Below are 57,671 nucleotides of genomic sequence, written 5' to 3'. Positions count from 1 at the left end.
AGAAAGGCATTTTCCTAATCAATTAGGGGAGGTTGAAGTGAGTGATCATGGTTCATTCCCATTGGTTCGTCGTCATGCGCAAAGTTATGTTTCTAAACATTGTGTCCTTGTTGGTGATGCTGCACATACGATAAATCCATTGGCTGGCCAGGGCGTAAATTTGGGATTTAAAGATGTCAGGGAGTTATTGAAACAAACCAGCGAAAGTTCGATGTTAACTGAGCAAATGTTTATGCAGTACCAGAAAAATAGAAAAATTGATAATTTAGCGATGCAAAGTGGGATGGATGTTTTTTACAAACTGTTTAGCAATGATATCATGCCGTTGAAATTGATGCGTAATATTGCTCTGAAAACAGCCCAGCATGCAGGACCTTTAAAAAAGCGAGCGCTTCGCTATGCACTAGGTTACTAGGACCGTTGTTTGTTTCGTTGAATCATAAAAAAACGCCGCTAAGCGGCGTTTTTTTAGACCTAACAAAATATGCGATTATTTCGTTACACGTAAAACTGGCGTTTCTCCAACCACGGCCGCACCAGAAAGTTTATTCAACTCTTTGATTTCATCCATGTTCGAGATAACGACAGGTGTTAAAGTCGATTTCGCATTTTCAAGTAGATAAGCCAAATCAAACTCAAGCACTGTATCGCCTGCTTTAACGGATTGACCTTCTTCAGCGATACGAGTAAACCCTTCGCCTTTAAGTTCTACAGTATCAATACCGAAGTGGACAAAAAGCTCTACACCTTCATCTGATTCAATAGAAAATGCGTGGTTTGTTTCAAAAATCTTACCAATGGTACCATTAACTGGCGCGACAATTTTGTCGCCATTTGGTTTAATCGCAATACCATCACCAACGATTTTCTCTGCGAAAACAACGTCTGGCACGTCTTCAATATTTACAATGTCACCTGAAAGAGGGGCGATTATTTCGATTGCTCCAACTTCTGTTCGGTCATCGGACACTAATTTTTTTAGTTTATCAAACAGACCCATGTGCTGTGCTCCTAGGATTTAATCATTCAATTTTCGGTATAATATACCAAGCATAGACATTAGACGACATATTTGTCATCTAATGTCTATTAGAATGAAGCGATTACTGAGTTTTTTCTGCGATAAATTTATCAACACAAGCTTGAATTTCTTCTGCCGTTGGTAAAGAAAGTGCTTCTTCCGCCATTGCTTTAACTTCTGCAAAGTTAGAGTTTCGGATTGTTTTCTTAACGACAGGAATAGAAATACCACTCATAGAGAATTCATCTAAACCCATACCTAGTAATAAAAGAGTCGCTCTTTCATCGCCCGCAAGCTCACCACACATGCCTGTCCACTTGCCTTCAGCATGAGATGCATCAATCACTTGCTTAATCACAGTTAATACAGCAGGAGATAGTGGGTTGTAAAGGTGTGAGATCATCTCGTTACCACGGTCAACCGCCAATGTATATTGGGTCAGGTCGTTAGTTCCGATTGAGAAGAACTCAACTTCTTTAGCAAGGTGATGGGCAATTGCAGCAGCTGCTGGAGTTTCAACCATCACACCGACTTCGATGTTTTTGTCGAAAGCATAGCCTTCTGATTGAAGCTCTACTTTGTACTCTTCAAGTGCAGCTTTTAGCTCACGAATTTCTTCAACTGAGATAATCATTGGGAACATGATACGAAGTTTACCGTGCGCTGATGCACGCAGAATACCGCGTAATTGTGCACGAAGGATATCGCGACGATCTAAGCTGATGCGAATCGCACGCCAGCCAAGAAATGGGTTCATCTCTTGTGGAAGATCCATATACGGAAGGTCTTTATCTCCACCGATATCCATGGTACGAATAATCACGGATTCGCCATGCATTGATTCCGCAACTTCTTTATATGCTTCGTACTGCTCTTGCTCAGTTGGTAAAGCCGTTCGATCCATGAAAAGAAACTCAGTGCGGTATAGACCAACACCTTCACCACCGTTGCGTAAAATACCATCACAGTCTTTAACTGTACCAATATTTCCGCATACTTCGACACGATGTCCATCAAGCGTTTCTGCTGGTAGATCTTTTAGTTTTGCCAGTTCTGCTTTTTCTGCAAGAACATCTTCTTTAATTTTTTTCGCTTCTTCAATTTCAGCATCAGAAGGGTTAATGATGATTTTATTGTTGATCGCGTCAACAACTAACATATCACCATGTTTTACCTTTTGAGTGATGTCATTAGTACCAACAATCGCTGGAAGTTCAAGAGAACGAGCCATGATTGAGGTGTGCGATGTACGACCACCAATGTCAGTAATAAAACCTAAAACGTAATTTAAATTGATTTGTGCGGTTTCTGACGGAGTTAAATCGTAAGCGACTAGAATGACTTCTTCGTTAATGGCTGCAAGATTAACGATAGTAATACCAAGAGCATTTTTTACGAAACGAGCGCCGATATCACGAACATCAGTTGCTCGTTCTTTTAAGTACTCATCATCTAACGACTCAAGCGCAACAGCTTGTTCTTCGATAACAGTATGAATAGCGTTATCGGCATAAAGTTTGTCGTTCTTGATAAGAGCTAAGATTTCTTCTTCTAGCTCTTCATCTTCAAGCAACATTATGTGACCTTCAAAGATGGCTTCTTTTTCTTCACCGAAGGTTTCTAACGCTTTTTGCTTGATGAGTTCAAGTTGCTCTTTTGATTTATTACGTGCGGTGTAGAAAGCTTCAACTTGCGCTTCTACTTGGTCATCGGAAATGGTGTTGGTGTTTAGGACAATTTCATCTTCTTGAAGTAGTAGTGCTTTACCGATAGCAATACCAGGAGATGCTAGGATACCTGAAATCATAGCTTTACCTTAAACTGGTTAACATTAGACGGGATTGAAAATAGCTGCGAAATAAAAATGTGTTGGATAGACATGAGTAAATACCAACAGAGCCGTTGCTTAATAACGGCTCTGTTGAAAGTATGATTACTCTAGGTGATCCATTAGGGCAACTAGATGATCAACCGCTTGTTTTTCTTGAGCGCCAGTTGCAGAGATAGTTACTTCAGTTCCTTTAACTAGTCCAAGAGTTTGAAGTTTGAACAGGCTTTTAGCACTTGCACTTTTACCGTTTGAAGTAACAGTAATATCGGCATCGAAAGTTTTCGCTTCTTTAACGAATTGTGCAGCAGGTCGAGTGTGTAAACCGTTTTCAGCAGTGATTTTTACTTGCTTCTCGTACATGTTGTATACCCCAATTTAATATATTATTTTAGTTTCGTTATAGAGGTTGTCGTAACTTAACAATTTTCAACAATTAGCATGTGCTGTTTGCTGAGTCTTCGTTGCTGAGAATCGACTCCTCTCTAATAAGTTAACATCAGTGATGATGACAACTTCATAACTCTAGGTTTGATCTTTATTTTGAAGCTTAAAATAAAGTAAGCCCGATATTACCAAAGGTGGCGCTAGGATCAACAAAAAAGCCCCTATAAGGGGCTTTTTTATGCGAAAATTTGATTTCACTACATATTATTGTTGGTTCTCTTTTTCAGAGAATATACCTGCAAACAATGCTGTACTTAGGTAACGTTCACCTGAACTAGGAAGAATAACAACGATAGTTTTATCAGCAAATTCAGGGAGTTCTGCAATTCTATTTGCTGCTACAACGGCTGCACCAGATGATATTCCTGCTAGAATACCTTCTTCTTTCATTAGTCGTTGTGTCATTTCGATCGCATCGTCAGATGATACGGCTTCAACGCGGTCAATCAGTGATAAATCTAAGTTTCCTGGAATAAAGCCCGCTCCAATCCCTTGAATCTTATGCGGTGCTGGTTTGATTTCTTCGCCTGCGATTGCTTGCGCGATCACTGGTGATTCCGTTGGTTCTACCGCTACTGATGTAATTGCTTTACCTTGAGTATTTTTAAGGTAGCGACTTGTACCACTAATGGTTCCGCCAGTTCCGACACCTGCAACTAGAACATCTACTTCGCCATCAGTAGCATCCCAGATTTCAGGTCCCGTTGTTTTTTCGTGAATCTCTGGGTTTGCTGGGTTATTAAATTGTTGAAGCAGCAGGTACTTGCTTGGATCGCTTGCAACGATTTCTTCAGCTTTTGCAATTGCTCCTTTCATGCCTTTAGCAGCTTCTGTTAACTCTAGGTTTGCTCCTAATGCTTTAAGAAGTTTACGACGCTCCAAGCTCATTGACTCAGGCATGGTTAACGTTAATTTGTAACCACGAGCTGCAGCAACGAAAGCAAGTGCAATACCGGTGTTTCCACTGGTTGGTTCAACAAGTTCAATACCTGCTTTTAGTTTGCCAGATTTTTCAGCATCCCAAATCAAATTTGCACCGATACGACATTTTACGCTGAAGCTAGGGTTACGAGCTTCAACTTTAGCCAATACATTGCCTTTACTAACTTTGTTAAGACGAACAAGAGGAGTGTTACCAATTGCAAGTGAGTTATCTTCGTAGATTTTGCTCATAGTTAATATATCCTTGAATTCACGTTTGGGCGTTTCAAACGATGGAAACGTCGTTGTTTGTTAATGTTAATTAAGAATAGAACGTCAGATTGAAACGGAAAAGGATTAAAAAGTTATAACATATAGGGAGTAACGATAGTGGGTATCGTTACTCCAATATAATTATCGCAGTGATGCTTGGCGAAATTCTGTTACCCACATGGCAGTTGCTCCACAGACAGCGACTGGAAGAACGAACATATTTACAACAGGGACGGTTGTAAATAGGGTAACCATAACCCCAAACCCATAAGCACAGCCTTTTTTCTGCTTTAGTTGGTCTCTCATTGTGATGAAGTCGACCTTATTATTGTCAAAAGGGTAGTCACAATATTGGATAGCAAACATCCACGAGGTAAAAATAAACCATGCAAATGGCCCAACAGTTTGTCCGATTACTGGAATGAATAGGAGTATAAATAGCCCAATCATTTTGGGGATCGTATAAACCAGTTTTCGCCATTCACGTGCCAAAATTCGAGGGATATCTTTAAAAAAAGCCGTAAGACTTTCTTGTTTAGGTTCGATTCCAAGTAACTTTTGTTCTACTTTTTCAGCAAGTAGACCACTAAACGGTGCCGCAATAATATTTGCTAGAGTGCTGAAGTAGTACATGAATATAACAACGATAACCAAAGAAATTAGCGGCCATAATACATAGCTTAACCATGAAAGCATGTCAGGCAACAGGCCTATAACACCATCGATCCACCCTCCCATTTGATTAAACAGAAAGGCGAGTGCGCCACCAATTAAAATAAAATTTATTAACAAGGGAAACATAACGTATCGACGAAGCCCCGGAGCCATTGCAAGCTTGGCTCCGTAGAAGAAGTAGCCAAAACCGGAGTGTTTTTCTAAAGTCATGGTAGATTCCTATTTTTTAATACGTAGTTAGGACGAAATTTCCAGTATTCTAACCTAGCTAATTAGAATAATTGTGAAAAAAATTCCTGTTAATTCATAACTTCTCACAATATCCTATTCAAAATCGCCTTTAAAGTTTGTTAAAGTGACCAGATAAGAAAAACTGAGCTATGATAACTAAGCGACACTATGTTAATAGTGGTCGATCTAAGAATTCGAGTAACTGAGAGTTTATAATGCAAGAATTGCGATTCGTACTCATAATTGTAGGTGCACTGGCTATAGCTGCGCTATTGTTTCATGGTCTTTGGACTAGCCGAAAAGATGGAAAGTCAAAATTTGGCAATAAACCTCTAGGTAAGATAGAAAGTGATGATGAGCCGACTTCACCGCCACCCCGTTCTTTTTTTAATACCAAGAAAGATGATGTAGAAGAGAAAAAATCACGTAAAGAACCAGCATTTACGTTTGATGTCCCTGCATCACCCGATGCTGATGATTCATTTACTTCTCGTGAAATTGACCCTTTGATCGATAGTTATGAAAATCATGACGACTTCGCCGATATGTCATCTGAAGAAGCCGAGGCTCGTTTTCAAGAAGCGCTTGCTCAACAGCCTGAACTCACTGAACCTGAAGTCGAAGCACAAACTCCAATTAGTACACCAGAAGCACCCGCTGAACCTGAGCCTGAAGAAGATCCTTTTGAAGTGTTAGTTCTCAATGTTCATTGTGCAACCAGTGAACCGTTTGTCGGCACTAAACTGTTCGATAGCATGAAGCAAAATGGATTGCTCTACGGTGAAATGGATATTTTCCACCGTCACGCCGATTTATCGGGTACAGGAAAGATATTGTTTAGTGTCGCAAACATGATGCAGCCAGGAACATTGAAGCATGATGATCCTAATGAATTTACTACTAAAGGTATTTCATTCTTTATGACGCTCCCTTGTTTTGGTGATTCGGAGCAAAACTTCAAAGTGATGTTGCGTACTGCTCAGCAAATTGCGGATGACATGGGAGGCAATGTTTTAGATGAACGTCGTAATCTAATGACACCAGACCGCCTTGCTCAATACCGACAACAAATCAAAGAGTTTAAAGCCAAGAATGGTTAGAAGTGGTAAAATGAGAGGCTCCTTTGGGGGCCTTTTTTTTGTCGTGGGTAAACGTTATTTAGCGGCAAATTGAAACAATAGCGCAATGATAAATGCCGTACCTCGGCTTTTAAAATCATAAAATACATAAATTGAAATGGTAAATATAATGTCTGAATTTGAGTTTAATGACGCACAGATTTCCTTTATAGAACAGTTAGGAGTAGATGTTGAATTAACAAAACTTGAAGCTGCAATCAGAAGTAATGATGTTGAGAACTTAAGTAATAGTGAGCTTTTGACTTTATTAGAAGTGACGAACGCATTTTATCGTTCAGGAAGCCCAATCTTGAGTGATTCGAATTACGATCAGGCCAGTCGTTTATTTGCGAAAAATAATCCCAACCATCCATTTGTGCTCTCTGTTGAGCCTGAGTCAGTCAATGTTGGAAAGACCGTTGCATTGCCGCAAAAGATGCTTTCAACGGATAAAGCGTATTCAAAGGGCGAAATTCAAAAATGGCTGGATCGAATTTTAAAATCGGCCGAATTATTATCTATTGAGAGTGACACTATTCAGGTTCGAGTAACCCCAAAGCTAGATGGGTACGCGGCATATGATGATGGAGAAAAGCTCTACACGCGAGGCGATGGTGTTAAAGGGCAAGACGTAACTCGCGCTTTTGAGCGAGGTCTACAAGTTGCAAATCACGGGCAACGAGGGCTAGGCGCCGGTGAAATCGTTATCAATAAAGATTATTTCGAACATCAGCTCAGTGACCATTTCGAAAATTCGCGCAACATTCAAGCCGCTATTATTGCAGAGAAAAATGTCGATGAACGAGTCTTAAAAGCGATAACCGACGGTGCTTGTGTCTTCTATCCATTTTCATTAATCGATAATTGGACTGGGCATTACCAAACTTTGCTTGATGATTTCGACGTCATTGTCGAACAGATTTGGAATGCGGTTGCTTTTGACGTTGATGGCGTTATTTTAGAAGTCACTGACGAGCGTATCAAAGAGAATATGGGGGCGACTCGCAAGTTTCATCGCTGGCAGATTGCTTTTAAAATCAATGAAGAATCAGCTCAAGTTGAAGTGATAAACGTGATACCACAAACATCTCGAACTGGACGAGTGTCTCCCGTTGCTGAATTGGTGCCGACTAAAATCAGTGGTGCAACCATCAGTCGGGTTACGGTTCACCATTATAATATGGTGAAAACCAATGGTGTTGGTCCTGGGGCAATGGTACAAATTGTAAGAAGTGGTCTAGTGATACCGAAGATTGAAAAGGTGATTAAAAGCGTTGAGCCACAACTTCCTGACGCATGTCCAAGCTGTCATTCATCTTTGTTGTGGGAATCGGACCATTTAATTTGTCCAAATAAGAGTGACTGTCCCGCACAGACTGAGAATACTCTGATACATTTCTTTAAAACCTTAGCAAATAATGATGGCTTTGGGCCAAAAGTGATTGAAAAACTGAGCCAATTTGGCGTTAGGCATATTCATGAGATTTATGACTTAACGGTAGAGCAATTCTCGGAGTTCGGCTTTGGTGATAAAACGTCACAAAATCTTTACGATCAGCTTATTGCAAGTCGAGAAATTGAAGTTGAAGATTGGCGTTTTCTATCGGCTTTTGGAGTGAGTCGTTTAGGTGGCGGAAATTGTGAAAAATTGCTTCAAGTCTATTCAATCACTGAGTTATTTGATGTTTCTGCTGAGGCCATCGTCGAAATTGATGGTTTTGCCTTGCTCAGCGCTGAAGCCATTGTTGCTGGGCTTGCGAATATTAGAGATGAGTTTTTCAAGGTCTATGAGCTTGGATTCACCCTCAGTGTGACGGCGAAACAGGCTGACAGTGGTACTGCTTCTCCAATCGCGGGCAAAATGATCGTGTTTACCGGTTCAATGCAGCAGGGCTCTCGTGGTGATATGGAAAAACAAGCGAAGTTGCTTGGCGCTAAAGTTGGGAAATCGGTTACTGGAAAAACCAACTATTTAGTCACCGGTGCAAAAGTGGGTGAAACCAAGATAAACGCGGCGCAAGCAAAAGGAGTTGAGGTGTTGACGGAACAAGCGTATCTAGACCTAATTGGCTAGAAATACATTGAGGAAAAATCAAAATGGACGCCCTTTGAAAATACAATAAAGAGAGCGTCCATTTTTGTGTCTATAAGAAGTTAAAAATCGCTTAACTTAGTAAAGCAATGAATAGAGCTGACGACGAAAGCGACTCGCCAGTGGGTTACTTTGGCCGAGCGCGTTTAGAATATCCATAAAGACTTTTTTCATTTCACCATCTTGCGCATTGAGATCTTTGCTCAAGAATGTCCATAGTAGCTCGAGAGCATCTTCGTCACGGTTGACGCCATGGTATTGACTTGCCAACTCTAAAGCCACTTGTGTGTCGCTTGAATTTGCTGCAAATGTCGCCTCCAATGATGTGATTTCAGGGCTATTCGATGCTTGCTCATGCAGTGTGAGCTTGGCCTGTAATTTGGTGTAGTAGCCGTCCTGGTACTCCATCGTGACTTTTGCTAATAGTGGTTCAACTAAGTCAAATTGTTGGGTTTCCAAATAACAATCCGCTAGTGCTAGTAACACATCACCGCGAGAAGATAGGGGCTCTTGTATCGACGTTAACAAAGGTAATGCTTGTTGGTATTGTTCTTGAGATATTAGCTGTTTAGCCTGCTCAAAGTTACGCTCATCTTGGCTTGGCAAGTGACGTTCGAGTAGGGCATTAATCGCTTCAATTGTTTGTGGTCCGCCAATACCGTCGACCGCTTGTCCTTGTGAAAATAAGGCAAATGTAGGAAGAACTTGGACGCCAAATTGCGCTGCTACCGCTTGTTCTTGTTGACAGTTGAGTAGCGCTAGAGTGAAGGCTCCTTGGTACTGCTGGGTGAGCTGTCTTATGGGTTCGATCAACGCGCCACTTTCTGGTTCGGCAGGAGCCCAAAAGTAGACTAATACTGGTGTAGTCATGGATCCTTCAATGACTTCTCGTAAATTATGTTGCGTTATTTCGACTGGGTTTGGCGTTTGCATTTTAATGTCCAACTGTTCATCACTATCAAATCAAGATATGGGCTAAGCCATCGAAAATCAAGTTAGAGGCATTGGAAAAACGATCTATATTCTCATTAATAATTAATGTTTTATGAGGTGGCAGATTGATTTGCCTTGGTAACTCGTTATTCTTAAGGTTGATGTTAATTGGGCTTACTGAGGTTTCTATGGATTTAGTATTGGAATATGTATTAAGAGTGGAAGTTGTTCTTCTCATACTTGCGATTGTTATTTTAAAATCTTCAATTATTTTTGTTCCACAAAACCGAGCGTATCTTATTGAGCGTTTTGGCAAGTATCAATCAACCCGGGAAGCTGGATTAAATTTCATCGTTCCATTTATTGATCATGTTGGTGCTGATCGCTCGTTGAAAGAACAAGCCGTAGATGTCCCAAGCCAAAGTGCGATCACCCGAGATAACATTTCGCTAAGTGTTGATGGCGTTCTTTACTTCCGAGTATTAGATCCGTACAAAGCCAGCTATGGTGTGGATGATTACGTGTTTGCGGTGACTCAACTTTCGCAAACCACAATGCGTTCTGAGCTCGGAAAAATGGAATTAGATAAAACATTTGAAGAGCGCGATGCACTGAATACCAATATTGTTGCGGCAATCAACGAAGCCGCTAGTCCTTGGGGTATTCAGGTTCTACGTTATGAAATAAAAGATATTGTGCCACCGCAAACCGTTATGGAAGCGATGGAAACACAAATGAAAGCGGAGCGGGTCAAACGAGCTCAAATCCTCGAGTCAGAGGGTGATCGTCAAGCAGCTATTAACGTAGCTGAAGGTCAAAAGCGATCAGTCGTACTTCAAGCTGAAGCGGAAAAAGAAGAGCAAGTTCTTCGTGCGGAAGGTGAAGCAAGAGCCATTATTGCAGTTGCAGATGCACAAGCTCAAGCACTGCAGAAAGTCGGTGAGGCGGCCAATACAGAACAAGGCCAAAAGGCAATTCAGCTTGACCTAGCGACTAAGGCTATTGAAGCAAAAGCGGCGATTGCGAAAGAATCATCTGTCGTCTTGTTACCCGATAATGGTAATGATGCGAGTTCGGTGGTTGCTCAGGCGATGACGATTATTAAGAGCTTAAATAAAGGCTAATTATGGACTATATCTTATCGAACTTGGCGCAAAGCTATGTTGTTATCGGATTGCTGTTACTTGCGATAGAAGTGCTCGTTCTTGGTTTCTCGACCTTTGTGCTGATCTTTGTCGGAATTGGAATGATAGCGGTGGGAGTATTGATGTTTTTGGGCGTTTTCCCAGAAACTGTGATGAATTCTTTATTAGCCACTGCCATTATTTCAACGCTCGTTGCGCTCTTTAGCTGGAAGCCGATGAAACGTTTGCAGAATAAAGTCGATTCAACCAAAACGACGAACGACATGATTGGTCATCGCTTTTTCTTAACTGATGAATTACTGGTTGGGCACAGGGTGAACCATCGATATTCAGGTATTGAATGGAAAGTAAAAGCAAAGCAACCTATCGAAGCTGGTACGGAAGTTCAAATTGTTCATATGGAAGTCGGGCTGCTAACGGTAGAGCGAGTTGATTAACTCTTAACCACTTCTAATATCGATGATTAATGAAAACGTAACCGATGAGACTAACATTGGTTACGTTTTTTGTTTCTAGCGACTCGCATCTCACCCTTTCGCAAGCAATTTGTCGAGTAACTTTCCGGGTAATATTCGCTTTAAAACAGCAAACACTTTAGTTGGCTGAGTGATTCTATAACGCAGTTTCGGCGATGGTGCTTCCAAGGCATGATATATCGCAGGCAAACATCCTTCAGCAGGTAATACGAAGCGATTATTGGATGTTTCACTATTGAGCCGATCCATTTGTATTTTATATATTTTTTCATGGTAACTATTTTTGACGTTAATCCAGCGATTAAATGCCTCCAACGCATTGGTACGAAATTGGGTTTCAATTGGGCCAGGCTCAAGAATCGCTATCTTGATATCAGTGTCGAGCAATTCTAGGCGCAGGGTATCGCTCCATCCTTCGATAGCAAATTTTGATGCATTATATGCCCCGCGATATTTTAATGCGGCGAACCCAAGTACAGAGCTATTTTGAATGATTCGAGCAGAACCGTGTTGGCGAAAGTGTGGCAATAATTGAGTTGTTAGTTCATGCCAGCCAAATACATTCGTTTCGAATTGTGCTCTTAAGCCATCGGTAGGTAAATCTTCGAGTGCTCCTGGTTGACCATAAGCACCATTATTAAATAAAGCATCAAGTTGACCATTCGCCAGTTCGAGAGTCTGTTTCACCGCAGCGATAATGCTATCGGTATTCGCAAGATCAAGATGAATACAAGTTAATCCTTCTTCCACAAGGCGGTTTACATCATCAATCTGGCGGCAAGATGCAATGACCTGGTAGCCTCTTTTATGTAATGCGTGAGCGGCGGTATAGCCTATTCCAGAAGAGCAGCCTGTTATTAAAATTGATTTCACTGTATTGATTCCTTGGTGCTATTTTCGATCAGAAGATTCCCTAAAGCTTGGCTAAGTTCCGGAAACTGAAATTGAAACGATGATGCCATTAATTTTGTTGGCTCGGTGCGAATGCTGTCGGTCAGTAGTTGTGCGGACTCTCCCATTAAAGTATTGATAAACCACGTGGGGGTAAATAGCCAGTGAGGGCGGTGCAGTGTTTTTGCCAGTGTTTCACTAAATACGTAGTTTTGGGCTGCGAGTGGCGCACAAAGGTTGATCGGCCCGTAGAGAGAATCATCGTGTAAGATATGGTTAATCGCGGACACCATATCTGCAATATGAATCCAGGGCATATATTGTTGTCCGTGACCAATTCTTGCGCCGAGCCCGAGTTGATATGGAAGTTTCATTTTCTTTAATGCACCACCATTATTTGCTAAAACAACGCTAGTGCGAAGTAAGCAAACACGAGTGGTATTTGATGCTGCAGTTGCCGCAATATCTTCCCATGTCTTACACACATATTGAGTAAATCCGTCGCGTTTTATCCCTTGCTTTTCATCAATGATGTTAGAGCCTTGATCACCATAGTAGCCTACGGCTGAACCACTGATGAACACACTTGGAGCTGTTTTGCTTTGGGCAATAAGTTCGACGATGTTCTGTGTCATTTCCCAACGACTGTTGCAGATTCTCCTTTTTTGAGCAAGTGTCCAGCGACGGTCCGCAATAGGTTCTCCTGCTAGGTTTATCACCGCATCAATATCGTTAAGATCCGTGAGGTCATTTAGGCTATCGAGGTACTCTGCATTGAGACCATCAATCATACTGAGTGCATCTTGAGCATTTTCAATATGACGAGTCACAATTACAAATTGATTATGTTCACTAGCTAATAGTCGCACTAGATGCGTTCCGATTAACCCTGTCGCGCCTGTAATCAATATGCGCATGGCTTCTACCTTTTATTGCAATTGAAGTTTACTAAGCATAAACGACAGCGCCATTTGATCCAATGTCATACTTTTAAATAATTATGCGCTTTGTTGGGCATTCAATAAGGAAAGTCATTATCGACCTGCTACAATTTTGATAACAAACAAAATATTTGATGGGCATAAAGATGGAGGAAGTATGCAAGCATTAGCGACATTACTTAAATCGATGCTTAATAGTTTTAAAGACCTGCTTCCGATCGTCATCGTTATTTCTTTTTTTCAACTTGTGGTTTTACAGCAACCGATACCTAACTTATTAGAGATTTCTCTTGGTCTTCTTTTAGTGGTCATGGGGCTAACATTTTTTATTTACGGCCTAGAAATGGGGCTTTTCCCAATTGGAGAAACGATGGCTCAGGCCTTCGCTAGAAAGGGAAGTATCGCTTGGTTATTGATATTTTCGTTTTGTTTAGGATTTGGAACGACGATTGCTGAACCTGCACTCACCGCCATTGCTGCAGAAGCGGCCAGTGTTGCCGCTAATGGAGGGGTGATTATCCAGTCACAGACGGCTATGGATGGTTATGCGATGGGGTTAAGGTTAACCGTTGCTTTTTCTGTTGGTCTTGCGATTGTGCTTGGGGTTGTCCGGATTCTTAAAGGTTGGTCTATTCAATATATGATTATTGGTGGCTACATTTCAGTTGTATTATTAACGTTATTAGCTCCCGAGTTTATTATTGGCATTGCATACGATAGTGGCGGTGTGACGACTTCAACAATCACCGTGCCGCTAGTGACCGCTTTAGGTGTTGGGCTGGCCTCTTCAATTAAGGGGAGAAATCCGATGCTTGATGGCTTTGGCTTAATTGCTTTTGCTTCTTTACTTCCTATGATGTTTGTCATGGTATTCGGGATGGTGGTGTCATGAGTGAACTTACACACTTTTTCTCCACTTTAATTTCGACAATTCGAGATGTACTCCCCATCGCGGCAATTCTATTTGTGTTTCAATTTGCAGTATTGCGTCGCCCTGTCGCGAACTTAAAAAATGTCATTTTTGGGTTTGGTTATGTCATTTTAGGTTTGTCTTTATTCCTTATGGGGCTGGAATTGGCTTTATTTCCGCTCGGCGAAATGATGGCAGCACAGTTAACCACACCTGAATTTCTCGCCTCAGGCATGTGGGCAAAAGGAAATGGGTATTGGTTCGATTATTATTGGATTTATCTGTTCGCATTTTGTATCGGATTTAGCACCACGATTGCTGAGCCATCATTGATAGCCGTCGCTTTGAAAGCGAATCAAGTATCAGCAGGAGCTATTGGAGTCACAGGATTAAGGATTGCGGTTGCACTGGGTGTCGCGATTGGTATTTCATTAGGGTGCTATCGTATTGTGGTCGGGGATCCGATTCATTACTACATTATCGCCGGTTACATTGTTGTGGTTATACAAACATTCTTTGCGCCGAAGTTGATTGTTCCATTGGCGTACGATTCAGGTGGTGTAACGACATCGACAGTTACGGTGCCTATTGTTGCAGCATTAGGTTTAGGGTTAGCATCTACAGTACCGGGTCGAAGCCCGCTTATTGATGGATTTGGATTAATTGCTTTCGCGAGTCTGTTTCCGATTATCTCGGTGATGGGCTATGCACAACTTGTAGAGTGGCTCAATAAGCGAAACTCTGCATCGGAGAATGACAATGCGCTTTAAATTAATTATCGCTTTTGTGGAAGATGGAAAAACAGACAAAGTACTTGATGCCGCTCGTGAGGCTGGGGCAACGGGGGCAACGGTCATAAATAATGCTCGCGGAGAAGGGATTAATCAGAAGAAGACCTTTATGGGGTTGACCCTTGAAGTACAAAAAGATGTTCTGCTTTTTGTTGTCGAGGAACACTTGTCTCGACATATTTTGGAAACCATCAATCGGATTGGTGAGTTTGAAACAGAATCTGGACAAGGCATTGCACTTCAAATTGATGTTGAAGACGTTGTGGGTATCACTCACCAAGTACAAGAATTAACAAAAGTTGTTGAGGATGAGCTATGAGAAAGCAAGATATAATGCGTGTTCGAGACGTGATGAGTAACAGCTATGCCATGGTCGATGGCTTGGCGACAGTATATGAAGCTATAGAAGTTGCACGTAAACATCAGGTTAAAGCGCTTATCGTGGAAAAAAGAAATGAAGAGGATGAATTTGGCATTGTCTTAATGAATGATATCGCTAAGAAAGTTCTGGCGAAAGATCGTTCTCCAAAGAGGGTCAACATCTATGAAATTATGACTAAGCCAGCATTAGCCGTCGAACCTGAGATGAAAGTAAAATATTGCGCCAGATTATTTGAACGTTTTGGTATTAGCCGTGCGCCAGTTATTGAGAATGGCGAACTGATTGGGATGATCAGTTACAACAATATGGTCATGAACGCGATATTTGATGGTGACGATTGATCTTCATCGTTTTACACTAGACCAATGTTAACATTTTACATTGAGTAGAAAGATGAAACTGTTTATTGCCTCTGATATACATGGTTCAGAAGCGGCGACAAAAGAGCTGATTACTGCCTTTTTAGAATCTGGCGCTAGTCAGCTTATTTTATTGGGAGACTTGTTAAATCATGGCCCCAGAAATCCGATTCCAGAAAGCTATAATCCAGTTGCTGTGTCTGAGATTCTAAATCAGTATGCCGATCGAATTATTGCGGTACGTGGAAATTGCGATAGTGAAGTCGACCAAATGTTACTGAACTTTCCCATTATGAGTGATTTGGCGTGGGTCTTACTTGAAGACGGTCGACGTTTGGTTCTAACCCATGGGCATGTCTACCATGCTGCACAACTACCGCCAGTCTCTCGTCAAGATGTTTTGATGCATGGGCATACTCATATCCCTGTTGCTGAGCATATCGAATCTTGCTACTTATTTAATCCCGGCTCTGTGACATTTCCTCGTAACGGATTCAGCCCTTCTTACGGAATCCTGGATTGTAAACAATTGTCAGTTTTAACGTTTGAAGGTGAAGTGTTACGTAGTGTCGATTTAGCATAAATGCCAAACTTCGATTATGCTTTCCGATCGGAATGGCCAAGGTCACGGTCGGGAGCAATAATGTCTCTCACTCGCTGTTTTAGCACTTTTGCCTCAGGAAACCCGTCATCACGTTTTCGTTCCCAAATCGAGTGACCATTGCAAAATACCTCAAATCGGCCTCCGGTATCTGGATGGAGAGATACACGCTCGATTTCTTCACTAAAAGTATGTAGTAGCTCTTGGCACAACCACGTAGAACGCAGCATCCAATTACATTGCCTACAATAGTAGATCTCTATATTCGCTTTAATCATGAGACGTTTCCAATTGAATGAGCGCTAACTAAAGTAGCAGTTTTATTCCAACGGCAAAGGTGAGTATTTCGAATGCAATTTTAATGCTTGAATTACTCAGGCGTTTCATTAAGTACGCACCCAAACTGCCACCAAGGAATGAACCAGCAAGAAGAATAGGTAGCCAAGCCCAATAGATTTCAGCTCCTGCAACAGTAATAGCAGCAGCCCCAATCCCATTCCAACACAATCCGACACTGATCATAGTCAGTGCGATGGCTTGCTTGTAACTGTAACCAAACCAACGCACTAGAAATATGGTGACTAGTAACCCAGAACCTGCAGCAATCGAGCCATTGATAACACCGATTACGATAAGAAATAATGCACCGAGTATGTAGCCCTTTGTGTCACGTCGCACGGGGATATCTTCTTGTCCCAGCTGTTTTTTAACGCGTGAATAAATACCAAGTGAAAGAATGGTAATTCCAAGTCCTTTTTCTGCAATATCACCTGGTATCAGTAATACCAAATGTGCTCCCGTGATAACCCCAATACTGCCAATAACGATTAGGTAGCTGATAAAACCATAGGATAAACCACCTCGTTTTAAATGGGTGATGGTTGCTCCTAATCCAAGAGCAACACTTGCAAGTTTGTGTGTTGCAAGAGCGATTGAGAAGGGCAGTCCCAAAAAGATTAATAATGGAAATTGAAGCAGGCCTGCTCCGCCACCTGATAGTGATGCCATAGTATTGGAGATTAACGAACCAATGAACAGTGTCGTGGTATTAAACCATTCCATGTAGATATTATTCCTTAGGGAAGATCGTGAGCGTATAGCGTCACTGATTCGTGATTTAGCCCGACCAGTAAAAGTGTATTTTGATTAATGATATCGATGCGGCGACTTTGCTGTGCGTCTATTTTATAGAACTGAGTAACGATGTCGAGCTGATCTTGAGTGAGAGCTTGATTGTGGTTAGTCGACACGTCTTTAAACTCTGTCGGGGATATAAGTAAGTAATCATCGCTTATTTCCCAAGTACCTGTTTCGGAAATATCGATATGAGATTCAGCCGAAGTTATCTCATTGTAAACTTTGATTATCGACATCCTAATGTAGGTATTATTAGGAAGGTATTTTACATTAGAGTTAATTGTTATATGGAGGAACTGAGAGTCCTCTTTTTGATCAGAATCATCATAGTCGATAAAACTATTAATGCGGGATTGCCACTCTCTTGAGGTGAGTAGTTGTTCGGTTTTGACATCACTTACCCAATAGAGCCAACCACTGAGTCCCAGTGATATTAGTATTAACGCCATCGAAAGCTTAAGTGCAGTCATTCGAATTATTGGCATACACGTATCCATTCAGGTTGTGTTTTCGATATCACAACCGTTCTACTGAGATCAATGTTCTCTTCATTGTAAAGATAATTGAGCATTAATGTATTTTCTTGGCCACCAGTAACAATAACTTTATTTGGCTTAGGCTGATTAGAATGAAATTTGTTGTATATACTGATGCATCGTTCAACTTCTGGCAACCAAAAATCGATATCTGGATGGGAAGCTGGAAATAAGACTTCAATGTCATCAATCTGTTTTACTGGTTGCAAAAATGCATGTTTGGCATCGAATCCATACAGCGTGGTTACTGGAATTAATATAGCGATTAATATTAGAAGCTTAACCAACCATGATTGATTGATTGAACCACTAGGAGCGTATTGAAAAACATTCTGCTTGGCAATGGGTTCTTGTGTACTAGAGTCTATTGGCAAACTGATGAGCTTGGAATCGTTGGTTTGAACTTGATCAATACTTGTCGATGACGCTTCTGTCTCACAATTTTGTTGTGATTTTTCAAAACTGGCGGCTTCCACTTCTGCAATCCATTGGTACCCCTGCTTCGGGACCGTGCGAATAAACATGGGTGATTTTATCGAGTCGTTAAGTGTTTTACGTAATGTCGATATTGCTTGAGTTAAACTGGAGTCGTCCACTTCAAACCCTTGTTGACGCCAAACATAATCATGTAGGTCATCGCGTCGAACAATTTGATTTGGGTGTAAGGCAAAATACTGCAAGATGCGGCTTTCATTGCTTCCAAGGTGTTGTATTTCACTGGGAGAACGATCATCAACTAACGTATTGCTATTAGGAGTGAAGGTATATCGTTTTGCCAAAATGAATTTTAAGTCTATGATATTCATTGATATATTTCGGCTTTAGTTTGAAAGGTGAAGAGTATGATCATCATTATCCCATAGACAGAGTTAAGGGAAAGTTCAGGAGATATACTCGGTAATTTTTTGAATTAGAGTCTGACTTTATGGAAATAATTCAAAAAAATATTATTTTAAACTATTTCAAGCCTTGATTTACGAGTCACCACCCACATCTTACTAGCAAAGCAACTTTGTTTGCATAATCTTTCGGTTAGATCAAAGTAAAATAATATATTCATGGAGCTAGTATGAGCGAAGCAACCGCTAATCAAAAAGAAACTCGTGGTTTTCAATCTGAAGTTAAACAGTTATTGAACTTGATGATTCATTCTCTTTATTCAAATAAAGAGATCTTTTTACGAGAATTGATCTCGAATGCATCGGATGCAGGTGACAAGCTGCGCTTCAAAGCATTGACAGACTCGAGCCTTTACGATGGTGATGCCGATCTTTGTGTTAAGTTATCGTTTGACACGGAAACGAAAACCATCACCGTGTCAGATAACGGCATTGGTATGACTCGAGATGATGTTATTAATAATCTGGGTACAATTGCGAAATCTGGAACAAAAGAGTTCTTCGCCAACCTATCTCAAGACCAAGCGAAAGATTCTCAGTTAATCGGTCAGTTTGGTGTTGGTTTTTACTCTTCGTTTATTGTTGCAGACTCTGTTACGGTACGTACTCGTACTGCAGGAGATGCTCCAGAGCAAGCTGTTCAGTGGAGTTCTCAAGGCGAAGGTGAATATACAATTGAAACCGTGACGAAAGAGTCTCGCGGTACTGATATTATTTTGCACCTGCGTGAAGAAGAAAGTGAGTTTCTTTCTGAGTGGCGCTTGAAGGAATTAATCACTAAATATTCTGATCACATAGGACTTCCTGTTTATATTCAATCGCATAAGCGCGATGAAGAAGGAAATGAAACCGGTGAGACAGAATGGGAAAAAATCAATAAAGCAGAGGCTCTTTGGACTCGTTCTAAGTCTGATGTTAGCGATGAAGAGTACAAAGAATTTTACTCTCATATTTCTCATGATTTTGCAGAACCAGCGGTGTGGAGCCATAACAAGGTAGAAGGTAAAAACGACTACACTAGCTTACTATATGTTCCATCGAAAGCACCTTGGGACATGATGAATCGTGACCATAAACGTGGCTTGAAACTGTATGTTCAACGCGTCTTTATTATGGATGATGCTGAGCAATTCATGCCATCTTATCTGCGTTTTATCCGTGGTTTGATTGATTCAAATGATTTGCCACTAAACGTTTCTCGTGAAATTCTTCAAGACAATAAAGTGACGCAATCTCTTCGTAGCGCTTGTACTAAGCGTGTATTGACGATGCTAGAGCGTATGTCAAATAACGATGAAGAGAAATATCAGGCATTTTGGAAAGAATTTGGCATGGTGATGAAAGAAGGCCCTGCTGAAGATATGTCAAATAAAGAGAAAATTGCAGGGCTGCTGCGTTTTGCCTCTACCCATGTTGATTCGTCTGAACAAACGATTGGCCTAAAAAGCTACATCGAGCGTATGAAAGAAGATCAAGACGTTATTTATTACCTGACTGCCGATAGTTATGCTGCTGCGAAAAACAGCCCTCACTTAGAGCAATTCAAAGCCAAAGGTATTGAAGTGGTCTTGATGTATGACCGTATCGATGAATGGCTAATGAATTACTTAACTGAATTTGATGGCAAGTCTTTCCAATCGATTACAAAAGCAGGGCTAGACCTTAGCAAGTTTGATGACGAAGAAGCGAAGGAAAAGCAAAAAGAGACTGAAGAAGAGTTTAAGTCTGTTGTTGAGCGTACCAAGAGCTACCTAGGTGACCGTGTTAAAGAAGTACGTACAACATTTAAGTTAGCTTCGACGCCAGCTGTTGTCGTAACTGATGATATGGAAATGGGTACGCAAATGGCGAAGCTGCTTGAAGCTGCAGGTCAGGCTGCGCCAGAAGTGAAGTACATTCTTGAGCTTAACCCAGAGCATGCGATGGTGAAGATGATGGCCGATGAACCAGATGAAGAGCTGTTTGGTCGTTGGGTTGAAATCTTACTTGGACAGTCGATGTTAGCTGAGCGAGGCTCGATGGAAGACCCTTCACAGTTCTTGTCAGCGGTAAATCAGCTTTTGACTAAGGTTTAATTGCTGCGGTTACTTAAAAGGCTCACCGTGGTGAGCCTTTTGTGTTTTTGAAAATAAAATAACGGTTATTCAATAGCTTAACAGCAATTAAATTCTTAAATCACACGTGTGTCGTGTTTCTTTAGTCGTAGAAGCCATTATGAAAAAGCTTTTATGTTAGACTTCTGTTCTTGAATGTATTGGCTAAGGCGTGTATTTTGCACGCCTATTTATGCAGTAATACTGACATTAAGTCGATATTTTTGGTGTTAATACAAGATTCATGGGTGATGATTACTACTTTTGAATCACATTGTATTGTGATTATCGATATAATAAATCACTTGATTAAAGAGGATTAAACATGCGCATCATTCTACTAGGTGCTCCTGGTGCAGGGAAAGGTACACAAGCTCAATTCATTATGGAGAAATATGGAATTCCACAGATCTCTACCGGTGATATGCTACGTGCTGCGATTAAAGCAGGTACTGAGCTAGGTAAAAAAGCGAAGTCTGTCATTGATGCAGGACAACTAGTTTCTGATGACATTATTCTTGGTCTAATCAAAGAGCGAATCGCTCAAGCAGACTGTGAAAAAGGTTTTCTACTCGATGGTTTCCCACGTACCATTCCTCAAGCTGATGGCTTGAAATTAATGGGTGTGGAAGTTGATTACGTGATTGAATTCGATGTAGCAGATGACGTGATTGTTGAACGAATGGCTGGGCGACGTGCTCACCTAGCTTCAGGTCGTACGTATCATCAAGTTTACAATCCACCTAAAGTGGAAGGAAAAGATGATGTTACTGGCGAAGATCTGGTCGTTCGTGATGACGATAAAGAAGAAACCGTTCGCGCCCGTTTAGGTGTTTATCATGAGCAAACGGCACCATTGATCGAATACTATGGTAAAGCGGCTCAAACAAGTGCGACTGAGTACTTGAAGTTTGACGGTACTAAGCAAGTTTCTGAAGTCAGTGCAGACATTGAAAAATCACTTGGCTAAAACTCGAACGTTATCGTGATTTGAATATATGAAAGGCGGCCTTATGGCCGCTTTTTTCATTTTAAAATGTTAATATTCATATAGATTTTTCTTTTGATCATTCATAATAGATTTCAATTGAAGAGAATATAAGCACTTGTCTTAGTATGATGGGTAGAAGGGATAGTATGACTTCAGTGAAAAAATTCGGTGTGTTATTAGTGAACTTGGGTACACCTGACGAAGCTTCGGTGCCATCGATAAAACGTTTTTTAAGTCAATTCTTACATGACAAACGCGTCGTTGATTTGAGTCGCTGGATCTGGTGTCCCTTGCTTCATGGAATTATATTGCCTATTCGAGCCCCTAAAGTGACAAAATTGTACCAACAAGTGTGGATGGAAGAAGGGTCTCCGTTGTTGGTGTATTCGAAACGCCAACGTGAAGCATTAGAGCGGATACTAGATATACCTGTTGAATTGGGTATGGCATACGGAAACCCTAGTTTGCCCGATGGCCTAGAGCGCCTTAGAGAACGTGGTGCCGACTCGATAGTGATACTCCCTCTTTATCCTCAATATTCTGCGACCACCACTGCAGCCGTTTATGACGGAATCGCGAAAGCTCTAGCCTCTACTCGAGTCGTTCCTGAGATTTCGTATATTCGTGACTATTGTCAGCACCCACTTTATATCAAGGCACTTGCAAATAGTGTTCGTCAGTTTTGGGAAGAGAATGGTCAAGGTGATTATTTGCTTTGCTCGTATCATGGTATCCCTAAGCGTTTTGCAGACAATGGAGATATTTATCCAGAGCATTGTGAGATAACAACACGACTTCTCGGTGAAGAGCTAGGCCTAACTGAAGATCAGCTTGGAATGACGTACCAATCTCGTTTTGGAAGGGAAGAGTGGTTACAACCCTATACGGATAAAACGTTGGAAAAACTGCCGTCTCAGGGAGTAAAACGGTTGGATATTATGGCTCCAGCGTTTTCTGTTGATTGCTTGGAAACCCTTGAAGAACTTGCTGAAGAATGCAAAACAATTTATTTAGAAGCAGGTGGCGAATCATTCCAATATATACCTTGTTTGAATGATAATTTAGATCATATAGAAATGATGGCTGACATGATTAAATTAAAAATTAAAAATTAAGATTAATAATTTACTGATAGTTATAGTGAGTGCATATGAAACAGTGGTATTTGGTATATTGTAAGCGCGGTGAGCAGCCACGAGCAAGAATGCACCTAGAAAATCAGGGTGTGGAATGCTTTTACCCTGAAATTGAAGTCGAAAAAATAGTACGCGGGAAAAAGAAGAAGACGAGTGAACCACTTTTTCCATCTTATGTTTTTGTTTACTTTGATTTTGAGAAAGGACCAACGTTTACGACAGTGCGTTCCACTAGAGGGGTAACCGACTTTATCCGATTTGGCTCTCATCCTACAGTTATCGATTCGTCACTAATTGATGAATTGCGTAGTTTTCTCCCTGAGTTTGAATCTACACCCACCAATTTGCCAAAACATGGTGATGTAGTTCAGATTAAATCAGGTCAGTTCGCAGGAATAGAAGCGATCTATCAAGAATCAGATGGTGAAAAACGCTCATTTATGCTGGTGAAGATGATTAATCAAGATGTTTCGATGAGTATTGATAATCGTGATTTGCATTTGAACTAATTGATAAAATATTTTATATAAAAATAAAAGAGGCGCTTTAAAGCGCCTCTTTTTAATGGATGAAAGGTCAAACGATAACGAAATTAATATGCTTCGTTATGTACCGTTTTCACTGCGCGTCCTGATGGATCAGCACAGTTTTTAAATGACTCATCCCATTCAATCGCTTTTGCAGAAGAACAAGCTACTGATGGACCACCTGGGACACATTCTGCTGCTGATGCCAGAGGGAAGAGCTCTTCAAAAATTTCACGATAAACATAGCCTTCTTTGGTGGTCGGCGTGTTGTATGGGAAACGGAATTCCGCTGCTTCCATTTGCTCATCGGTTACTTTCGCTTCAGCTGTTTCTTTTAGTGTATCGATCCAACTATAGCCGACACCATCAGAGAATTGCTCTTTTTGACGCCAAGCAATAGAGTCTGGTAGGTAATGTTCAAAACACTCACGTAGAATGTGTTTTTCCATTTTACCATTACCACACATCTTGTCTTTTGGATTCAAGCGCATTGCTACGTCGATAAATTCTTTATCTAAGAAAGGAACGCGACCTTCAATTCCCCAAGCTGCTAACGATTTGTTTGCTCGTGCGCAATCAAACATATTCAATGCAAGCAGTTTACGAACGGTTTCTTCGTGGAACTCTTGTGGGTTTGGCGCTTTGTGGAAGTATAGGTAACCCCCGAAAATCTCATCAGCACCTTCGCCAGAAAGTACCATTTTGATGCCCATAGCTTTGATCTTACGGCCTAGCAGATACATAGGCGTAGACGCACGGATTGTGGTGACATCGTAAGTTTCAATATGGTAAATAACATCACGAATAGCATCCAAGCCTTCTTGGATTGTATAGGTCATTTCGTGGTGAACTGTACCCAATTTGTCGGCTACTTCACGAGCGGCTTTTAGATCTGGTGCACCTTCAAGTCCGATTGCAAACGAGTGCAATTGTGGCCACCATGCCTGAGATTGTTCATCATCTTCAATGCGCATTGCTGCGAAACGTTTAGCAACGGCTGATGTGATAGAAGAATCAAGTCCGCCAGAAAGAAGTACGCCGTATGGCACGTCGGTCATCAACTGACGCTTAACCGCCGCTTCTAGTGCGTCTGTGAGTTCTTCTTTACTACTTGAGTTGTCTTTTACTGCATCAAAGCTGTTCCAATCACGCGTGTAATAACGAACTGGCTCTGCATCTTCAGAACCATAGTAAGAACCAGGAGGAAATTCACTGATTGTTTTACACACTGGCACGAGTGCTTTCATTTCTGATGCAATGTAATAGTTACCTTTATCGTCATAACCTTGATACATTGGGATGATACCAATGTGGTCACGACCTACTAGGTACTGGTCTTTCTCTTCATCATAAAGAACAAATGCGAAAATGCCGTTTAGTTCTTCTAAAAGTTCATTGCCCAACTCTTGATACAAAGCAAGAATAACTTCACAGTCTGAATCAGTTTGGAATTCATACTTATCTTTGTAGCGCTCACGAATCTCTTTATGGTTATAGATTTCACCGTTTACCGCTAGGATGTGTTTTCCATTTGGGCTAACTAAAGGCTGAGCGCCACTATTTACACCAACAATAGCTAAGCGCTCGTGCGCAAGAATGGCACGCTCACTAGAGTAAATTCCAGACCAGTCAGGTCCACGGTGGCGAAGTTTTTTAGACATTTCTAGAGCGATTGGACGCAGTGCCTCTGCGCCTGATTTGATGTCCAGAATGCTAAATATTGAACACATACTCATTCCTTTTTAGTTGTTCTATAACGATTTGGGTTAAATTTGCCATCTTGGTTAAAAAAATCAACCTAAAAGTATGTTTATTATTAAATAAACATTAGCTAGTTAAATAATATTCACCAAATCGTGATGTTTTATAAATGAAATTTAATTGCTGTATAAAATAGCAACGCCACATCAATCTTAGGTCAGTGGCTCTCTGCTGGACACGCACATAACGAGCAAAGTCGAGGTGGTGTAAAATACGTATTTATCTAATCCATTAACTTTTGCAGTAACACGCCATTGAGCATTGCACGTTTAATCATAGCGAATGCAGCAATGGTGGGTTTGGCGTAAATTTGTGATTCTACAATTGGAAGGTCTTTATGGAATGCCTTTAAAGACTGATTCTGCACATTCCGTTCAAGAGCGGGAAAGATAAGCTCTTGAGCATTGGTAATTTGACCGGCAATAATAATTTTTTGTGGGTTGAATAAGTTCACTGTGATAGCAACTGCCTTGCCTAATTGATTGCCGACCTTGATTAAGGTTTGGCGAGCGAGTTCATCACCTTGGTTGGCATGACGGCAAATATCATCAATCGTGATATTTTCAACGTCAGACAGTGTTGAAGAATACCCTTGCTGCAATAATTGATTCACTCGGCGAACAATCGCTGGGTTTGATGCCACGGTTTCCAAACATCCAAAATTACCACACTGGCATTGAGCGCCGAGTGGATCGATTTGAATGTGTCCTATCTCACCGACATTTCGATTATACCCTAGGAATATTTCTCCATTGACGATTAAGCCAGCCCCTGTACCACGACCAACACTAATCAGAATGGAGTCCTGACTGTCACGACTCGCTCCAAAGTAGTGCTCGGCGAGTGCAAGGCCTCGAATATCGTTACCAATAAAGCACTCCACACCAAAGTGATCGCCAATAATGTCACCCAGAGATAACGCATCAACATCGATGTTATGCATATATTCAACGACGCCATTCTCGGGATTAACTAAACCAGGAAGAACAACACCAATCGCGATGAGTTTGTCGATGAGATGATCGGCTTGAATGAGAAACTCTTTGATGTAGTGGAGCAAACCATCAGTTAAATCTTCTTGGCGTAAGTAAAGGAACTCGTAGTAATTTGAAAACAGCTCATTGCCACCGAGATCGTAGAGACTAAGTTGAATGTAATCACGTCCTAAACGTACAGCAACGGAATGAAATGGTGTCACATCGGTTTCAAGTGAGATAGCTCTACGGCCACCGGTTGAAGCTTGATGTGCAACTTCTTTAATGAGCCCCCGTTCCAATAATTGGCGTGTTATTTTAGTGACACTGGCTGGCGCAAGTTGACTCACTTCAGCGACTTGAATTCGAGAAATTGGAGCGTATTGGTCGATTAAACGGTATACCGCTGCACCATTGAGCTGCTTAACTAAATCTACATTACCTTTTTGAGTACCATTCATTATTTATTTTGCTCGTAATGCCCATTAACGACTGTGGCTAAGACGTTATATTGATTATCAAAAATTGTGAGGTTGGCGAATTTTCCTACTTCAATAGTAGCAAAGTCTGTATCAATGCCGATCGCCATCGCTGGATAAAGAGTTGCCATCCTTAATGCTTCATCCAAAGGGATACCAACCTGTTCAACACAATTCTGCACTGCTTCAATCATTGTAAGCGCAGAACCACCGAGAGTGCCATTTTCATCAATACACTTGCCATCTTTGTAATATACTTTCTTCCCTACAAAAAGAAAGTTATCGATCTCCGAGCCTGCAGGAGCTGTGGCATCGGTCACTAATATCAAGCGGTCAGTCATGATTTTATGGCTAACTCTAATGCTAGCATAGTCTACGTGATGACCATCTGCGATTATTCCAGCGTAAACACTGGGTGTATCAAATGCAGCACCAACTAAGCCCGGTTCGCGTCCACTCCATTGGCTCATTGCGTTAAAAAGATGGGTGACAAAGCTAGCTCCATTGCTAAATGCTTCCTTAGCTTGAGAAAAAGAACAGTTGCTGTGTCCGAGTGATACGATAATTCCACAATCAGAAAGAGTTTTAATGGTGGATAAGTTATTTTCCGGATCTAAAGTAATCTTTTTTATAACATCACGGTTTTCAAGTAGAAATTCAAGCATTTCAGGATCGACTTTCCGAATATGCTCAGAATTGTGTATGCCTCTTTTTTCTATTGAGATATATGGCCCTTCGAGATGAATGCCGGGAATGTGGTTAGGGAATTGTTGTTGATAGTCTCTGACACAGTTGATTGCTGCAACCATGTCTTGGTTCGTCGATGTGATTAGAGTTGGTAGAAACTGGCAACATCCTGAGTGCAAATTGGCATTATGCATGATACGAAGTGTGTCGACGCTAATGTTGTCGTTAAACATAACTCCACCACAGCCATTAAGTTGGAGGTCGATAAACCCTGGAGATATGGTTGCTCCGTCGAGATCGATCGTGTCGATCTGGTTGTCCAGTTTTTCAATTGGAACAATATCAAGAATTTTGTCACCACTAACGATAATGGCTGAATGTTCAAAAACCTGTTCACCTGTATAGATTACGCCATTCACTAGAGCATAAGTCATACCATGTCCTGCCTTAAATTCTTGGTGTTTTTACTGAATTGTTTCAACGTATTCATTAGGTTAATGCCACATTTTTACGCTTGCCAGATAGTGTAACATGGAAGACAAGATAGCAGTAATATCAGAAATTAATCCGCTATTTGGGTCGGATATCTCTGAATGGAAATGAGTCATAGATTGCGCTTGTTTGGTTAGGTCAAATCGGAGTAGTACATCGAATCGAAACTATAATAGAAACTAAGATTGATGGAGAGAATAAAATAATTTCAATTTATCCTGATATTGTGTTGAGAATTAATAAATAATTGTGGATCATAGTCCTATACTAACCGATTCAGTCGGCCATTAAGTTACTATATTGAGGTGTTATAGATGAGTGAAGCTGAGGCTCGTCCATCGAATTTTATTCGTCAAATTATTGATAAAGATTTGGCGGAAGGCAAACACACAAGTGTGCATACGCGTTTCCCACCAGAGCCAAATGGTTATCTGCACATTGGGCACGCTAAGTCTATTTGTTTGAATTTCGGAATTGCTCAGGACTATCAAGGCGAGTGTAATTTACGCTTTGATGATACTAATCCTGAAAAAGAAGACTTAGAGTACGTAGAATCGATTAAAAAAGATGTGCAATGGTTAGGTTTCCAGTGGGCTGGCGATATTTGCTATTCGTCAGATTATTTTGATCGCCTTTATGGTTTTGCTGTTGAACTGATTGAAAAAGGACTCGCTTACGTCGAAGAGCTGACTCCTGATGAGATTCGTGAATATCGCGGTACGTTAACTCGGCCAGGAAAACCAAGTCCATACCGTGAACGTTCGGTTGAAGAAAACTTAGCGTTGTTCGAAAAGATGCGTGATGGTGGTTTCCAAGAAGGGAAAGCGTGCTTACGTGCGAAAATTGATATGGCGTCGTCATTTATGGTACTGCGTGACCCAGTATTATACCGCGTTCGTTTTGCTACTCATCATCAAACGGGTGATAAGTGGTGTATCTATCCAATGTACGATTTTACGCACTGTATTTCCGATGCATTGGAAGGAATCACTCATTCATTATGTACTCTAGAATTCCAAGATAACCGTCGTTTATACGATTGGGTATTGGAGAACATAACGATTGAATGCCAACCACATCAATATGAGTTTAGTCGCCTTAACCTTGAATATACGGTAATGTCTAAGCGTCTGCTAAATCAGCTTGTCACCGAAAAGTTAGTCGATGGCTGGGATGATCCACGTATGCCAACGGTTTCTGGACTGAGACGTCGAGGTTTTACACCAGCGTCCATCCGTGAATTTTGTAAGCGCATTGGGGTAACCAAACAGGACAACATGATTGAGTATGGTTCACTTGAATCTTGTATTCGTGATGACCTTAACGAAAATTCACCAAGAGCAATGGCTGTGCTTGATCCGGTAAAGGTTGTGATTGAAAACTACCCAGCAGATCAAGTCGAAATGTTAACCGTTGCAAATCATCCGAATAAGCCAGAGATGGGCGAGAGACAAGTTCCATTTAGTCGTGAAGTTTGGATTGAAGGTGAAGATTTCCGCGAAGAAGCGAATAAAAAATACAAACGCTTAGTGTTAGGAAAAGAGGTGCGCTTACGTGGTGCCTACGTGATTAAAGCTGAGCGAATTGAAAAAGATGAGCAAGGGAATATCACGACGATTTTCTGTACTTACGATAGTGAGACGTTGGGGAAAAACCCAGCTGACGGTCGTAAAGTAAAAGGGGTGATTCATTGGGTCTCGGTTTCTGAAAGTGTACCTGCAGAAGTTCGATTGTATGACCGGCTTTTCACTATTCCTAATCCCGCATCGGCAGAGTTTGGAGAAACATTAAACCCTGATTCCTTAATTAAGGTTTCCGGTTATGTTGAGAAAAGCTTGCTAAATGCCAAACCAGAAGAAGGTTACCAGTTTGAGCGCATAGGCTATTTTTGCCTAGATAATAAAGACTCAAGTGCTGAATCTTTGGTGTTTAATCGCACGGTTGGGTTGCGAGATACATGGGCAAAAATTAGTAATGGTTAAACATTTCTAAGCATTTCGATTAAAAGCCAGCGAATTCGCTGGCTTTTTACTATTCTTTATATGGGAAGCGCTGAATTTTTTGCTGTAAGAAATAATGTGAGCTTTAGTCAATTATTGTTGGTAAGCCTATTTTTTTCTTTTTAGTCTATAGTTTTGCGTCATTATTTCGATATAGTAACGAGACTATATTTTTCACTTATATTTTATAAGCACAATAGCAGAGCCTTTTATGCGTCTTAGTTTTACACGTCTGTTGCTGCCTCTCACGATTATGATCGTGACTCATGTTTCTTTTGTTAGTGCCGACACTGTTCGGATTACTGGCACAAATCAATCAAGCTTATCTACACAGAATAGCCAGATCACTGAGCCTTCAAGATTTTACGGTCCGACCGATAACCGAGATACGCTTTGGTCAGTTGCGTCTACATTGCGCCCTTCACCAGAATTTACCGTCCAGCAAATGCTACTGGCTATATTCCAACTGAACCCTCAAGCATTTGAAGATCAGAATATTCATAGTTTGATTCCCGGTAGTGTACTGCGTGTACCTTCAACCGCACAGGTTGCTCGAGTATCTACGGCAAGCGCAGTTCAAATTATGAAAGCGCATCAAGCAAAATTGGATGCTCAATCGAAACCGCGAATAAAAGCCGCCCCGGTTGTAGTTGAAACCATCGCGATAGAAACGACAACGAAGACGGTTACTCCGGAAAAAGAAGTGGCATCAACGCAGCCAATTCCACCTAAACCGGACGTTCCAGTTGAGCCAGCACCGATTGCAACACCGATCGTTATTCCTGACCTGACAAAAGAAGCGCCCAAGCTAGCATTGGATAAGACACCAGATATGTCCGAGCTAGAAGAAAAACTCAATTTATCGGCATCGGAGCTTTCTGAACTTGAAGAAAAAAATCATCGCTTACTTGTTTTACTAACAAAAGTACAAAACGAAGTGGATGCGTTAAAAAGTGCGCTTGATGATGAAGGAAGAATTCGTGAAGAAGTAGAGCGCGCATTAAGTGAAGAGAGAGCACAGAAGGAAGAGGTTGAACGTGTCACACCAACTTCGTTGGATATGTTACTCGATAACTGGTGGATAGTTGGTGGTCTCGCACTCGTTCCTGGTTTATTGATCGCGTTAATCTTGGTGTTACTACTTGGTCGTAAAGGCAAGAAAACGGAAGAAGAGGTCGTTGCTGAAGCTCAGCCGCTAGCACCTGAGGCTGTTGCCGTTGGCTCAGCTGCGGCGACAGACGACGGTGAGTTAGATGATCTTAAACTCGATGATGATCTTTTCGCCGTCACGGAAGATGCTGAAGAAGAGGAAAGCGACGAAGTTGCTGTTGACGATGCGCAAGAAGAAGATGATGTTTTTGCCGCACTTGATGATGTAGATCTTGATTTAAATCTTGATCCTGACGAAGACGATATTTTTGCAGGGATTGACGATGATGGTGATTTAGACACAACCAGTCTTGATGACTTCGATGATTTACCTGAAAGTACTAACGGTATAAGCGTTAATGGTGATGATAAGGCTCTCGGCCTAGAAGAGATGGAGAGAGCTCTTGAAGACGCGTCGATAGCATCAGATGAAGACGATGATTCAGTTGACGATTTGTTTGACCTATCAGATGACGAAGATGATAGCAATGATGCCATTGTGAGTGATGATGACATCGAAGCTTTATTGGCACAAGAGGGCACAGATCAAGCTACAGAAAGTGAGCCAGAAAGCAGTATCGACCAAGCAATGATTGATGAGTTGATGGGCGGTGGAGACGATGAAAGCTTTAATCTCGACGATGACGATGATGGTATTACAGATCTAGAGGATGATTTTGGTTTCGACTTATCAGACGATGACGAAGGGGAGTCAGATTCGGTTACCGACGAACTCGATACCGCACTGCTTGATGAAATCGTTGACTTAGACAGCGATGGCGATACGGATCTAGAGGATGATTTTGGTTTCGATCTGTCAGACGATGAAGGTTCAGAAACAGAAGCCGTAGCCGACGATCTTGATAGCGCATTGCTTGATGAAATCGTTGATTTAGACAGCGATGATGACACGGATCTAGAGGATGATTTTGGTTTCGATCTGTCAGACGACGAAGGTTCAGAAACAGAAGCCGTAGCCGACGATCTTGATAGCGCATTGCTTGATGAAATTGTTGACTTAGACAGCGATGGCGATACGGATTTAGAGGATGATTTTGGTTTCGATCTGTCAGACGATGAAGGTTCAGAAACAGAAGCCGTAGCCGACGATCTTGATAGCGCATTACTTGATGAAATCGTTGATTTAGACAGCGATGGCGATACGGATCTAGAGGATGGTTTTGGTTTCGATCTGTCAGACGATGAAGGTTCAGAAACAGAAGCCGTAGCCGACGATCTTGATAGTGCATTACTTGATGAAATCGTTGATTTAGACAGTGACGACGAGACTTCTGTCGAAGGTGACCTTGACTTATCTGATGATGAAGAGGCAGAGCCAGAATCAGTTGCCGACGACCTCGATGCGGGACTGCTTGATGAAAGCATCGATTTAGACAGTGACGACGAAACTTCTGTCGAAGATGACCTTAATTTTGACTTATCTGATGATGAAGAGGCAGAGTCAGAATCAGTTGCCGACGACCTTGATACGGGACTGCTTGATGAAAGTGTTGATCTAGATAGTGAAGCCGATTCCTCTTTAGAGGATGTCGCGGATTTAGCGAGTGCCGAAGAAACGAATCTAGATGAAGAGATTGAGCTTGAGATATCAGATGATGAAAGCTTAGATCCTGAATTGGAATCTGGTGAAGTTGATTCTGAATTACGTGATGACATCGCTGATCTAAGCAGTGAAGACGAACCCAATTTAGATGCAGAACTTGATCGTGACCCAGAACAAGGTGAAAGTTTAGAAGAGGAAACGGAACTAAAAGTTGATGAGCTCGATACCACGCATCACGATGATATTATTGATACAGTCGTTGCAGAGTCAGTTGATGAAGAAGAAGTCGAAACTGCATTAGATGTAGAAGAACCAACAGCAATCGAAGAGCTTGAACCTGTTGCTGACGATCTTGAGGAAAAGTCGGATAGTGAAGAGCAGCAGTCGGATGAGGCCCCATCGACGAATGAAAGTCAATTCAATGAACCCACAGAGCTAGAGGCGACCGCTGACGAATTTGATAGTGATGAATTTGTTAAGGATTTAGAGAATAGCTATCCTGACGCAGACCCGTTACTTGATGAGATTGATTTTGAAGCCGAGCCTGATGAACCTGAAGTTATTGGCGATGCGATTGATATTGACGATGTCACTGAACTTAGTTCCGATATTCAACCTTCTGAAATTGAAGAGAAAAGTGGTCAAGGCAGTATACCTGAAGCCGTTGAAAATGAGTTTGGTGTACCACAAGACGATGATTGGGGTAGTGTTGAACCCGAGCTGTCGATTGATTCAGAAGAAAGCGTTCAAGCAGATTCTAGTCAAGCATCGTTAGGTCATGAAGATGAGGTTTCATCACAAACAACCACCAATTTGGATGTTGAAGAAACCACAGAAACTTCAGATGATCACCAAGATTCTTTAGATACATCGCTTGACGAAGTGTCTGAGTCAACATTTGATGGTACAGAAACAGAAACAGAAACAGAAACAGAAACAGAAACAGAAACAGAAACAGAAACAGAAACAGAAACAGAAACACCGAATGATGAGCCTGATTATATTAGTGATGATGAGTTGCCAGAGTTCGGTGAAGACGATGCTTTAGAGTCTGCTGGGTTTAATGCTAACGATTTGGATCTTGGTGAAAGCGAAGATGAAAGTGCATTTACTTCAGAATCGAATCAAGCTGAATTTCTTGAACTAGAAGATGGTGATTTACCAGAATTCAACGAAGATGATGCTAATGCATTATTTGGTGACTTGCCGAGAACCGAATTTGATGAATCTGAACTCGAACGATTATTGGATGATGATGCGGATTCAGGTCCGTTCGCAAAAATAGACTCTCCTAGCGATGAGATGGTCGCAAGCAGTGGTATCGATATGGATGCCATGTTTGATGTAAGCGGAGAAGACTGGAACGGATTTACGCTATCTGAAGAGCAAAAGCTAGCCATTGACGATGATATTGATGTTGAAGAAAAAGCAGTATGGCAAAGCGAGCAAAATCTCGATCCTGAAATCGAAAATGAAAATTGGGATGAGCAAGACGACATCGATAGTGGCGTTGAACTGGAGAAGTATAAAACCATCGGAGAATTGATGTCGCACCTTGAAGAGGGTGATGAATCTGTGCCGGAGGAGTTAAAGCTTGATGTGGGGTTAGATGAATTCCCTGATGTGATTGGTGAGATTCATGATGTCGACGTAGATAGTAATTCTGAAGCGGCCGGAAAATTGGATCTCGCCAAGATTTATTTAGAGATGAATGACGAGAAAGGTGCTATTCAGCTGCTCGAGAAGGCAATCGTGGATGGTGATGAAGATATTCGACGTGAAGCTAAGCATTTGATTGATTCTATGAAAAATCGTTAATTCATCGAGACCTAGTCAATATAAACGGATTAGAAATTTGGCCAATAAGCGTTTATACTGCTGCGCCAAATTTGGCAAAAGATAGTAAAAATGAAAATAGCGTTAGGCGTTGAATATGATGGTTCAGCCTATTATGGTTGGCAGCGTCAAAAAGAAGTGAATAGCGTGCAACAGGAGCTTGAGAAAGCGCTTTCTGTTGTCGCAAACAGCCCAATCGACGTGCTTTGTGCTGGGCGCACTGATGCTGGAGTTCATGGAACTGGTCAGGTGGTTCACTTTGAAACTAACGTCGAACGAAAATTAGTGGCTTGGACTATGGGTGCTAACGCCAACTTGCCATTAGATATTGCAGTTCGTTGGGCAACCGAAGTTTCAGATGAATTTCACGCTCGTTTTTCAGCAACCGCACGCCGCTATCGCTATATCATTTATAACCATAAGCTGCGACCTGGAATTTTATCGACTGGTGTCAGTCACTATCATGTTGAGTTAGATGAGCAGAAAATGCATCAAGCAGGGCAATACTTGCTAGGAGAGAATGACTTTTCTTCTTTTCGCGCGGCGCATTGTCAATCTCGTTCACCTTGGCGCAATGTTATTCACTTAAATGTTACACGACATGGTGACTATGTCGTGATTGATGTAAAAGCAAACGCCTTCGTACATCATATGGTAAGAAATATTGTTGGCAGTTTGATGGTGGTTGGGAGAGGGGAACAACCGATAGAGTGGATTGATTGGTTGCTAAAAGCAAAAGATAGAAAGCTCGCTGGTGCCACTGCAAAAGCAGAAGGGTTGTATTTAGTGGATGTCGATTATCCTGAGTCCTTTGGTATTCCAAAGCACGCCATTGGTCCTCTGTTTTTACCCGAAAATTTATAGTCGAGTTGACTTACCTTTAACTAAAAATACTAAGTATTGTTAGCTAAAAATAGAATAATTGTTATAGGTACAACCAGTTTTTTATCTACAGATTGAGGTTTATGTGGTTTAATCCACAGCGAATCATTTCCGAAACATTATCTTTCGCGTAATGCGAAAGAGCTACTAAATAAAGGTCTTTCATGAGTTGGCTCGAAAAGATTTTAGAAAAAAGTAATATTGTTAATTCACGTAAAGCAAGCATTCCAGAAGGTGTGTGGACTAAATGTACGTCATGTGATCAAGTTCTTTATAACGCGGAACTTGCACGTAATTTAGATGTTTGTCCTAAGTGCGGCCATCATATGCGTATGAAAGCTCGCCCGCGTATTGATGCTTTCTTGGATCAACAAAACCGTGTCGAGATTGGTTCTGAATTAGAGCCACAAGATAAGTTAAAGTTTAAAGATTCTAAGCGCTATAAGGATCGTATTTCTGCCGCTCAGAAAGCAAGTGGAGAGAGCGATGGCTTGATCGTAATGAAAGGCGAAGTGTATGGAATGCCGATCGTAGTCTCAGCATTCGAATTCACTTTCATGGCGGGTTCAATGGGATCGGTCGTTGGTGCTCGTTTTGTGAAAGCTGTTGAAGCGGCTATCGAAGCCAATTGTGGACTGGTTTGTTTCTCTGCTAGTGGTGGGGCTCGAATGCAAGAAGCGTTAATGTCGCTGATGCAAATGGCAAAAACCAGTGCGGCACTCGAGCGTTTATCCGAAAAAGGATTACCGTTTGTTTCTGTTATGACCGACCCAACGTTAGGTGGTGTGTCAGCAAGCTTGGCTATGCTAGGAGACATCAACATCGGAGAACCTAAAGCATTGATTGGTTTTGCGGGACGTCGAGTTATCGAGCAAACCGTGAGAGAAGAATTGCCTGAAGGTTTTCAACGTAGTGAGTTTCTTTTAGAGCATGGTGCAATTGATATGATTGTTGATCGCCGTGAAATGAAAGAGCGCATTGCGGGCATTGTGGCGAAATTGACTAACTTTGATCTCACGATTGAGGAAAATGAACCACAAGAGGTTTCAGAAGTATCAGAAACCGACGAAAAAGAGTAAAGTAATCGCTAACCAAACCACCTTACATATATGGTTCTAGTTAGATGACTACTCATTCTACCCCACAAGCCACATCTCCTTTATCGGTGTGGCTTGATTATCTATCTACTATTCATACCTCTGCCATTGATCTTGGGCTCGAACGAGTCGAGAAAGTTGCCCAGCATGCAAAATTAACCAAACCTGCTCCAGTTGTTATCACCGTTGCCGGAACAAATGGTAAGGGATCGACCTGTGCGATTCTCGAAGCTATTCTGATTGATGCTGGGTATCGTGTCGGTGTCTACAGTTCACCTCATTTAATTCAATATAGCGAACGTGTGCGAATTAATGGCGCAGAGCTGGATGACGATGAGCATAGCCAAGCTTTTGCGGCGATAGAGAAACAACGTCATACTATATCATTGAGTTTTTTTGAGTTTGGAACGCTAGCGGCACTGTGGTTATTCAAGCAACATAAGGTTGATGTTGTTGTGCTTGAAGTAGGGCTTGGTGGACGCTTAGATGCGACGAATGTTGTTGATCATGATGTCTCTATCATTACCAGTTTGGCTGTCGATCATGTTGATTGGTTAGGCAGCGATATCAATGTTATCGGCTATGAAAAGGCGGGGATTTATCGTTCTGGTCGTCCCGCCATATGTGGTCAACCCAAACCACCTGCTACTGTCGTCGCTCATGCTGATGAGATTGGCGCTGAGTTTTTTCAAGTTGGGATTCAGTACACTTATCAAGATAATGGCGACACTTGGCAGTGGCAAAGTGGTGCTTATGAGTTAACTGAATTACCAAAACCTAATCTGCCGTTAGCCAATGCCGCAACAGCATTAATGGCGTTAGGGGTTAGTGGGTTAGAACTGTCGGATCTCAATATTATCAAGGGAATGCAAAACGTTGAATTAAAAGGGCGTATGCAAGTTCTCTCTCAACACCCTTTGATTCTCTTGGATGTGGCGCATAATCCACACTCAGCAAGCTACCTTGTCGAGCAGTTGCAGACACAATATCGAGGCAAAACAATTCATGCTGTTATTGGTATGCTGCATGATAAAGATATTGAAGAGACGATTAACGTTTTATTACCAGCGATTAATCAATGGTACCCAGCCTCGTTACAGGGACCTAGAGCTGCAACAGCGGATGAGTTAAGTAAGTACATACCTGATGAACATAATCATTACTCTGATCCCGTATCGGCATTTCAAGCTGCAAAAGATAACGCGGATGATCAAGATATCATCGTTGTTGTAGGATCATTCCATACCGTTGGTGAAGTATTGCACCATTGGCAAGATCAAGGAGAAATGTAATAGATGGCAAGTCGATTCCAAAGCCGATTAGTAGGAACTGTGATTCTTGTAGCGCTAGGAGCTATTTTCCTGCCCGATTTACTTGATGGTAAGAAAACGCATTATCAGGATGAAATCTCGCCAATTCCAATTCGTCCTGAGTCACAAGTCAATATTGCTGTAATGGATGTCCCAGAGCCTGAATTTGATCAAACTGCATTGCCTCAAGCTCCCGTTACTGCTGTGGTCGGAGAGGAAGTTCAACCGCAAGCCATCTCGTCTAATGAAGGTGTTGAAAAAATTGAAGTCGTGAAAACCAAAGTTGTAGAAACACAGCCTAAGAATGACTATCAAGATGCAGCCTGGATCATTCAGTTGATGGCGTTAAAAAATGCCGACAATGCCGCTCGTTTAATCAGCGACTTAAAAAAACGAGGGTTTACTGCGACGAGCAAAAAAGAGAATGGCTTTACTCGTATATTGATTGGCCCTGATGTTTCGAAGGAAAAATTAGAGAATCAGTTGGTAGAGTTAGAAAAAATAACGGGCGCAAAAGGTCAATTGATTAAATTTAGACCACTAAATCCATAAGAAAACGTTTGCGTCAGCATTTTTTCTGATAAAATGCGCGCCAACTTAAGATAAGAAATTTAATTATGAACTGGTTAGATTATACAATTCTTGCGGTGATTGGCTTCTCAGCAGTGATTAGCTTAATCAGAGGCTTCTCTAAAGAAGCTTTTTCGTTAATTACCTGGATTGGTGCATTTTTTATTGCTAGCCGTTTCTATGAGAAATTGGCGCAGTACTTCACCAATATACAAGATGATATTGTTAGAAATGGTGCTGCGATTGCCGCATTGTTTATTGCAACATTGATTGTTGGCGCCATCGTAAACTACGTGATCGGTCAATTGGTCGAGAAAACCGGTTTATCGGGAACAGACCGCCTGCTTGGTGTCGTATTTGGCGCATTGCGAGGTGTGTTATTAGTGGCCGCGTTGTTATTTGCTCTTGATGCGTTTACATCGTTTTCGAGTTCTGATTGGTGGACACAATCTACATTAGTGCCACAGTTTCGTTGGATAATCGCGTTCTTTTTTGAACATCTAAAAGCAACTTCAAGTTTTCTTACTGACGCCGTGTAGGCGCCAGTATTTGTCGCAAATCGAGGATTAACACATGTGTGGTATTGTTGGAATCGTTGGCTCAACGCTAGTAAATCAGTCAATTTATGATGCATTGACGGTATTACAGCACCGTGGCCAAGATGCCGCTGGTATTTGTACCATAGAAAGCAATCGTTTCCGTCTAAGAAAGGCGAACGGTTTGGTAAAGGATGTTTTTGCAGCGAAACATATGCAACGTCTTCAAGGAACCGTAGGTATTGGACACGTACGTTACCCGACTGCGGGAAGCTCAAGTGCTTCTGAAGCTCAACCATTCTACGTTAACTCTCCTTTTGGTATTACGCTTGCTCACAACGGCAACCTCACTAATGCTCATGAAATTAGGGAGAAGTTGTTCGAAAAAGATCGCCGTCACCTCAATACAACATCTGACTCTGAAGTGTTGCTTAACGTTTTAGCGCATGAAATTGATACTGTTAAAGGCAATGTGACAAGTGATGATGTTTTTCGCGCGGTTGCAAATGTTCATCGAACCATTAAAGGTGCATATGCTGTAGTTGGAATGATAATCGGCCATGGCATGGTTGCATTTAGAGACCCGTTTGGCGTTCGCCCTTTGTGTATCGGACAGCGTGTCGATAAAACAGGGCGTATCGAGTACATGGTGGCTTCGGAATCTGTTGCACTTGATGCGGTTGGTTTTGAATTTATGCGAGACGTTGCACCAGGCGAAGCGGTTTATGTTACGTTTGATGGTCAATTATCTACCAAGCAGTGTGCTGATAACCCAAGTTTGAACCCATGTATTTTTGAATATGTGTACTTTGCACGTCCAGATTCGTTTATCGATGACATCTCGGTATACAGCGCTCGTGTCGAAATGGGTAAAAAATTAGGTGAACGGATAAAGGATGAGTACTCAAATCTTGATGTGGATGTTGTCATTCCAATTCCTGAGACATCTAACGATATCGCGCTTCAAATAGCACAGGCGATCGATAAGCCTTATCGTCAAGGGTTTGTGAAAAACCGTTATGTGGGCCGAACATTTATCATGCCGGGTCAAGAGCAACGTGTGAAATCAGTGCGTCGTAAACTCAATGCCATTCGTTCGGAGTTTAAAGGCAAGAACGTATTATTGGTCGATGATTCAATTGTACGTGGAACAACCTCTGAGCAGATCGTTGAAATGGCTCGTGAGTCAGGAGCCGCGAAAGTATTCATGGTCTCTGCTGCACCAGAAATTCGCTTCCCGAACGTTTATGGTATTGATATGCCAAGCGTGCATGAGTTGATTGCTCATGGGCGTGACAACGATGCTATCTGTAAGCAAATAGGGGCTGATGCGCTTATTTTCCAAACGCTTGACGATCTTGTCGATGCTGTCGGTCTAGGAAATAAAACCATTAAGAATTTTGAAACATCGGTATTCGATGGAGAATACGTCACTGGTGACATTGATCATGCGTACTTAGATTTGATTGAAGCAATGCGTAATGATGATTCAAAAACTATTCGCGAAATTCAGCAAGATCTTGCAAATTTAGAGCTACATAACGAAGACGCCTAGAGTCTCGTTATTGGATTTATAGCGAAAGCCTGAATAAGGAAACTTATTCAGGCTTTTTTACTTTTGGGGATAGTAAGAGAGTATTCACTTTCTAATATGGGGTGTTAGATGTTTGCGGTTATTTTCAAGGCGAAGGTTGGAGTACAGGACGAACAATACTCTGAAACGGTCACTATCATGCGTGACTTAGCGTTCAATAAATATGGTTGTCTGGACTTTATTGCGGTATCGGAAGGTGAACAAGAAATTGCAATTTCATATTGGGATAGCGAAGACGATATACGCCGCTGGCATATGGATGCCGAACACAGTGTTGCTCAACAATTAGGACGTGATCAATGGTATAAGTCCTATATTGTTGAAGTCGTTGAAATTCATCGACGATACACATTTGGTGAAAAGTAAAAAATTAAACCTCGTGATCGATAGCAAATATAAAGGTGGTTGTGTTTTCTTCTGAGTGGACAGTAACATGACCACCATGTGCTTGGGCAATGGATTGAGTGATGGCTAAACCCAGCCCGACGCCTTCTTGTGAACTGTCTGTTCTTGCCTCATCAGCACGATAAAAACGCGTAAACAGGTGGGGTAATACATCCTTTGGAATCGTGTTGCCGGAATTAATAAACTCTAGAATGGTTCTTTTATTTCGTTTGTAGATTTTGACCTTGATTTCACTTGCTTCAAAACAATGGTTGATTGCATTGGACAGTAAATTGCTAAAAGCACGACGTAGCATTAGTTTGTCGCCGTCTATTTCAGCTTCTCCTTCCAGCTTTAGAGAGATATTTCGATCTTCAGCAAGTGCTTCGTAAAATTCAAATAGGTCGTTGATTTCTTGATCTAAGTGTATGGACTCGGGCGAAAGCAATATCTGTTTATTATCTGCTTTCGCTAAAAAGAGCATATCTGAAATCATTCTTGCTAGGCGTTCAAACTCTTCAATATTTGTTCCAAGCGCTACGATATATTCTTGCTTTTGACGTGGTTTAGATAAGACTACTTGTGTCTGCATCATCAGTTTATTGATAGGTGTTCTTAACTCATGAGCAATATCTGATGAAAAGTTCTCTAACTGTTTAAACGCATCTTCGAGGCGCTCGAGCATATTGTTAAGCGTTTCAGACAACCCCGCAATTTCAATAGGGAGATCATCAACAGGCATGCGTTGTTTAATATCTTTGGCAGAAACTAATTGAGCTTTGACGGATAATTTTTTTAATGGTTGTAAGCCATAATAGGTCACAAACCCATACAGTAGCGCACTGAGTAGGCCCGCAATAGTCGCGAATTTGATTAACACCGATTGAAAGTGATCAAGAAAATTGACGCGGTGATCGATATTCATCGCTAATGTTATCAATACAGCATGAGTCTTCGGATCGTTTATTGAGAAATAAAACTGTATGCCACGATAGAGACTGCCACCATCTGACCATTCAAATAGTTCATCCTGTAGAGATTCTACAGGAGGGGGAGGTGTATTTTGATGCGTACGAAAATCTGGCACAATGCTATCAGTATTATAATCGACAGCATTTTCTAGTTGTTTATTGAGTATATCTTCAGGAAAGTGAATTTTATCGGAAGTATAAAGTACGATCTGTTTATCTTTATTATCAACTTTAATGGCGACTCCCTCAACTGATTCCATCTTACTGATAATATTGGAAAACTCCTTGTTGAAGTTATTTTTTCCAATGATGTCTTTTATCCTAAGTGCTTTCGTTCTTAAGGTATGTGTATCTTCTGCAATAAAGTAATTGCTCATTTCGTTATGAAGAAATAGCGATAAAAGGAAAATAGTAATAATAGCTGATGCTGAAAATAGACAGGTTAGCCGTAGAGTTAGAGAACGTTTTAGTCGCATAGCTGTATCCAAGACAAATCGTTGGTTCGTTATCTAGCATAAAACAGATGATTAATAAGCGGACTGTCTTTGATAGATAATAGATGAGTAATGTCGCCTCACCGGAGAAAACAAAGCAGTATTATCTACTTATATGGCAAAAATATCATCTCTATGTTGCTTTATTAATTTATAATAGTCGTCCACCTGTTTTCCTGAAATGAAATCGGATGTTACTAATCAATAGTGAAAAATAACGGGCAGAATATGAGATTATTAATTGTTGAAGATGAACGAGATACCGGAGAATATTTAAAAAAAGGGCTGACAGAATCGAGCTATACAGTGGATTTAGCCGTTAATGGTATTGATGGTCTGCATCAGGCAATGAGTGAAGAGTATGATCTTATTATTCTCGATGTTATGTTACCCAAACTCAATGGGTGGCAAATTCTGCAAACTTTACGCAGTAGCGATATTGATATTCCTGTTCTTATGCTAACGGCACGTGATCAGATAGAAGATCGGGTAAAAGGCTTAGAGCTTGGCGCTGATGATTACTTAGTCAAGCCTTTTGCTTTCGTGGAGTTACTGGCGCGTATTCGTAACATTCTTAAGAGAAATAGTAAGTCAGTGAATAGCGACTCGACTATTCAAATAGAAAACTTGCAGCTGGATTTACTTCGTCGGCGAGCATTTCGTGGTAATGAATCTATTAATTTAACAGCAAAAGAGTTCTCTTTATTAGAACTTTTTATGCAGCGAAGAGGAGAGATTTTAAGTCGTTCTCTGATTGCTTCTCAGGTCTGGGATATGAATTTTGATAGTGATACCAATGTTATTGATGTGGCGATAAGACGGCTGCGTAATAAAGTGGATAAGTCATTTGAACCTAAGCTTATTCACACTATTCGTGGTATGGGTTATGTTTTGGATGTTCTTGAAGAAGAATAAACGAGCGGTAAAAAAAGACTCTGTGTCAGTGGTTAGTTGAGACAGAGCCAAAATAACAGAATTGCAGGGGGAATAAAAAAGTCTTTCGTTAGCTGAGCTTAGCGGTCATAGGTTACATTAGCATTCACTTGACCGGTGTACAGGATATTGCCATTCTCATCCATCTTTTCCGAAATAGTTATATATGAACCATCATTTAGTTTTACGCTGTTTGAGTATGCAGTGATATTGCCTAGGTCTTTGTTTAATTCAACAGCAGTATCATTTTTTAAAACTTCTAGCTTATCAAGAGCCAATTCGTAAGCTGCTTCTTTGCTGCTCATATCAGAAGTCTTAACAACACGAACTTCTTGGAATGAGTCTGAGGCAAATACTTGAGAACTCAACAGTACCATTGTAGTAGCGATTAAAGTGTTTTTGATTGCTTTCATTTTGTTGTCCTCTATATGATTTATCTAATTTGGTTTCAGCGAAAGGCGAATCTGATGTCGTGCCTCGTTGCTATGAATACATAATAGATCAGGGGAGATGACTTAAACCCAACACAAAAATGACAGTTTTGTCATGTTGTAAAAATTAAGAATAAACACTGATGGCAGTTGATAACGTGAATATACAAAAAAGCCCTGGTCCAGTTATAAAATGGAACAGGGCGAACTATTTGGTTGGGAAATGTTGCTCGTAGTTATTGGGTGTTATCGTTCATAGGTCACATTGGCGTTAACAACACCGGTGTATTGCATAGTCCCATTTTCATCCATTTTTTCAGCCACTGTTATATATGAGCCGCTGTTTAGCGATACACTGTTTGCGTAAGCTGATACATGGCCAAGATCGCGATTTAATTCGACCGCTGTATCACCTTGTAATGTCTCTAACTTATCGAGCGCCAACTCATAAGCTGCGGCTTTAGTACTGGTGTCAGCAGTTTGAACAACACGTATTTCTTGGAATGAATCTGAAGCGAATGCTTGAGAGCTTAACAGAGCTAGTGTTGTCACGATGAGTGCATTTTTTATTGTTTTCATGATGTTGTCCTCTATATGATTCGGCTAATTATGGTTTAGCGAGAGGTGAATTTATTCTTTAACCTCGTTGCTATGTATACATAATAGCTTGGGATAGATGACCTAAAACCAACACAAAAATGACAGTTTTGTCATGGTGAAAAATTCAACTTTCACCATGTCGATATTAGATAGTGCTCTTCTATGGGGGATATCTATTCTACACTCAGCGGCCAGCCACCTAACTGTTTCCATTTGTTCACAATGCCACAGAATAACTCTGCGGTTTTTTGAGTATCATATAGGGCAGAGTGCGCTTCCTTGTTGTCAAACGCGATTCCGGCTGTCTTACATGCTTTAGCTAACACGGTTTGCCCATAGGCTAAACCACTTAATGTAGCGGTATCAAAGGTGGCAAAAGGGTGGAACGGGACTCTTTTCAACTTAGAACGCTCGCTTGCAGCCAAAACAAAACTATGATCGAATTGAGCGTTATGCGCGACAATAATCGCCCGGCTACAATTTTGTTCTTTTTGCTCTTTTCGTATTTGACGATAAATTTCTTTTAATGCTTCGGACTCACTAATTGCTCCACGTAAGGGGCTAAAAGGGTCGCGCATTCCAATAAATTCGAGAGCCTCTTTCTCTAGGTTTGCTCCTTCAAAAGGCTCAATATGAAAATGCATGGTGGTGGCGGGTTGTAAGTTGCCTTCTTCATCCATTGCCAATGTTATGGCACATATTTCCAAAAGTGCATCGGTTTTTGCATTGAATCCTGCAGTCTCAACGTCAATAACGACAGGAAAGTAACCTCGGAAGCGATCACATAAGTTATTTGATTGTGCCAAATCAGTCATAAGTAACCTAAACGAAAAAATAGGACGTGCATTATTGCAGATTATTCGCGTAAGACAAAATCATAACGCATTAATAATCCTCATTATAAAGTGGGTCGTCGCAAAGGAAGGCTAGGCATCGTGGTTATTTTGGCGAGATTATTGCATTAGTTAATGCAGGAAATAGTAAGCGCATGTTTTATGGCGGCTAAGTGGCAATTTTGTGCCACTTAACTTCAATCAGAAAGAGTAGTATACGGTATGAAAAATTGGCTTGTGAGTCTCTGTGGTTTAACTAGTCTGTTGTTGACAACCAATGCTGTAGCGATGGAAATGCGTTATGTAGCAAAGCCTACCCAATCACAGTGGGAGCTGGTTAAGGATTCTCCACTTGAATGTAAGTTGATTCACGATATACCAAACTTTGGTGATGCGGAATTTACGGTAAGGGCGAGCAAGAAAATCAATATGGATTTTGAGCTCAAGATGTTTCGTCCTATGGGAAAAACGAGAGATGTTTCACTTGTTTCAATGCCTCCAGTTTGGCGCCCTGGGGAAGGGGCCAAAACTATTACTAAACTTCAATTTTTTCAACAGTTTGATGGCTATGTGGGTGGTCAAATCGCTTGGTCGATATTGAGTGAGTTGGAGAAAGGGCGCTATCCTACTTTTAGCTATAATGAATGGCAGAGCCGTGATCAGCGAATAGAAGTGGCATTATCCTCTGTGTTATTTAAGCAACCATATCAAGATTTTAGCCATTGTATCGGTCGTTTACTGCCTTATAGTTTTGAAGATATTTCATTTACCATTCTTCACTATGACCGTGACCGTGTTCAGGTGAATAAAGCGTCCTTAAAGCGTTTGACTCAAATTGCTGAGTATATTCGTTACAATCAAGATATTGATTTAGTTCTAGTTTCAACTTATACCGCAAGTGACGTCGAGGTGAGTAAAAGTGAAAACCAGAGCTTATCGGACCGACGAGCTAAGGTCCTGCAAGATTATTTTGAATCGCTAGGTTTACCTAAAGATCGAATTGATGTGCAGGGTTATGGCCAACGTAGAGCTGTTGCCGATGATGGAACACCGATAGGAAAAGATAAAAACCGTCGAGTTGTAATTTCTTTAGGGCGCTCACAAATATAGACTACGACACTTAGAAAAAAGAGCTGCGTTTTGAAACGCAGCTCTTTTTATTTGTCGGTCTATTGTGTGATTTCGATTAACCAGTAAGACCAGAATTTGCTTGCTTGTTTTGAATTAATTCAATCATATAGCCATCAGGATCTTTGACAAATGCAATCTCTGTCGAGCCACCCTTCACTGGCCCTGGCTCACGAGTGACATTTCCGCCCGCAGCTTTTATTGCGTCACAGGTCGCATAGATATCATCAAACCCAATCGCGATATGCCCAAAAGCAGATCCAAGATCATACTCTTCTGTTCCCCAGTTGTATGTGAGCTCAATGGTGGCACCTTGAGTTTCATCTCCATAACCTACAAATGCTAAGGTGTATTTGTATTCGCTGTTTTCACTTTTTCTGAGTAGGTTCATTCCCATAATATCGGTGTAAAAGGCGATAGAACGCTCTAAATTTCCAACACGTAACATGGTGTGTAAGATTCGACTGTTTGACATGTAATGCTCCTAGCTTTCTGGGTCAATGATTTCTTTATAGGTCTACTTTTTCTTTGAATTCACAAAGGTCTTCTATGATACAGCTCCCGCAACGTGGCTTACGCGCAATGCAGGTATAACGACCGTGGAGAATAAGCCAGTGGTGAATATCGAGTTTGAACTCCTTAGGAACCACTTTGAGTAGCTTCTCTTCTACTTCGTCGACGTTCTTCCCCATTGCAAATTTTGTCCGGTTAGAGACCCTGAAAATATGAGTATCAACCGCAATGGTTGGCCAGCCAAATGCCGTATTGAGAACCACGTTAGCGGTCTTTCTACCAACCCCTGGTAAGGCTTCAAGAGCTTCTCTATTTTCTGGTACTTCGCCATTATGTTGATCAAGTAAAATACGACAGGTTTTTATAACGTTTTCAGCTTTGGAGTTAAATAGGCCAATGGTTTTGATGTATTCTTTAACGCCATCAACGCCTAAGTCATAAATCGCCTGGGGGGTATTGGCTATGGGGTAGAGTTTGTCCGTTGCCTTGTTTACGCTTACATCGGTTGCTTGCGCCGAAAGTAACACGGCAATAAGGAGTTCAAAGGGTGAATCCCAATTTAATTCTGTTTGTGGCTTTGGGTTGTTTTCCCGTAAACGCTGAAGTATTTCTAACCGTTTTGTTTTATTCATAATTTTTTCACTTGCTCACATTTGTCACACGGGCTCGTTCAATTGTTGGTTGCTCTTTTGCTGGTTGGCGGTTTTCATTCCAACTATCGATACTATTTTTGGCCGCGATAAGTAGGCCAACGAAAATAAATGCACCGGGAGGAAGTACAGCGAGTAAGAAATGACTATCGAAGTGAAAAACCTCTATCGTGAGCACCTGTGCCCAACTGCCGAGTAGTAAATCTGCGCCATCGAAAAGAGTCCCGTTACCTAAGATTTCTCTAATTGCACCAAGCACGACTAAAGCACTTGTCATTCCAAGTCCCATCCAAAGACCATCGAGCGCAGAAGATAAAACAGAATTCTTAGATGCAAATGCCTCTGCTCGACCAATGATAATGCAGTTAGTCACGATTAATGGAATAAAAATACCTAACGAAAGAAATAACCCGTATGCGTAGGCGTTCATTAAAAGCTGTACACAGGTGACTAGCGCAGCAATGATCATGACATAAATCGGAATGCGAATTTCACGTGGTACAAAATTTCTCACTAAGCTCACGACAATGTTCGACCCCATCAGTACGAGCAATGTGGCGATGCCGAGTCCAAGCGCGTTTGTGACGGTAGCGGAAACCGCGAGTAATGGACACAAACCAAGTAATTGAACTAGAGCTGGGTTGTTTTTCCACATCCCATTAGTCATTAACTCTTTTTGTTCTGCATTCATTCTCGCTACTCCTCACAATTGAATGGTTGAGCGTAGAGCGCATCATGATTTACTTGGACATAATTAACCACATTTTTAACCGCTTTAACGACAGCTCTTGGTGTAATTGTCGCGCCAGTAAATTGGTCGAACTGCCCACCATCTTTACGCACCGCCCATTGAGATTGATTTTCTGCAGTGAGTGTTTTGCCAGTAAATCCTAATATCCAATCGGTCACGCGGAGATCAATTTTGTCCCCGAGGCCTGGTGTTTCGTTATGTGAAAGGACGCGAGTGCCGGTAATGATTCCTGATGTATCGATTCCGACAATCAGTTTAATTTGACCAGTGTAACCATCTGGCGCAATGGTTTCTATTGCGATGCCAGTGATGTTTTGGTCTTTTTTAGCGATATACGCATGTAACGATGCTTCATTGGGTAAGTTAGGTAAGGTTATTTTCGTACACGCTTTGGCCAAGTCGTTATTATGGCTGGTCTCGGGAACAACTTGGTTTAAGGTACGCAACAGCTGTGCCTTTTGTTGATCCGCAATGGTGTGCTCGGTAAAACTGTGAGTAATGGCAACGAAACCAGTGGTTAAGCTAGCAAATAACGCTAGTATCATGCCATTTTTACTTACTGCAGTTAACATGATACTCCTTAATGCCCATATGTACGTGGTTTAGTGTAGTAGTCAATAAGTGGTACACACATATTCGCGATGACGACTGCAAAGGCCACACCATCAGGAAAACCACCCCAACTGCGAATGATAAATATGGTGATACCAATAAATGCGCCATAAATTAATCGGCCTTTTACTGTCGTAGAAGCTGTAACAGGGTCGGTAGCAATAAAGAAAGCTCCAAGCATTGTTGCCCCTGAAAATAGCTGAATTAGAGGTGATGCTGTCGTCCCGGGTGAAAATAGTAGTGCGAGTGTACTGATGACAAAAAGTGCGACTAACATTGCTACTGGAATGTACCACTGAATTACGCGCGCTCTGATTAATGCAAGCCCGCCTATTAGATAAGCTAAGTTGACCCATTGCCAACCAATGCCAGCGAAGCTCGAGAATTGCGTTTTATCTAGAGTCTCGGCCATCGTTAGCCCTGCATTAAGAGATGTTCGTATAGTATCGAGTGGCGTTGCCATGGTAATACCGTCAAATACGAGTCGAACTTGCTGAACGGATAAACCGTCTCTATCGAATCCGGTAAAAATAAGGGATAGAGTATCAATGAGTGAACCGGGTTCTTGGATAAAGTCACGTGGTGGAAGCCAGCTGGTCATTTCAAGTGGGAATGAAATAAGGAGAACAACGTAACCGATCATGGCTGGATTGAAGGGATTTTGTCCTAGTCCACCGTATAACTGCTTGGCGACCACAATCGAAAAAATCAGTCCGATACAAATAACCCACCACGGTGCAAGGGGAGGTATGGCGACGGCAAGTAGCCATGCTGTCACAAATGCACTGTAATCCTGTAATGCCCGTTTACCTGAGCGTTTACGAAATGTCATGACCGCTGCTTCGAGGCATGAAGCTACGAATAGACCAAGGATCAGCTGAATTACTGTTCCCCAACCAAAATAGTACGTTTGCACAATTAACCCAGGAATCGCAGCTAACATAACCCACTTCATTAGATCCGTCGTGCTGCGTCGATTGTGCGCATGTGGAGAGCTAGAAATAAAAAAGGCCATTAGTTGTTTTTCTCGCTATTGATTTGAGTTACTGCTTGTTCTGCTTTGCGAGCTTTGGCTCGTGCAATCGCAGCGGCGACGGCGGCTTTTCTCGGGTCAACTTCCGCAGCTGGTTCTTTTGTATCAGTGTTAACGGTGTCATCTTTATCCGGTTGTGATTGAGATTGCTGCTCGGCTTTGCGAGCTTTGGCTCGTGCAATCGCAGCGGCGACGGCAGCTTTTCTCGGATCGACTTCTGCAGTTGGCTCGGTCGTATCGGTGTTAACGGTGTCGTCTTTATCCGGTTGTGATTGAGATTGCTGCTCGGCTTTGCGAGCTTTGGCTCGAGCAATCGCAGCGGCGACGGCAGCTTTTCTTGGATCGACTTCTGCAGTTGGCTCGGTCGTATCGGTGTTAACGGTGTCATCTTTATCCGGCTGTGATTGAGCTTGCTGCTCAGCTTTGCGTGCTTTGGCTCGCGCAATCGCAGCGGCGACGGCGGCTTTTTTCGGATCGACTTCTGCAGTTGGCTCGGTCGTATTGATGTTAATGGTGTCGTCTTGATCCGGTTGTGATTGAGCCTGTTGCTCAGCTTTGCGTGCTTTGGCTCGCGCAATCGCAGCGGCGACGGCGGCTTTCTTCGGATTGACTTCTGCAGTTGGCTCGGTCGTATCGATGTTAACGGTGTCGTCTTTATCCGGTTGTGATTGAGCCTGTTGCTCAGCTTTGCGTGCTTTGGCTCGCGCAATCGCAGCGGCGACGGCGGCTTTTTTCGGATCGACTTCTGCAGTTGGTTCGGTCGTATCGATGTTAACGGTGTCGTCTTGATCTGGCTGTGACTGAGCTTGTTGAGCAGCTTTACGTTGCCTTGCAAGCTGTTTTCGCTCTTCTCTAAGACGAATCATTTCTTGGTTATTTGGCTCTGCTTCACCCGCTTTTAAAGCTGCTTGCTGTTTGGCTTTTGCTTTGGCAATCGCGGCAGCAACGGCTGGTTTAACGGGGGTGTCAGCTGGTGAGCTTGAACTCTCTTTTTGCGCTTTCACTCGCGCAATCGCTGCAGCAATCGCATCATCGCCACCACTTTGTTGTTTCATTTCGCTTCGGCGAGCATCTGCTGCTTTCTTAAAGCGATTTTCACGTTCTGCTTTATCCCGCTCTAAACGCGCTTTTTTCTCTTCGAAGCGTTGCTTGGCGCGTTCTGATGCCTGAGCCTCTCGTTTTTGCGTATTAATTTCCGCTTTCGCTTGGCGGTAATATTGGACTAGAGGTATCTCACTTGGGCAGACATAAGCGCAAGCTCCGCATTCAATGCAATCTTTTAAATGTAATTCTTCACACTTCTGATGTTCTTGTGCTTTCGCATGCCATAACAATTGTTGCGGCAGTAAAGAAGCTGGGCACACTTCAGCACATTGCCCACAGCGAATACACGCCATTTCTACTGAGTCGGTGGCGAGCTCATTACTCTTGGGCGCTAAAATACAATTCGACGTTTTGGTAATCGGGACGTTCGCATGAGGGAGGGTAAAGCCCATCATTGGGCCGCCCATGATTAATCTAGGATGACGTTTATCCTCTTGATAATTGAACTCTTCGAGCAATGCGCTAACGGGCGTACCTAACTTAGCCCATACATTTCGTTGCTCTTGAAAACAGTTGCCAGTTAGAGTAACTAATCGTTGAATTAGAGGTTCGTTGTCAATAATGGCGCGTTTAATCGCAAAGAGAGACCCGACATTTTGTACCACGACACCAATATCTGCTGGCAAGCGACCATTCGGTACTTCTTTATTTGTGAGTACCTTGATCAGTTGTTTTTCACCACCTGACGGGTATTTTGTTGGTATAACGCGAATCACGTAATCTTTATCGGCCGCAGCTTTTGCCATGGCTTCAACGGCTTGTGGTTTATTATCTTCGATTGCGATTAATACAAGTTCAGGTTGAAGGATGTGTTTGACCACTTCAATACCCGTAACGATCTCCTGTGCATAGTGTTGCATTAACACATCGTCTGCCGTGATGTAAGGCTCACACTCTGCACCATTGATAATTAATATTTCGGTGCGCGCTATCCCAGATTGGATTTTCTTGGCAGTCGGGAAACCGGCGCCGCCTAAACCTGAAATCCCGGCATCGCGAATTTCTTCAATTAGCGATTCTGGGCTATGAAGCTGAAAGTTTGTCGTACATTGCCTCTCAATCCACCTGTCTTCACCATCAGGTTCGAGAACAATACATAGATCCTCTAATCCAGAAGGGTGAGAAATCGTACGCTTTTCAATAGCAGAAATAACGCCAGATGTAGGCGCATGAATCGGAAGCATAAAGCTTGAAGTATAGTGTGTTAACGTTTGACCTTTGAGGACTTTATCACCGACTGAAACCGATAAATCTCCCGATTTCCCAATGTGTTGCTTTAGGGGCAAAACCAATTGTGATGGCAGTGACGCCTCTACAGGAAGCGCCTGATTTGACTGTCGTTTATTTTCAGGTGGGTGGACACCGCCTGGAAAGTCCCAAAGTCGTCCTGTTTTTATTTGCTCAATCAAAGACAACATAATTAGCTTTGCTTCTCTTCAAGGTTAACGCCGGGCGCAGGAGTATCAACATTGACAACAGGGATTGCGTTTAGCTGCCATTTCCAGGTTTCGGGAGTGTCGTGAACTGGAATCATCTCAATGCAATCGGTAGGACAAGGCGCAACACATAAATCACACCCGGTACATTCATCTTTTATTACTGTATGCAATGCTTTAGTACCACCAATAATCGCATCTACTGGGCACGCCTGAATGCACTTAGTACAGCCGATACACATATCTTCATGAATAAAGGCAACGGTCTTGATGTTTTCAGCTGTATCTTGTGTTGAGTCAGGAACATCCACGCCCAATAAATCGGCAAGCTTTTCTATTGCAGCTTGCCCTCCTGGTGGACATTTATTAATGATATCGCCGTTAGCAATGGCTTCAGCGTATGGTCGGCACCCAGGGTAACCACATTGACCGCATTGAGTTTGCGGTAAAATATTGTCAATTTGTTCAACGATCGGATCGCCGGCAACTTTGAATTTTATGGATGCAAACCCTAAGATTGCTCCGAAAATACCGGCAAGCGCTGCAAGGGCAATGATGGCGATAAGAATAGCGTTCATTATAGTTTCACTAACCCGGTAAAGCCCATAAATGCTAAAGACATAAGTCCAGCGGTGATCATGGCGATAGATGCTCCTTTAAAAGGGGTAGGAACATCAGCAACTTGAATGCGTTCACGCATTGACGCGAATAGGATTAACACAAGAGAAAACCCTAACGCCGCACCAAAACCGTAAATGACTGACTGAATGAAGTTATGGTTTTCATTGATGTTAAGTAAGGCCACACCAAGAACCGCACAATTGGTTGTGATTAACGGCAGAAAAATACCAAGCAGGCGGTATAGAGTTGGGCTAGTTTTGTGTACCACCATTTCTGTAAATTGGACCACAACAGCAATAACTAAAATAAAGCTCATGGTTCTGAGGTACTCAATGGCAAATGGTTTTAAAATATAGCTTTCGACTAAATATGAGCACACTGATGCGAGAGTCAGTACGAACGTGGTCGCAAACCCCATGCCTATTGCCGTTTCTAATTTTTTTGATACACCCATAAAAGGGCATAAACCAAGGAACTTAACCAGTACAAAGTTATTGACCAGTACGGTACCTACCAACAACAAAAGATATTCGGTCATAATCAACGCGTTGCTATTTTAATGAGTAGGGTATTATCCGAGTTTATTTGACGAATAACAACCAAGGAAAGGTAAGGTTTTATCTTTGTGATCATATGGTATGTCTAAGATAGTGTTTTACTCGATAAACAGTTGGGACTCGAGAATATGAGTCGTTAATTTTTTAAGGAAAATTTTAAACAACAATCGTTGGAAACGAAAGAAGCCACATCTTTCGACGTGGCTTCTTTTCAAATTTGGCTCCCCCTGCAAGACTTGAACTTGCGACATACGGATTAACAGTCCGCCGTTCTACCAACTGAACTAAGGGGGAATTGCTTTGCGACGCGCATATTACCCATAAGGGCTAGATGTGTCAACGGAATCGAATAGAAAAAAATGATAAAAAAAACTTTACTTTCCTGTATCCCTTGTCGGCTCTTGGGTATATTTACTTATCCACCAAATTTGTGGATAAGTGTGTTAATTAATCTTGATTAACTTATTTTCTGACATTAGAGAAATAATTACATGATTAGAAATATGCTGATTATTTCTATGTATCTTATTGTTTTTGCTCTGTTTAAACTTGATATGCACAGGTTGGGATTGTAAAAATGAAAAGTCATGGAATTAGCTAAATGCTAACAATAATTAGCAAGTATGGGGAAAAGCAGTGGATTAAATTATAAAAATAATGATCTGAATCGATCATGAGGGGGAAAGATATTAACAGAAGAAAATTGAAGATACCAGATCAAAATGAATGAAATGATATAAAAGATAGCAAAATAGTTCTTGCATGTTATTTGCTACTCTAGCCACAATAAACTCGCCAGTCCCGGTAGAATGAATTAGCAAAAGAGATGGTGTATGAGTAAAAAATATGAGTTGGTTTCGTCTTATGATCCTGCCGGTGATCAACCAAGTGCAATAGATACATTATTGGAAGGGTTAGAATCCGGCCTTGCAAGTCAAACATTGTTAGGTGTCACGGGATCAGGCAAAACATTTACTTTGGCAAATGTGATTGCCAAATCACAACGTCCTGCTATTTTACTCGCGCCAAATAAAACACTTGCAGCTCAGCTATACGGAGAGATGAAGGCTTTTTTTCCTAACAATGCAGTAGAATTTTTCGTCTCATACTACGATTATTATCAACCCGAAGCTTATGTTCCCACTACCGATACTTTTATTGAGAAAGATTCGTCCGTTAATGCTCATATAGAACAGATGCGATTGTCAGCGACGAAAGCTTTGCTGGAGCGCAAAGATGCCATTATTGTCGCCTCCGTTTCTGCTATTTATGGTCTTGGCGATCCTGACTCTTATTTAAAGATGATGCTTCATTTACGTCGTGGAGATATTACAGATCAGCGTTCAATGATTCAACGCTTGGCTGAATTGCAATATACCCGCAATGATATGACATTCGAGCGTGGGCAATTTCGTGTTCGTGGTGAAGTTATTGATATTTATCCGGCAGAGTCCGATAGTGAGGCGGTGCGGGTTGAAATGTTTGATGATGAAATTGAAAATATTAGTATCTTCGATCCATTAACAGGCGCCATTCTTCAACGTAATCTTGCTCGTTATACTGTGTACCCTAAAACGCACTACGTCACACCTCGAGAACGCATCTTAGAAGCCATCGAAAATATTAAAGAAGAGCTCGCTTCTCGTAAAACCTATTTTATAGACAACAATAAATTGCTGGAAGAACAGCGCATCTCGCAACGAGTTAATTTTGATGTCGAAATGATGAATGAATTGGGCTTTTGCTCTGGCATAGAAAATTACTCTCGTTTGCTAAGCGGCCGTTTAGAAGGTGAGCCGCCTCCAACGTTGTTTGATTATTTACCGAGTGATGGCATTTTGATCATTGATGAATCACATGTCACGGTCCCACAGATTGGTGCAATGTATAAAGGTGACCGTTCTCGAAAGGAAACCTTAGTCGAATTTGGTTTTCGCCTACCTTCTGCTTTAGATAATCGCCCGCTTAAGTTTGATGAATTTGAATCTCTCGCTCCTCAAACGATATTTGTCTCAGCAACTCCTGGTAATTATGAACTTGAAAAGTCAGACAATGAAATTGCTGAACAAGTTGTTCGCCCAACTGGACTACTTGATCCAGAGCTAGAGGTTCGGCCCGTGGCGACTCAAGTGGATGATTTACTGTCTGAAATTCGAATTCGCTCAGCAAAGAATGAACGAGTATTGGTGACGACATTAACCAAACGGATGGCCGAAGATCTGACTGAATACCTTCATGAGCATAACGTTAAAGTTCGGTACCTTCATTCGGATATAGACACGGTTGAACGAGTGGAAATCATTCGTGATTTACGTTTAGGGGAGTTTGATGTATTGGTCGGTATTAACTTACTTCGAGAGGGGCTCGATATGCCCGAAGTGTCGTTGGTTGCTATCTTGGATGCCGACAAAGAAGGTTTTTTACGTTCAGAGCGTTCACTCATTCAGACCATAGGTCGAGCTGCTCGAAATATTGAAGGGCGAGCGATTTTATACGCAGATAAAATTACAGGCTCGATGAAACGTGCAATGGATGAAACCAATAGACGTCGTGAGAAACAGGTTGATTATAATGAGAAAAATGGCATTACACCGCAGTCATTAAAACGAGATATCAAAGATATAATGGAATTGGGCGAGGCAACGATTGGTAAAAAGTCCACTCAACCATCTCGAGTGAAACAATTATCAAAAGTGGCCGAACCTGAAGCAGAATATGCCTTATTTACCGCCAAGGAACTTGATCAGAAGATCAATAAATTAGAAGCCGAAATGTATCAGCATGCTCAAGATTTAGAGTTTGAGATGGCAGCACAGGTACGAGATAAAATTGAGCTACTACGTAAGCAATTTATCGCTAATAGTTAGAGAAGTTTTGACGAAAAAAAAGCCAATAGAAAAAACTCTATTGGCTGTAATATTGTGAATATTGTATTCACTAACAACGTCAGTTGGCTAGGTGACTCTTTCGAGTCTCCTATGCTTTTGCAAGTACCATGCCATCAAATTTGCTCATATTTTAGCCTTAAAAAGCTCTATTTTACCTAAATTTACTGTTTAATTTGCATTTTGCAACTCATAATGCGAAAGTTAACTCATATTGCAAGTGACGTGGTTTAGGAATGTTGAAAGAACAAAGTAAGCCCAAAAAATATCTATTGATGGTAGAAGATACAGCGTCGGTGGCAGTGTTGTATCGCTCTTATTTAACTCCACTGACTATTGATATTAATATCGTATCAACAGGGCATGATGCTTTAGTTAGCTTAGAGCAACGTAAGCCTGATCTTATTTTGCTTGATCTACGATTACCTGATATGACGGGGATGGATGTGTTGAGTGCAGTCAAAGCCACACATCCCGATGTTCCCGTTATTTTTATGACAGCCCATGGTTCCATCGATACTGCAGTACAAGCAATGCGTTATGGCGCACAAGATTTCCTCATTAAGCCATGTGAAGCTGATCTATTGCGGATTACTGTCAATAATGCGCTACGAAAAGCCATTATCGCTAAAAATACTCAGAATGATTCTTTAGGTCAACAATATCAAGGTTTTATCGGTAGTAGCTCAATGATGCAAGCCGTATATCGTACGATAGATTCGGCAGCATCAAGTAAGGCGACGATCTTTATTACAGGCGAAAGTGGAACAGGCAAAGAAGTCTGTGCGGAAGCGATTCATGCGGCGAGCTATCGAAGTGATAAGCCTTTTATTGCTATAAACTGTGCCGCTATCCCTAAAGATTTAATTGAAAGTGAGTTGTTTGGCCATGTAAAAGGCGCTTTTACCGGTGCATCAACCGATCGACAAGGTGCGGCTGAGCTCGCTGATGGTGGCACGCTATTTCTCGATGAATTGTGTGAAATGGATTTAGACCTACAGACTAAGTTGTTGCGTTTTATTCAGACTGGTACATTCCAGAAAGTAGGCTCTTCGAAGATGCGAAGTGTCAATCTTAGATTCGTTTGTGCGACGAATAGAGACCCTTGGAAAGAAGTGGAAGCAGGGCGCTTTCGTGAAGATTTATATTATCGGCTTTATGTCATTCCCCTTCACTTGCCACCACTGCGTCAACGCGGTGATGATGTTATTGAAATTGCCTACTCTTTACTTGGGTTTATGGCAAAGGAAGAGAGAAAAGAATTTGTCCGCTTAACACCAGAAGTCGTGGAGCGTTTTATTCATTACGAATGGCCAGGTAATGTAAGGCAGCTACAAAATGTGCTGAGAAATGTTGTGGTATTAAATCAGGGAAAGGAGATCTCAGTAGAAATGCTACCACCCCCCCTGAATCAACCAATTATAAAGGAAGAAGTAGCACCAGCAGGTGA

The 57,671-nt window shown here is 41.6% G+C and carries 54 protein-coding genes and 1 tRNA gene (2 of these 55 cut by a window edge); 27 read left to right on the top strand and 28 right to left on the bottom strand.

The annotated features are described in order from the left end of the window. Positions 1 to 415: the 3' end of a 2-octaprenyl-3-methyl-6-methoxy-1,4-benzoquinol hydroxylase gene (locus ACXJY6_RS17245; protein WP_458769093.1), read on the top strand. It extends 737 nt beyond the left edge of the window; the window shows 415 of its 1,152 coding nt (coding positions 738-1,152); its start codon lies off the left edge, out of view; its stop codon occupies positions 413 to 415. A 75-nt stretch (positions 416 to 490) separates the two neighbouring features. On the opposite strand, the gene crr is transcribed toward ACXJY6_RS17245, so the two are convergent. From crr to cysZ, 5 genes are all read right to left on the bottom strand, one after another. Continuing rightward, positions 491 to 1,000: a PTS glucose transporter subunit IIA gene (gene crr, locus ACXJY6_RS17240; protein ID WP_456052617.1), complete on the bottom strand. Its 510-nt coding sequence runs from the start codon at positions 998 to 1,000 to the stop codon at positions 491 to 493. A 103-nt stretch (positions 1,001 to 1,103) separates the two neighbouring features. Next, positions 1,104 to 2,828: a phosphoenolpyruvate-protein phosphotransferase PtsI gene (gene ptsI / locus ACXJY6_RS17235; protein WP_456052616.1), complete on the bottom strand. Its 1,725-nt coding sequence runs from the start codon at positions 2,826 to 2,828 to the stop codon at positions 1,104 to 1,106. Between the two features lie 126 nt (positions 2,829 to 2,954). Next, positions 2,955 to 3,212 (bottom strand): HPr family phosphocarrier protein, encoded by a 258-nt coding sequence (locus tag ACXJY6_RS17230; RefSeq protein WP_456052615.1) that lies wholly within the window; start codon positions 3,210 to 3,212, stop codon positions 2,955 to 2,957. 288 nt (positions 3,213 to 3,500) lie between these two features. After that, positions 3,501 to 4,469 carry a cysteine synthase A gene (gene cysK / locus ACXJY6_RS17225; RefSeq protein ID WP_456052614.1) on the bottom strand — a complete coding sequence of 323 codons (969 nt, stop codon included), beginning with the start codon at positions 4,467 to 4,469 and terminating at the stop codon, positions 3,501 to 3,503. A gap of 162 nt (positions 4,470 to 4,631) precedes the next feature. Continuing rightward, positions 4,632 to 5,375, bottom strand: a complete 744-nt coding sequence (cysZ, locus tag ACXJY6_RS17220) for a sulfate transporter CysZ (RefSeq protein WP_458769092.1) — start codon at positions 5,373 to 5,375, stop codon at positions 4,632 to 4,634. A 236-nt stretch (positions 5,376 to 5,611) separates the two neighbouring features. Here cysZ and zipA point away from each other — a divergent pair, with 236 nt between their 5' ends. Together zipA and ACXJY6_RS17210 are read left to right on the top strand one after the other, a co-directional pair. Beyond that, positions 5,612 to 6,496: a cell division protein ZipA gene (gene zipA, locus ACXJY6_RS17215; RefSeq protein ID WP_458769091.1), complete on the top strand. Its 885-nt coding sequence runs from the start codon at positions 5,612 to 5,614 to the stop codon at positions 6,494 to 6,496. Between the two features lie 148 nt (positions 6,497 to 6,644). After that, positions 6,645 to 8,588 carry a BRCT domain-containing protein gene (locus tag ACXJY6_RS17210; RefSeq protein ID WP_458769090.1) on the top strand — a complete coding sequence of 648 codons (1,944 nt, stop codon included), beginning with the start codon at positions 6,645 to 6,647 and terminating at the stop codon, positions 8,586 to 8,588. A 96-nt stretch (positions 8,589 to 8,684) separates the two neighbouring features. On the opposite strand, the gene ACXJY6_RS17205 is transcribed toward ACXJY6_RS17210, so the two are convergent. Next, a complete protein-coding gene (locus ACXJY6_RS17205; RefSeq protein ID WP_458769089.1) occupies positions 8,685 to 9,539 on the bottom strand; it encodes a co-chaperone YbbN in 855 nt (284 codons plus the stop codon). Positions 9,540 to 9,727: 188 nt separating this feature from the next. Here ACXJY6_RS17205 and ACXJY6_RS17200 point away from each other — a divergent pair, with 188 nt between their 5' ends. Both ACXJY6_RS17200 and ACXJY6_RS17195 read left to right on the top strand, forming a co-directional pair. Further along, entirely contained in the window at positions 9,728 to 10,663 is a 936-nt protein-coding gene (locus ACXJY6_RS17200) for an SPFH domain-containing protein (protein WP_456052609.1), read from the top strand. Between the two features lie 2 nt (positions 10,664 to 10,665). Next, entirely contained in the window at positions 10,666 to 11,121 is a 456-nt protein-coding gene (locus tag ACXJY6_RS17195) for an NfeD family protein (RefSeq protein ID WP_458769088.1), read from the top strand. Between the two features lie 90 nt (positions 11,122 to 11,211). On the opposite strand, the gene ACXJY6_RS17190 is transcribed toward ACXJY6_RS17195, so the two are convergent. Continuing rightward, entirely contained in the window at positions 11,212 to 12,033 is an 822-nt protein-coding gene (locus ACXJY6_RS17190; protein WP_458769087.1) for an SDR family oxidoreductase, read from the bottom strand. Then, positions 12,030 to 12,968: a TIGR01777 family oxidoreductase gene (locus tag ACXJY6_RS17185; protein WP_458769086.1), complete on the bottom strand. Its 939-nt coding sequence runs from the start codon at positions 12,966 to 12,968 to the stop codon at positions 12,030 to 12,032. The genes ACXJY6_RS17190 and ACXJY6_RS17185 overlap by 4 nt, the downstream gene beginning before the upstream one ends. A gap of 181 nt (positions 12,969 to 13,149) precedes the next feature. Between ACXJY6_RS17185 and ACXJY6_RS17180 the strand changes: the two genes are divergently transcribed. Genes ACXJY6_RS17180 through yfcE form a run of 5 tightly spaced genes read left to right on the top strand, consistent with a single transcriptional unit; the run spans position 13,150 to position 16,017 of the window. Beyond that, positions 13,150 to 13,884, top strand: a complete 735-nt coding sequence (locus tag ACXJY6_RS17180; protein ID WP_458769085.1) for a DUF1538 family protein — start codon at positions 13,150 to 13,152, stop codon at positions 13,882 to 13,884. Then, positions 13,881 to 14,672, top strand: a complete 792-nt coding sequence (locus ACXJY6_RS17175) for a DUF1538 domain-containing protein (protein WP_458769084.1) — start codon at positions 13,881 to 13,883, stop codon at positions 14,670 to 14,672. The genes ACXJY6_RS17180 and ACXJY6_RS17175 overlap by 4 nt, the downstream gene beginning before the upstream one ends. Then, positions 14,662 to 15,012, top strand: a complete 351-nt coding sequence (locus ACXJY6_RS17170; protein WP_456052603.1) for a P-II family nitrogen regulator — start codon at positions 14,662 to 14,664, stop codon at positions 15,010 to 15,012. The genes ACXJY6_RS17175 and ACXJY6_RS17170 overlap by 11 nt, the downstream gene beginning before the upstream one ends. After that, positions 15,009 to 15,416 (top strand): CBS domain-containing protein, encoded by a 408-nt coding sequence (locus ACXJY6_RS17165; RefSeq protein WP_456052602.1) that lies wholly within the window; start codon positions 15,009 to 15,011, stop codon positions 15,414 to 15,416. The genes ACXJY6_RS17170 and ACXJY6_RS17165 overlap by 4 nt, the downstream gene beginning before the upstream one ends. Before the next feature lie 52 nt (positions 15,417 to 15,468). Next, positions 15,469 to 16,017: a phosphodiesterase gene (gene yfcE, locus ACXJY6_RS17160; RefSeq protein ID WP_458769083.1), complete on the top strand. Its 549-nt coding sequence runs from the start codon at positions 15,469 to 15,471 to the stop codon at positions 16,015 to 16,017. A 14-nt stretch (positions 16,018 to 16,031) separates the two neighbouring features. On the opposite strand, the gene ACXJY6_RS17155 is transcribed toward yfcE, so the two are convergent. The 4 genes from ACXJY6_RS17155 to ACXJY6_RS17140 are packed head-to-tail and all read right to left on the bottom strand — an operon-like array spanning position 16,032 to position 18,514. Then, complete coding sequence (locus ACXJY6_RS17155) at positions 16,032 to 16,313, bottom strand: Rdx family protein (RefSeq protein WP_456052600.1); 282 nt, start codon at positions 16,311 to 16,313, stop codon at positions 16,032 to 16,034. A gap of 28 nt (positions 16,314 to 16,341) precedes the next feature. Then, a complete protein-coding gene (locus tag ACXJY6_RS17150) occupies positions 16,342 to 17,097 on the bottom strand; it encodes a sulfite exporter TauE/SafE family protein (protein WP_458769082.1) in 756 nt (251 codons plus the stop codon). A gap of 14 nt (positions 17,098 to 17,111) precedes the next feature. Beyond that, positions 17,112 to 17,657, bottom strand: a complete 546-nt coding sequence (locus ACXJY6_RS17145; protein ID WP_456052598.1) for a regulatory protein ToxS — start codon at positions 17,655 to 17,657, stop codon at positions 17,112 to 17,114. Beyond that, complete coding sequence (locus ACXJY6_RS17140) at positions 17,648 to 18,514, bottom strand: winged helix-turn-helix domain-containing protein (protein ID WP_458769081.1); 867 nt, start codon at positions 18,512 to 18,514, stop codon at positions 17,648 to 17,650. Before ACXJY6_RS17140 ends, ACXJY6_RS17145 begins: the two co-directional genes overlap by 10 nt. Before the next feature lie 263 nt (positions 18,515 to 18,777). Between ACXJY6_RS17140 and htpG the strand changes: the two genes are divergently transcribed. From htpG to rfaH, 4 genes are all read left to right on the top strand, one after another. Beyond that, positions 18,778 to 20,682, top strand: coding sequence for a molecular chaperone HtpG (htpG, locus tag ACXJY6_RS17135; RefSeq protein ID WP_456052596.1), 1,905 nt, complete (start codon positions 18,778 to 18,780; stop codon positions 20,680 to 20,682). Between the two features lie 343 nt (positions 20,683 to 21,025). Beyond that, entirely contained in the window at positions 21,026 to 21,670 is a 645-nt protein-coding gene (adk, locus tag ACXJY6_RS17130; RefSeq protein ID WP_456052595.1) for an adenylate kinase, read from the top strand. A 167-nt stretch (positions 21,671 to 21,837) separates the two neighbouring features. Further along, the gene (gene hemH / locus ACXJY6_RS17125) at positions 21,838 to 22,806 is read left to right on the top strand and encodes a ferrochelatase (RefSeq protein ID WP_458769080.1); all 969 of its coding nucleotides are present in this window, start codon (positions 21,838 to 21,840) and stop codon (positions 22,804 to 22,806) included. A gap of 35 nt (positions 22,807 to 22,841) precedes the next feature. After that, complete coding sequence (gene rfaH / locus ACXJY6_RS17120; RefSeq protein ID WP_456052593.1) at positions 22,842 to 23,336, top strand: transcription/translation regulatory transformer protein RfaH; 495 nt, start codon at positions 22,842 to 22,844, stop codon at positions 23,334 to 23,336. A gap of 83 nt (positions 23,337 to 23,419) precedes the next feature. Here rfaH and asnB read toward each other — a convergent pair whose 3' ends face one another. The 3 genes from asnB to nagA form a co-directional block, all read right to left on the bottom strand. Further along, complete coding sequence (gene asnB, locus ACXJY6_RS17115) at positions 23,420 to 25,084, bottom strand: asparagine synthase B (protein ID WP_456052592.1); 1,665 nt, start codon at positions 25,082 to 25,084, stop codon at positions 23,420 to 23,422. A 254-nt stretch (positions 25,085 to 25,338) separates the two neighbouring features. Then, positions 25,339 to 26,550: a DNA-binding transcriptional regulator NagC gene (gene nagC / locus ACXJY6_RS17110; protein ID WP_458769079.1), complete on the bottom strand. Its 1,212-nt coding sequence runs from the start codon at positions 26,548 to 26,550 to the stop codon at positions 25,339 to 25,341. Beyond that, on the bottom strand, positions 26,550 to 27,689 hold the full coding sequence (gene nagA / locus ACXJY6_RS17105; RefSeq protein ID WP_458769078.1) for an N-acetylglucosamine-6-phosphate deacetylase: 1,140 nt from the start codon (positions 27,687 to 27,689) through the stop codon (positions 26,550 to 26,552). Before nagA ends, nagC begins: the two co-directional genes overlap by 1 nt. 372 nt (positions 27,690 to 28,061) lie before the next feature. Here nagA and glnS point away from each other — a divergent pair, with 372 nt between their 5' ends. The 9 genes from glnS (at position 28,062) to ACXJY6_RS17060 (ending at position 40,651) form a co-directional block, all read left to right on the top strand. Next, on the top strand, positions 28,062 to 29,729 hold the full coding sequence (glnS, locus tag ACXJY6_RS17100; protein WP_458769077.1) for a glutamine--tRNA ligase: 1,668 nt from the start codon (positions 28,062 to 28,064) through the stop codon (positions 29,727 to 29,729). 229 nt (positions 29,730 to 29,958) lie between these two features. Next, complete coding sequence (locus tag ACXJY6_RS17095) at positions 29,959 to 34,278, top strand: FimV/HubP family polar landmark protein (RefSeq protein WP_458769076.1); 4,320 nt, start codon at positions 29,959 to 29,961, stop codon at positions 34,276 to 34,278. A gap of 90 nt (positions 34,279 to 34,368) precedes the next feature. Beyond that, a complete protein-coding gene (truA, locus tag ACXJY6_RS17090) occupies positions 34,369 to 35,160 on the top strand; it encodes a tRNA pseudouridine(38-40) synthase TruA (RefSeq protein WP_458769075.1) in 792 nt (263 codons plus the stop codon). A gap of 182 nt (positions 35,161 to 35,342) precedes the next feature. Beyond that, positions 35,343 to 36,257, top strand: a complete 915-nt coding sequence (gene accD, locus ACXJY6_RS17085; protein ID WP_456052583.1) for an acetyl-CoA carboxylase, carboxyltransferase subunit beta — start codon at positions 35,343 to 35,345, stop codon at positions 36,255 to 36,257. 44 nt (positions 36,258 to 36,301) lie between these two features. Further along, a complete protein-coding gene (gene folC / locus ACXJY6_RS17080) occupies positions 36,302 to 37,567 on the top strand; it encodes a bifunctional tetrahydrofolate synthase/dihydrofolate synthase (RefSeq protein ID WP_458769074.1) in 1,266 nt (421 codons plus the stop codon). A 3-nt stretch (positions 37,568 to 37,570) separates the two neighbouring features. Beyond that, on the top strand, positions 37,571 to 38,137 hold the full coding sequence (locus ACXJY6_RS17075) for an SPOR domain-containing protein (RefSeq protein ID WP_458769073.1): 567 nt from the start codon (positions 37,571 to 37,573) through the stop codon (positions 38,135 to 38,137). Positions 38,138 to 38,202: 65 nt separating this feature from the next. Then, positions 38,203 to 38,694 (top strand): CvpA family protein, encoded by a 492-nt coding sequence (locus ACXJY6_RS17070; RefSeq protein WP_456052580.1) that lies wholly within the window; start codon positions 38,203 to 38,205, stop codon positions 38,692 to 38,694. Between the two features lie 34 nt (positions 38,695 to 38,728). Beyond that, positions 38,729 to 40,246: an amidophosphoribosyltransferase gene (purF, locus tag ACXJY6_RS17065; RefSeq protein WP_456052579.1), complete on the top strand. Its 1,518-nt coding sequence runs from the start codon at positions 38,729 to 38,731 to the stop codon at positions 40,244 to 40,246. A 108-nt stretch (positions 40,247 to 40,354) separates the two neighbouring features. After that, positions 40,355 to 40,651 (top strand): antibiotic biosynthesis monooxygenase family protein, encoded by a 297-nt coding sequence (locus tag ACXJY6_RS17060; protein ID WP_456052578.1) that lies wholly within the window; start codon positions 40,355 to 40,357, stop codon positions 40,649 to 40,651. Positions 40,652 to 40,655: 4 nt separating this feature from the next. Here ACXJY6_RS17060 and ACXJY6_RS17055 read toward each other — a convergent pair whose 3' ends face one another. Further along, on the bottom strand, positions 40,656 to 42,116 hold the full coding sequence (locus tag ACXJY6_RS17055; protein ID WP_456052577.1) for a heavy metal sensor histidine kinase: 1,461 nt from the start codon (positions 42,114 to 42,116) through the stop codon (positions 40,656 to 40,658). A 246-nt stretch (positions 42,117 to 42,362) separates the two neighbouring features. Here ACXJY6_RS17055 and ACXJY6_RS17050 point away from each other — a divergent pair, with 246 nt between their 5' ends. Continuing rightward, complete coding sequence (locus ACXJY6_RS17050; protein ID WP_458769072.1) at positions 42,363 to 43,049, top strand: heavy metal response regulator transcription factor; 687 nt, start codon at positions 42,363 to 42,365, stop codon at positions 43,047 to 43,049. A 98-nt stretch (positions 43,050 to 43,147) separates the two neighbouring features. Here ACXJY6_RS17050 and ACXJY6_RS17045 read toward each other — a convergent pair whose 3' ends face one another. From ACXJY6_RS17045 to rnt, 3 genes are all read right to left on the bottom strand, one after another. After that, positions 43,148 to 43,480, bottom strand: a complete 333-nt coding sequence (locus ACXJY6_RS17045; protein WP_456052575.1) for a DUF3316 domain-containing protein — start codon at positions 43,478 to 43,480, stop codon at positions 43,148 to 43,150. 264 nt (positions 43,481 to 43,744) lie between these two features. Beyond that, positions 43,745 to 44,077 carry a DUF3316 domain-containing protein gene (locus ACXJY6_RS17040; RefSeq protein WP_456052574.1) on the bottom strand — a complete coding sequence of 111 codons (333 nt, stop codon included), beginning with the start codon at positions 44,075 to 44,077 and terminating at the stop codon, positions 43,745 to 43,747. A 194-nt stretch (positions 44,078 to 44,271) separates the two neighbouring features. Then, positions 44,272 to 44,913, bottom strand: coding sequence for a ribonuclease T (rnt, locus tag ACXJY6_RS17035; protein WP_456052573.1), 642 nt, complete (start codon positions 44,911 to 44,913; stop codon positions 44,272 to 44,274). A 306-nt stretch (positions 44,914 to 45,219) separates the two neighbouring features. Here rnt and motY point away from each other — a divergent pair, with 306 nt between their 5' ends. Then, positions 45,220 to 46,041: a flagellar protein MotY gene (gene motY / locus ACXJY6_RS17030; protein WP_456052586.1), complete on the top strand. Its 822-nt coding sequence runs from the start codon at positions 45,220 to 45,222 to the stop codon at positions 46,039 to 46,041. A 76-nt stretch (positions 46,042 to 46,117) separates the two neighbouring features. Here the strand turns inward: motY and gloA are convergent, their stop codons facing one another. The 9 genes from gloA to ACXJY6_RS16985 all read right to left on the bottom strand — a co-directional run bounded on the left by gloA (position 46,118) and on the right by ACXJY6_RS16985 (position 53,630). Continuing rightward, complete coding sequence (gloA, locus tag ACXJY6_RS17025; RefSeq protein ID WP_458769071.1) at positions 46,118 to 46,534, bottom strand: lactoylglutathione lyase; 417 nt, start codon at positions 46,532 to 46,534, stop codon at positions 46,118 to 46,120. A 34-nt stretch (positions 46,535 to 46,568) separates the two neighbouring features. After that, positions 46,569 to 47,204 (bottom strand): endonuclease III, encoded by a 636-nt coding sequence (nth, locus tag ACXJY6_RS17020; protein ID WP_456052571.1) that lies wholly within the window; start codon positions 47,202 to 47,204, stop codon positions 46,569 to 46,571. Between the two features lie 7 nt (positions 47,205 to 47,211). After that, positions 47,212 to 47,913: an electron transport complex subunit E gene (locus tag ACXJY6_RS17015; protein ID WP_456052570.1), complete on the bottom strand. Its 702-nt coding sequence runs from the start codon at positions 47,911 to 47,913 to the stop codon at positions 47,212 to 47,214. A 5-nt stretch (positions 47,914 to 47,918) separates the two neighbouring features. Continuing rightward, entirely contained in the window at positions 47,919 to 48,545 is a 627-nt protein-coding gene (gene rsxG / locus ACXJY6_RS17010; RefSeq protein WP_458769070.1) for an electron transport complex subunit RsxG, read from the bottom strand. Between the two features lie 8 nt (positions 48,546 to 48,553). After that, positions 48,554 to 49,600: an electron transport complex subunit RsxD gene (rsxD, locus tag ACXJY6_RS17005; protein ID WP_458769069.1), complete on the bottom strand. Its 1,047-nt coding sequence runs from the start codon at positions 49,598 to 49,600 to the stop codon at positions 48,554 to 48,556. Then, positions 49,600 to 52,140, bottom strand: coding sequence for an electron transport complex subunit RsxC (rsxC, locus tag ACXJY6_RS17000; protein ID WP_458769068.1), 2,541 nt, complete (start codon positions 52,138 to 52,140; stop codon positions 49,600 to 49,602). Before rsxC ends, rsxD begins: the two co-directional genes overlap by 1 nt. Before the next feature lie 2 nt (positions 52,141 to 52,142). After that, positions 52,143 to 52,736, bottom strand: coding sequence for an electron transport complex subunit RsxB (gene rsxB / locus ACXJY6_RS16995; protein WP_458769067.1), 594 nt, complete (start codon positions 52,734 to 52,736; stop codon positions 52,143 to 52,145). Beyond that, the gene (gene rsxA / locus ACXJY6_RS16990) at positions 52,736 to 53,317 is read right to left on the bottom strand and encodes an electron transport complex subunit RsxA (protein ID WP_456052561.1); all 582 of its coding nucleotides are present in this window, start codon (positions 53,315 to 53,317) and stop codon (positions 52,736 to 52,738) included. The genes rsxB and rsxA overlap by 1 nt, the downstream gene beginning before the upstream one ends. A 237-nt stretch (positions 53,318 to 53,554) precedes the next feature. Beyond that, positions 53,555 to 53,630: transfer RNA gene (locus ACXJY6_RS16985), tRNA-Asn, on the bottom strand. A gap of 539 nt (positions 53,631 to 54,169) precedes the next feature. Between ACXJY6_RS16985 and uvrB the strand changes: the two genes are divergently transcribed. Both uvrB and luxO read left to right on the top strand, forming a co-directional pair. Continuing rightward, positions 54,170 to 56,203, top strand: a complete 2,034-nt coding sequence (gene uvrB, locus ACXJY6_RS16980) for an excinuclease ABC subunit UvrB (RefSeq protein ID WP_458769066.1) — start codon at positions 54,170 to 54,172, stop codon at positions 56,201 to 56,203. 254 nt (positions 56,204 to 56,457) lie between these two features. Continuing rightward, a protein-coding gene (gene luxO, locus ACXJY6_RS16975) for a quorum-sensing sigma-54 dependent transcriptional regulator LuxO (protein WP_458769065.1) crosses the window boundary here: on the top strand, positions 56,458 to 57,671 show its 5' portion. 181 nt of this gene lie beyond the right edge of the window; 1,214 of the gene's 1,395 nt are visible here — the first part of the coding sequence; it begins with the start codon at positions 56,458 to 56,460; its stop codon lies off the right edge, out of view.

Source organism: Vibrio phycocola (genome assembly GCF_054404255.1).
The sequence above is the reverse complement of the archived record's forward strand: the minus strand, read 5'-3'. Positions and strand labels throughout refer to the sequence as shown.

Bases quoted from the DNA above. Each gene is read 5' to 3' on its own strand.
- adk (WP_456052595.1), top strand. From the start codon at position 21,026: ATGCGCATCATTCTACTAGGTGCTCCTGGTGCAGGGAAAGGTACACAA.
- ACXJY6_RS17180 (WP_458769085.1), top strand. From the start codon at position 13,150: ATGCAAGCATTAGCGACATTACTTAAATCGATGCTTAATAGTTTTAAA.
- ACXJY6_RS17095 (WP_458769076.1), top strand. From the start codon at position 29,959: ATGCGTCTTAGTTTTACACGTCTGTTGCTGCCTCTCACGATTATGATC.
- ACXJY6_RS17055 (WP_456052577.1), bottom strand. From the start codon at position 42,116: ATGCGACTAAAACGTTCTCTAACTCTACGGCTAACCTGTCTATTTTCA.
- ACXJY6_RS17075 (WP_458769073.1), top strand. From the start codon at position 37,571: ATGGCAAGTCGATTCCAAAGCCGATTAGTAGGAACTGTGATTCTTGTA.
- ACXJY6_RS17150 (WP_458769082.1), bottom strand. From the start codon at position 17,097: ATGGAATGGTTTAATACCACGACACTGTTCATTGGTTCGTTAATCTCC.
- rsxC (WP_458769068.1), bottom strand. From the start codon at position 52,140: ATGTTGTCTTTGATTGAGCAAATAAAAACAGGACGACTTTGGGACTTT.
- ACXJY6_RS17015 (WP_456052570.1), bottom strand. From the start codon at position 47,913: ATGAATGCAGAACAAAAAGAGTTAATGACTAATGGGATGTGGAAAAAC.
- motY (WP_456052586.1), top strand. From the start codon at position 45,220: ATGGAAATGCGTTATGTAGCAAAGCCTACCCAATCACAGTGGGAGCTG.
- rnt (WP_456052573.1), bottom strand. From the start codon at position 44,913: ATGACTGATTTGGCACAATCAAATAACTTATGTGATCGCTTCCGAGGT.
- folC (WP_458769074.1), top strand. From the start codon at position 36,302: ATGACTACTCATTCTACCCCACAAGCCACATCTCCTTTATCGGTGTGG.
- ACXJY6_RS17195 (WP_458769088.1), top strand. From the start codon at position 10,666: ATGGACTATATCTTATCGAACTTGGCGCAAAGCTATGTTGTTATCGGA.
- rsxG (WP_458769070.1), bottom strand. From the start codon at position 48,545: ATGTTAACTGCAGTAAGTAAAAATGGCATGATACTAGCGTTATTTGCT.
- ACXJY6_RS17045 (WP_456052575.1), bottom strand. From the start codon at position 43,480: ATGAAAGCAATCAAAAACACTTTAATCGCTACTACAATGGTACTGTTG.
- nth (WP_456052571.1), bottom strand. From the start codon at position 47,204: ATGAATAAAACAAAACGGTTAGAAATACTTCAGCGTTTACGGGAAAAC.
- ACXJY6_RS17170 (WP_456052603.1), top strand. From the start codon at position 14,662: ATGCGCTTTAAATTAATTATCGCTTTTGTGGAAGATGGAAAAACAGAC.
- glnS (WP_458769077.1), top strand. From the start codon at position 28,062: ATGAGTGAAGCTGAGGCTCGTCCATCGAATTTTATTCGTCAAATTATT.
- ACXJY6_RS17165 (WP_456052602.1), top strand. From the start codon at position 15,009: ATGAGAAAGCAAGATATAATGCGTGTTCGAGACGTGATGAGTAACAGC.
- ACXJY6_RS17200 (WP_456052609.1), top strand. From the start codon at position 9,728: ATGGATTTAGTATTGGAATATGTATTAAGAGTGGAAGTTGTTCTTCTC.
- cysK (WP_456052614.1), bottom strand. From the start codon at position 4,469: ATGAGCAAAATCTACGAAGATAACTCACTTGCAATTGGTAACACTCCT.
- yfcE (WP_458769083.1), top strand. From the start codon at position 15,469: ATGAAACTGTTTATTGCCTCTGATATACATGGTTCAGAAGCGGCGACA.
- nagC (WP_458769079.1), bottom strand. From the start codon at position 26,550: ATGAATGGTACTCAAAAAGGTAATGTAGATTTAGTTAAGCAGCTCAAT.
- ACXJY6_RS17210 (WP_458769090.1), top strand. From the start codon at position 6,645: ATGTCTGAATTTGAGTTTAATGACGCACAGATTTCCTTTATAGAACAG.
- truA (WP_458769075.1), top strand. From the start codon at position 34,369: ATGAAAATAGCGTTAGGCGTTGAATATGATGGTTCAGCCTATTATGGT.
- ACXJY6_RS17230 (WP_456052615.1), bottom strand. From the start codon at position 3,212: ATGTACGAGAAGCAAGTAAAAATCACTGCTGAAAACGGTTTACACACT.
- ACXJY6_RS17145 (WP_456052598.1), bottom strand. From the start codon at position 17,657: ATGCCAATAATTCGAATGACTGCACTTAAGCTTTCGATGGCGTTAATA.
- ACXJY6_RS17175 (WP_458769084.1), top strand. From the start codon at position 13,881: ATGAGTGAACTTACACACTTTTTCTCCACTTTAATTTCGACAATTCGA.
- crr (WP_456052617.1), bottom strand. From the start codon at position 1,000: ATGGGTCTGTTTGATAAACTAAAAAAATTAGTGTCCGATGACCGAACA.
- ACXJY6_RS17205 (WP_458769089.1), bottom strand. From the start codon at position 9,539: ATGCAAACGCCAAACCCAGTCGAAATAACGCAACATAATTTACGAGAA.
- ptsI (WP_456052616.1), bottom strand. From the start codon at position 2,828: ATGATTTCAGGTATCCTAGCATCTCCTGGTATTGCTATCGGTAAAGCA.
- ACXJY6_RS17070 (WP_456052580.1), top strand. From the start codon at position 38,203: ATGAACTGGTTAGATTATACAATTCTTGCGGTGATTGGCTTCTCAGCA.
- zipA (WP_458769091.1), top strand. From the start codon at position 5,612: ATGCAAGAATTGCGATTCGTACTCATAATTGTAGGTGCACTGGCTATA.
- ACXJY6_RS17155 (WP_456052600.1), bottom strand. From the start codon at position 16,313: ATGATTAAAGCGAATATAGAGATCTACTATTGTAGGCAATGTAATTGG.
- rsxA (WP_456052561.1), bottom strand. From the start codon at position 53,317: ATGACCGAATATCTTTTGTTGTTGGTAGGTACCGTACTGGTCAATAAC.
- ACXJY6_RS17060 (WP_456052578.1), top strand. From the start codon at position 40,355: ATGTTTGCGGTTATTTTCAAGGCGAAGGTTGGAGTACAGGACGAACAA.
- asnB (WP_456052592.1), bottom strand. From the start codon at position 25,084: ATGTGTTCAATATTTAGCATTCTGGACATCAAATCAGGCGCAGAGGCA.
- ACXJY6_RS17185 (WP_458769086.1), bottom strand. From the start codon at position 12,968: ATGCGCATATTGATTACAGGCGCGACAGGGTTAATCGGAACGCATCTA.
- hemH (WP_458769080.1), top strand. From the start codon at position 21,838: ATGACTTCAGTGAAAAAATTCGGTGTGTTATTAGTGAACTTGGGTACA.
- rfaH (WP_456052593.1), top strand. From the start codon at position 22,842: ATGAAACAGTGGTATTTGGTATATTGTAAGCGCGGTGAGCAGCCACGA.
- ACXJY6_RS17040 (WP_456052574.1), bottom strand. From the start codon at position 44,077: ATGAAAACAATAAAAAATGCACTCATCGTGACAACACTAGCTCTGTTA.
- ACXJY6_RS17140 (WP_458769081.1), bottom strand. From the start codon at position 18,514: ATGAATATCATAGACTTAAAATTCATTTTGGCAAAACGATATACCTTC.
- gloA (WP_458769071.1), bottom strand. From the start codon at position 46,534: ATGTCAAACAGTCGAATCTTACACACCATGTTACGTGTTGGAAATTTA.
- uvrB (WP_458769066.1), top strand. From the start codon at position 54,170: ATGAGTAAAAAATATGAGTTGGTTTCGTCTTATGATCCTGCCGGTGAT.
- purF (WP_456052579.1), top strand. From the start codon at position 38,729: ATGTGTGGTATTGTTGGAATCGTTGGCTCAACGCTAGTAAATCAGTCA.
- rsxB (WP_458769067.1), bottom strand. From the start codon at position 52,736: ATGAACGCTATTCTTATCGCCATCATTGCCCTTGCAGCGCTTGCCGGT.
- nagA (WP_458769078.1), bottom strand. From the start codon at position 27,689: ATGACTTATGCTCTAGTGAATGGCGTAATCTATACAGGTGAACAGGTT.
- cysZ (WP_458769092.1), bottom strand. From the start codon at position 5,375: ATGACTTTAGAAAAACACTCCGGTTTTGGCTACTTCTTCTACGGAGCC.
- htpG (WP_456052596.1), top strand. From the start codon at position 18,778: ATGAGCGAAGCAACCGCTAATCAAAAAGAAACTCGTGGTTTTCAATCT.
- rsxD (WP_458769069.1), bottom strand. From the start codon at position 49,600: ATGGCCTTTTTTATTTCTAGCTCTCCACATGCGCACAATCGACGCAGC.
- accD (WP_456052583.1), top strand. From the start codon at position 35,343: ATGAGTTGGCTCGAAAAGATTTTAGAAAAAAGTAATATTGTTAATTCA.
- ACXJY6_RS17050 (WP_458769072.1), top strand. From the start codon at position 42,363: ATGAGATTATTAATTGTTGAAGATGAACGAGATACCGGAGAATATTTA.